Origin of the sequence: Nocardia sp. (assembly GCF_025465275.1) — a bacterium.
Taxonomy (GTDB): domain Bacteria; phylum Actinomycetota; class Actinomycetes; order Mycobacteriales; family Mycobacteriaceae; genus Nocardia.
Genome location: NZ_JAODNK010000086.1, coordinates 56,109 through 113,779 on the forward strand (window position 1 = coordinate 56,109; position 57,671 = coordinate 113,779).

Annotated in this window: 46 protein-coding genes and 1 pseudogene (2 of these 47 cut by a window edge); 19 read left to right on the plus strand and 28 right to left on the minus strand. The window is 67.3% G+C overall.

The window, feature by feature from the left end:
- Positions 1-559: the 3' portion of a glycosyltransferase family 9 protein gene (locus JWN03_RS20660; protein ID WP_297617379.1), read on the plus strand. The gene continues 431 nt to the left of window position 1, outside the view; only the last 559 of its 990 coding nucleotides appear in the window; its start codon lies off the left edge, out of view; it ends in the stop codon at positions 557-559.
- Positions 560-595: 36 nt separating this feature from the next.
- Here JWN03_RS20660 and JWN03_RS20665 read toward each other — a convergent pair whose 3' ends face one another.
- The gene (locus JWN03_RS20665) at positions 596-922 is read right to left on the minus strand and encodes an ArsR/SmtB family transcription factor (RefSeq protein ID WP_297617381.1); all 327 of its coding nucleotides are present in this window, start codon (positions 920-922) and stop codon (positions 596-598) included.
- 182 nt (positions 923-1,104) lie between these two features.
- Between JWN03_RS20665 and JWN03_RS20670 the strand changes: the two genes are divergently transcribed.
- Positions 1,105-1,785, plus strand: a complete 681-nt coding sequence (locus tag JWN03_RS20670) for a M23 family metallopeptidase (protein ID WP_297617384.1) — start codon at positions 1,105-1,107, stop codon at positions 1,783-1,785.
- A gap of 185 nt (positions 1,786-1,970) precedes the next feature.
- A complete protein-coding gene (locus tag JWN03_RS20675; protein WP_297617387.1) occupies positions 1,971-3,017 on the plus strand; it encodes a hypothetical protein in 1,047 nt (348 codons plus the stop codon).
- Here JWN03_RS20675 and JWN03_RS20680 read toward each other — a convergent pair.
- Positions 2,968-3,294, minus strand: a complete 327-nt coding sequence (locus tag JWN03_RS20680; RefSeq protein WP_297617390.1) for a hypothetical protein — start codon at positions 3,292-3,294, stop codon at positions 2,968-2,970. The two genes, JWN03_RS20675 and JWN03_RS20680, sit on opposite strands and share 50 nt — an antisense overlap.
- Before the next feature lie 330 nt (positions 3,295-3,624).
- On the opposite strand from JWN03_RS20680, the gene JWN03_RS20685 reads away from it, so the two are divergent.
- The gene (locus tag JWN03_RS20685) at positions 3,625-3,960 is read left to right on the plus strand and encodes an RNA polymerase-binding protein RbpA (RefSeq protein WP_297617393.1); all 336 of its coding nucleotides are present in this window, start codon (positions 3,625-3,627) and stop codon (positions 3,958-3,960) included.
- Positions 3,961-4,036: 76 nt separating this feature from the next.
- Here JWN03_RS20685 and JWN03_RS20690 read toward each other — a convergent pair whose 3' ends face one another.
- The 8 genes from JWN03_RS20690 to JWN03_RS20725 form a co-directional block, all read right to left on the minus strand.
- Complete coding sequence (locus JWN03_RS20690; protein ID WP_297617599.1) at positions 4,037-4,831, minus strand: ABC transporter permease; 795 nt, start codon at positions 4,829-4,831, stop codon at positions 4,037-4,039.
- Between the two features lie 68 nt (positions 4,832-4,899).
- Complete coding sequence (locus tag JWN03_RS20695) at positions 4,900-5,892, minus strand: ATP-binding cassette domain-containing protein (RefSeq protein WP_297617397.1); 993 nt, start codon at positions 5,890-5,892, stop codon at positions 4,900-4,902.
- Positions 5,889-19,562 carry a non-ribosomal peptide synthetase gene (locus JWN03_RS20700; protein WP_297617400.1) on the minus strand — a complete coding sequence of 4,558 codons (13,674 nt, stop codon included), beginning with the start codon at positions 19,560-19,562 and terminating at the stop codon, positions 5,889-5,891. The genes JWN03_RS20695 and JWN03_RS20700 overlap by 4 nt, the downstream gene beginning before the upstream one ends.
- 347 nt (positions 19,563-19,909) lie before the next feature.
- Complete coding sequence (gene lnt / locus JWN03_RS20705; protein WP_297617602.1) at positions 19,910-21,517, minus strand: apolipoprotein N-acyltransferase; 1,608 nt, start codon at positions 21,515-21,517, stop codon at positions 19,910-19,912.
- 253 nt (positions 21,518-21,770) lie between these two features.
- Positions 21,771-23,366 carry an amidohydrolase gene (locus tag JWN03_RS20710; protein ID WP_297617403.1) on the minus strand — a complete coding sequence of 532 codons (1,596 nt, stop codon included), beginning with the start codon at positions 23,364-23,366 and terminating at the stop codon, positions 21,771-21,773.
- Between the two features lie 78 nt (positions 23,367-23,444).
- Positions 23,445-24,230 (minus strand): alpha/beta fold hydrolase, encoded by a 786-nt coding sequence (locus tag JWN03_RS20715; RefSeq protein ID WP_297617406.1) that lies wholly within the window; start codon positions 24,228-24,230, stop codon positions 23,445-23,447.
- A gap of 38 nt (positions 24,231-24,268) precedes the next feature.
- A complete protein-coding gene (locus JWN03_RS20720) occupies positions 24,269-24,763 on the minus strand; it encodes an FxsA family protein (protein WP_297617409.1) in 495 nt (164 codons plus the stop codon).
- A gap of 72 nt (positions 24,764-24,835) precedes the next feature.
- Positions 24,836-25,273, minus strand: a complete 438-nt coding sequence (locus JWN03_RS20725; protein WP_297617412.1) for a MarR family winged helix-turn-helix transcriptional regulator — start codon at positions 25,271-25,273, stop codon at positions 24,836-24,838.
- A gap of 61 nt (positions 25,274-25,334) precedes the next feature.
- Between JWN03_RS20725 and JWN03_RS20730 the strand changes: the two genes are divergently transcribed.
- Positions 25,335-26,255 (plus strand): LLM class flavin-dependent oxidoreductase, encoded by a 921-nt coding sequence (locus JWN03_RS20730; protein WP_297617415.1) that lies wholly within the window; start codon positions 25,335-25,337, stop codon positions 26,253-26,255.
- A 102-nt stretch (positions 26,256-26,357) separates the two neighbouring features.
- On the opposite strand, the gene JWN03_RS20735 is transcribed toward JWN03_RS20730, so the two are convergent.
- Both JWN03_RS20735 and JWN03_RS20740 read right to left on the minus strand, forming a co-directional pair.
- Entirely contained in the window at positions 26,358-27,020 is a 663-nt protein-coding gene (locus JWN03_RS20735; RefSeq protein WP_297617418.1) for a response regulator, read from the minus strand.
- Between the two features lie 27 nt (positions 27,021-27,047).
- Entirely contained in the window at positions 27,048-28,295 is a 1,248-nt protein-coding gene (locus JWN03_RS20740) for a sensor histidine kinase (RefSeq protein ID WP_297617420.1), read from the minus strand.
- A 177-nt stretch (positions 28,296-28,472) separates the two neighbouring features.
- Here JWN03_RS20740 and JWN03_RS20745 point away from each other — a divergent pair, with 177 nt between their 5' ends.
- Positions 28,473-29,240, plus strand: coding sequence for a TSUP family transporter (locus JWN03_RS20745; RefSeq protein WP_297617423.1), 768 nt, complete (start codon positions 28,473-28,475; stop codon positions 29,238-29,240).
- Here JWN03_RS20745 and JWN03_RS20750 read toward each other — a convergent pair.
- On the minus strand, positions 29,237-30,100 hold the full coding sequence (locus JWN03_RS20750; protein ID WP_297617425.1) for a TetR/AcrR family transcriptional regulator: 864 nt from the start codon (positions 30,098-30,100) through the stop codon (positions 29,237-29,239). The two genes, JWN03_RS20745 and JWN03_RS20750, sit on opposite strands and share 4 nt — an antisense overlap.
- Before the next feature lie 187 nt (positions 30,101-30,287).
- On the opposite strand from JWN03_RS20750, the gene JWN03_RS20755 reads away from it, so the two are divergent.
- Together JWN03_RS20755 and JWN03_RS20760 are read left to right on the plus strand one after the other, a co-directional pair.
- Positions 30,288-31,814: a TldD/PmbA family protein gene (locus JWN03_RS20755; protein ID WP_441343033.1), complete on the plus strand. Its 1,527-nt coding sequence runs from the start codon at positions 30,288-30,290 to the stop codon at positions 31,812-31,814.
- 22 nt (positions 31,815-31,836) lie between these two features.
- Complete coding sequence (locus JWN03_RS20760) at positions 31,837-33,234, plus strand: TldD/PmbA family protein (protein WP_297617604.1); 1,398 nt, start codon at positions 31,837-31,839, stop codon at positions 33,232-33,234.
- Here the strand turns inward: JWN03_RS20760 and JWN03_RS20765 are convergent.
- The 5 genes from JWN03_RS20765 to JWN03_RS20785 all read right to left on the minus strand — a co-directional run bounded on the left by JWN03_RS20765 (position 33,218) and on the right by JWN03_RS20785 (position 38,529).
- Complete coding sequence (locus JWN03_RS20765; RefSeq protein ID WP_297617607.1) at positions 33,218-33,619, minus strand: MerR family transcriptional regulator; 402 nt, start codon at positions 33,617-33,619, stop codon at positions 33,218-33,220. The two genes, JWN03_RS20760 and JWN03_RS20765, sit on opposite strands and share 17 nt — an antisense overlap.
- Before the next feature lie 137 nt (positions 33,620-33,756).
- On the minus strand, positions 33,757-35,007 hold the full coding sequence (locus JWN03_RS20770; RefSeq protein ID WP_297617432.1) for a glycosyltransferase: 1,251 nt from the start codon (positions 35,005-35,007) through the stop codon (positions 33,757-33,759).
- Positions 35,004-36,275 carry a condensation domain-containing protein gene (locus JWN03_RS20775; protein ID WP_297617435.1) on the minus strand — a complete coding sequence of 424 codons (1,272 nt, stop codon included), beginning with the start codon at positions 36,273-36,275 and terminating at the stop codon, positions 35,004-35,006. Before JWN03_RS20775 ends, JWN03_RS20770 begins: the two co-directional genes overlap by 4 nt.
- A gap of 11 nt (positions 36,276-36,286) precedes the next feature.
- Positions 36,287-37,495, minus strand: coding sequence for a GNAT family N-acetyltransferase (locus tag JWN03_RS20780; RefSeq protein ID WP_297617438.1), 1,209 nt, complete (start codon positions 37,493-37,495; stop codon positions 36,287-36,289).
- Positions 37,492-38,529 carry an LLM class flavin-dependent oxidoreductase gene (locus tag JWN03_RS20785; RefSeq protein ID WP_297617441.1) on the minus strand — a complete coding sequence of 346 codons (1,038 nt, stop codon included), beginning with the start codon at positions 38,527-38,529 and terminating at the stop codon, positions 37,492-37,494. The genes JWN03_RS20780 and JWN03_RS20785 overlap by 4 nt, the downstream gene beginning before the upstream one ends.
- A 298-nt stretch (positions 38,530-38,827) precedes the next feature.
- On the opposite strand from JWN03_RS20785, the gene JWN03_RS20790 reads away from it, so the two are divergent.
- Positions 38,828-39,631, plus strand: coding sequence for an alpha/beta fold hydrolase (locus tag JWN03_RS20790; protein ID WP_297617444.1), 804 nt, complete (start codon positions 38,828-38,830; stop codon positions 39,629-39,631).
- A gap of 63 nt (positions 39,632-39,694) precedes the next feature.
- On the opposite strand, the gene JWN03_RS20795 is transcribed toward JWN03_RS20790, so the two are convergent.
- From JWN03_RS20795 to JWN03_RS20810, 4 genes are all read right to left on the minus strand, one after another.
- Positions 39,695-40,084, minus strand: coding sequence for a hypothetical protein (locus JWN03_RS20795; protein WP_297617447.1), 390 nt, complete (start codon positions 40,082-40,084; stop codon positions 39,695-39,697).
- Between the two features lie 3 nt (positions 40,085-40,087).
- Positions 40,088-40,741 carry a hypothetical protein gene (locus JWN03_RS20800; RefSeq protein WP_297617450.1) on the minus strand — a complete coding sequence of 218 codons (654 nt, stop codon included), beginning with the start codon at positions 40,739-40,741 and terminating at the stop codon, positions 40,088-40,090.
- A gap of 274 nt (positions 40,742-41,015) precedes the next feature.
- Entirely contained in the window at positions 41,016-41,843 is an 828-nt protein-coding gene (locus JWN03_RS20805) for an alpha/beta fold hydrolase (protein ID WP_297617453.1), read from the minus strand.
- A gap of 16 nt (positions 41,844-41,859) precedes the next feature.
- Positions 41,860-42,468: a TetR/AcrR family transcriptional regulator gene (locus JWN03_RS20810; protein WP_297617456.1), complete on the minus strand. Its 609-nt coding sequence runs from the start codon at positions 42,466-42,468 to the stop codon at positions 41,860-41,862.
- A gap of 150 nt (positions 42,469-42,618) precedes the next feature.
- Here JWN03_RS20810 and JWN03_RS20815 point away from each other — a divergent pair, with 150 nt between their 5' ends.
- The 3 genes from JWN03_RS20815 to JWN03_RS20825 all read left to right on the plus strand — a co-directional run bounded on the left by JWN03_RS20815 (position 42,619) and on the right by JWN03_RS20825 (position 46,387).
- On the plus strand, positions 42,619-43,539 hold the full coding sequence (locus tag JWN03_RS20815) for an NAD(P)H-dependent flavin oxidoreductase (protein ID WP_297617458.1): 921 nt from the start codon (positions 42,619-42,621) through the stop codon (positions 43,537-43,539).
- A 14-nt stretch (positions 43,540-43,553) separates the two neighbouring features.
- On the plus strand, positions 43,554-45,128 hold the full coding sequence (locus JWN03_RS20820; RefSeq protein ID WP_297617460.1) for an AMP-binding protein: 1,575 nt from the start codon (positions 43,554-43,556) through the stop codon (positions 45,126-45,128).
- Between the two features lie 377 nt (positions 45,129-45,505).
- Positions 45,506-46,387: a S1C family serine protease gene (locus JWN03_RS20825; RefSeq protein ID WP_297617611.1), complete on the plus strand. Its 882-nt coding sequence runs from the start codon at positions 45,506-45,508 to the stop codon at positions 46,385-46,387.
- On the opposite strand, the pseudogene JWN03_RS20830 reads toward JWN03_RS20825, so the two are convergent.
- Positions 46,384-46,542 (minus strand): annotated as a pseudogene (locus tag JWN03_RS20830) (IS701 family transposase); the annotation flags it as partial. The gene JWN03_RS20825 and the pseudogene JWN03_RS20830 overlap by 4 nt on opposite strands.
- A gap of 38 nt (positions 46,543-46,580) precedes the next feature.
- On the opposite strand from JWN03_RS20830, the gene JWN03_RS20835 reads away from it, so the two are divergent.
- Positions 46,581-47,381, plus strand: a complete 801-nt coding sequence (locus JWN03_RS20835) for an SDR family oxidoreductase (RefSeq protein WP_297617462.1) — start codon at positions 46,581-46,583, stop codon at positions 47,379-47,381.
- Between the two features lie 760 nt (positions 47,382-48,141).
- On the opposite strand, the gene JWN03_RS20840 is transcribed toward JWN03_RS20835, so the two are convergent.
- Positions 48,142-48,417, minus strand: a complete 276-nt coding sequence (locus tag JWN03_RS20840) for a helix-turn-helix transcriptional regulator (RefSeq protein WP_297617464.1) — start codon at positions 48,415-48,417, stop codon at positions 48,142-48,144.
- A gap of 77 nt (positions 48,418-48,494) precedes the next feature.
- On the opposite strand from JWN03_RS20840, the gene map reads away from it, so the two are divergent.
- The 3 genes from map to JWN03_RS20855 all read left to right on the plus strand — a co-directional run bounded on the left by map (position 48,495) and on the right by JWN03_RS20855 (position 50,959).
- Positions 48,495-49,262: a type I methionyl aminopeptidase gene (gene map, locus JWN03_RS20845; RefSeq protein ID WP_297617466.1), complete on the plus strand. Its 768-nt coding sequence runs from the start codon at positions 48,495-48,497 to the stop codon at positions 49,260-49,262.
- 201 nt (positions 49,263-49,463) lie between these two features.
- Positions 49,464-50,156, plus strand: a complete 693-nt coding sequence (locus tag JWN03_RS20850) for a hypothetical protein (protein ID WP_297617470.1) — start codon at positions 49,464-49,466, stop codon at positions 50,154-50,156.
- A 107-nt stretch (positions 50,157-50,263) separates the two neighbouring features.
- Positions 50,264-50,959: a TetR/AcrR family transcriptional regulator gene (locus tag JWN03_RS20855; RefSeq protein WP_297617472.1), complete on the plus strand. Its 696-nt coding sequence runs from the start codon at positions 50,264-50,266 to the stop codon at positions 50,957-50,959.
- A 17-nt stretch (positions 50,960-50,976) separates the two neighbouring features.
- On the opposite strand, the gene JWN03_RS20860 is transcribed toward JWN03_RS20855, so the two are convergent.
- Complete coding sequence (locus tag JWN03_RS20860; protein WP_297617474.1) at positions 50,977-51,687, minus strand: glyoxalase; 711 nt, start codon at positions 51,685-51,687, stop codon at positions 50,977-50,979.
- Between the two features lie 114 nt (positions 51,688-51,801).
- On the opposite strand from JWN03_RS20860, the gene JWN03_RS20865 reads away from it, so the two are divergent.
- Complete coding sequence (locus JWN03_RS20865) at positions 51,802-52,185, plus strand: PPOX class F420-dependent oxidoreductase (protein ID WP_297617476.1); 384 nt, start codon at positions 51,802-51,804, stop codon at positions 52,183-52,185.
- A 21-nt stretch (positions 52,186-52,206) separates the two neighbouring features.
- Here JWN03_RS20865 and JWN03_RS20870 read toward each other — a convergent pair whose 3' ends face one another.
- On the minus strand, positions 52,207-52,746 hold the full coding sequence (locus JWN03_RS20870; RefSeq protein WP_297617478.1) for a winged helix-turn-helix transcriptional regulator: 540 nt from the start codon (positions 52,744-52,746) through the stop codon (positions 52,207-52,209).
- 116 nt (positions 52,747-52,862) lie between these two features.
- On the opposite strand from JWN03_RS20870, the gene JWN03_RS20875 reads away from it, so the two are divergent.
- Together JWN03_RS20875 and JWN03_RS20880 are read left to right on the plus strand one after the other, a co-directional pair.
- Positions 52,863-53,375, plus strand: coding sequence for an SRPBCC family protein (locus tag JWN03_RS20875; RefSeq protein WP_297617481.1), 513 nt, complete (start codon positions 52,863-52,865; stop codon positions 53,373-53,375).
- Positions 53,375-54,421 carry an LLM class flavin-dependent oxidoreductase gene (locus tag JWN03_RS20880; protein WP_297617484.1) on the plus strand — a complete coding sequence of 349 codons (1,047 nt, stop codon included), beginning with the start codon at positions 53,375-53,377 and terminating at the stop codon, positions 54,419-54,421. Before JWN03_RS20875 ends, JWN03_RS20880 begins: the two co-directional genes overlap by 1 nt.
- Positions 54,422-54,532: 111 nt before the next feature.
- Here the strand turns inward: JWN03_RS20880 and JWN03_RS20885 are convergent, their stop codons facing one another.
- Together JWN03_RS20885 and cobN are read right to left on the minus strand one after the other, a co-directional pair.
- Complete coding sequence (locus tag JWN03_RS20885; RefSeq protein WP_297617486.1) at positions 54,533-55,072, minus strand: hypothetical protein; 540 nt, start codon at positions 55,070-55,072, stop codon at positions 54,533-54,535.
- A 314-nt stretch (positions 55,073-55,386) separates the two neighbouring features.
- Positions 55,387-57,671, minus strand: the 3' portion of a protein-coding gene (gene cobN / locus JWN03_RS20890; RefSeq protein WP_297617489.1) for a cobaltochelatase subunit CobN. The gene runs 1,324 nt beyond the window's last position; only the last 2,285 of its 3,609 coding nucleotides appear in the window; the start codon falls outside the window, past its right edge — the gene reads right to left on this strand; its stop codon occupies positions 55,387-55,389.

A 57,671-nucleotide genomic window follows, 5' to 3' on the forward strand; every position in this document is an offset into this window, starting at 1 on the left:
CGCGGCGACCAGCCATCGTGACTGCGTGGTCGTGCACATCGGCGCGGGCGCACCCGCACGCCGCTGGCCACCGGACCGGTTCGCGGCCGTGGTGCGGCATCTGCTGGTGCAGGGTCGCGAGGTGGTACTCACCGGGGACGAGACCGAGCGCGATATCGCCCTCGGCGTCGCCGCCCGCGCTGGACTGGCCCCGGCCCGGGTGCTCGCCGGTCAGCAGAACCTCATCGAATTGGCCGCCACCGTCGCCGAAGCCGCCCTCGTGGTGTGCGGGGACACCGGAGTCGCCCATCTCGCAACAGCTTTCGGCACGCGCACGGTGCTGCTGTTCGGTCCCACACCGCCCAGCCGCAGTGGTCCGCCGCCGCACCTCCTGGGTCGCCATGCTGTGCTGTGGGCCGGGCAGACCGGGGATCCGCAGGGTGACACGCCGGATGCGGGGCTACTGAAGATCGGCGTGCCCGAGGTCGTCACTGCCATCGACAAGCAGTTGCGCAAACGGCCCTGGCCCGGCACCGGCATGGATCGCCGTGGGCAGCAGGCGTATCGGCGCGTCGGCTGAGCCGCTCCTCTCTATGCACTGCATGTCCGCGATGGGCTAGGTGTCCGCGATATCGGCGCGCGCACTCGACAGGGCCGCCGAATAGGCCGCGATCGCACTGGGCCAGAACTGCTCCAGATAGTCGCGCGCATCGGCCAGGCCGCGCGGGTCCAGGCAGTACAGGCGGCGATTGCCTTCGGGCTGGGCCATCACCAAACGCGCATCGCGCAGCACCTTCAGATGCTGCGATACCGCTGAGCTGGTGACACCCGCAGTCGCGGCCAGTTCACCGACCGATCGCGGCCCCTGCGGCAGTGCTTCGAAGATGGCCCGCCGAGTGGGATCGGCAAGCGCGCTCAGCACCTTGACTCCATTAGCGGCCACTTAAATAGGGTGTCCACCGCCGATGATCATGTCAATACACGCCGATCCGGCCATCCCCGAGGTCATACCGAAATTACCCGCGTGTCGTTACCTGTCCGTAACCTGCCAACTGCGCTTTTGTGCCGACGTGACGGCGATTACACGGTTTCTCGACTGGTTATAACCTCCCGTACGTTCAGTCCATGCCCGTAACCGTTCCGTTATCCAGAAGCCGTCAGGCCCGCCGGTACCGAGCGGCGGCAACTCGCGCAGTAGCCGTTACCGCAGTCGTCGGCGCCTCGCTGAGCGTGCTCGCCGCCGCCGATCCGCATGCCGACGCCGAGACCCGCACGGTCGCCGAGAATGTCGCCGCCACCCACAATGTGGAATTCACCGCCTTCACCCCGCGCGAAGCGCAGATGCCGCAGTTCGTACCGCCGGAGGTTGTCGACTTCCTGAAGAATCTGGGCATCGAGCAGGCCCGCCCGAAGACCGTTCGCCCGGTGGGCGGCCCGCTGACCTCCGGCTTCGGCGTCCGCTGGGGCGCCATGCACGCCGGCATCGACTTCGGCGAGGGCTTCGGCACGCCGATTCGCGCCGTCACCGACGGCACCGTCATCGAGGCCGGTCCTGCCTCCGGCTTCGGCCTGTGGGTGCGCGTGCAGCAGGACGACGGCACCATCGGCGTCTACGGCCATATGCAGGACATCCTGGTGCAGCCGGGCCAGCAGCTGCGCGCGGGCGACGAGATCGCCACCGTGGGAAACCGCGGCTACTCCACCGGACCGCACCTGCACTACGAGGTGCACACCGCCCCGGGCGCGGCCATCGACCCGCTGCCGTGGCTGGCTGGGCGCGGCATGGATGTCGGCCAGGCCGACTGACACACCGAAGGTCAGGCGCCGCAACGGTTATCGATGAGGGGTTACCGCTGCGGCCGCCTGAAACCGGGCCGCTGACAGCCCCGCCCGGAGCACTCCGGGCGGGGCTGTTCTAGTACCCGGGTACTACGTGCGAACCACACCTTCGGGGGACGTGGCCGCATGAACGGCGACCATAGCGTCGAGATATGACCACCGCTGCCCTCGCTCCCGCCCTTCGACGGCTGCATCGCCCCCTGCTCGCCACCTCCGCCGTCATGATCACGCTGGCCGTATTCTCGTTGTGCGCCATGCTGTTCGACGATCGCACGCTGCTGCACGAATCGGTCTGGCTCAAACCGCTCAAGTTCGCCGTCGCCTTCACCCTCTACACCGGCACGCTCGCCTGGCTGCTGTCCTTCCCGCACCGGGGGCAACGGCTGACCTGGTGGATGGGCACCGTCTTCGCCATCGCCGGTGTGGCGGATGTCGGATTCATCGCCGTACAGGCCGCGCGCGGCACCTTCAGCCATTTCAACTCGCAGACCGACGCGGTCAACAGCATCGGACAGATCGTCTTCGACGCCGGGATACCGGCCTTGTTCTTCGCGAATCTCATTATCGCCCTGACCCTTACGTGGCAGCGGGTGACCGACCGGCCCACCGGCCGCGCCATCAATGCCGGGCTGGGGATCGCGGCGGCGGCCATGGCGCTGATGATTTTCGCGGGCGGCGGCGCGCCACAGCAGACCACCGACGCCTACGGCAATCCGGTCTCCCTGCGCGCCAGTCACACCGTGACGACCGGACAGGTGCACGACGATGGGGGCGGCATGCCGATCACGCACTGGAGCACCGTGGGCGGTGACCTGCGTATCCCGCACTTCGTCGGATTACACGCCATTCAGGTGCTGATCCTGGCCGCACTGCTGCTCAACCGGTTCGGACCGCGCGTGCCGTGGCTGCGCGGCGAACGGGCTCGCGCCGACCTGATCCGGGTACTGGCGCTGGGCTATGCCGGACTGGTCGGCGTACTGGCCTGGCAGGCGCACCGCGGACAACCGCTCACCCATCCCGATTCCGCCACCCTCACCGGATTCGGCCTCGTCGCCGTGGTGACCGCCGCTGGCATCGGTCTCGTCTACGCGGTACGCCGCCGCGCCTCGAGCGAATCGGTGCTCGACACGCCCGCTACGCAACCGATCGTCAGCGCAACCGCTCCGCGTCCCGCGTCAACTTCACCAATATCGCAGTGAGTTCGGACAGTTCGATGGAATCCGCACCCTCGGCGACGGCGGTGGCGACATCCTCTGCCGCACAACGGGCCGCGAACCAGCGATCGGACAGGTCCGACACCTCCTGGACCGTCAGCACCACCGAGTCCTCCGGAATACCGGTGCCCTTCACACTGTTTCGATGCTCGTAGGCCCGCTGCCGGCAGGACTGCCGACAGTAGCGCCGACGGCGCCCGACCTCGGAATCGGCGATCTCTCTGCCACACCATTGGCAGGGCGGCGTCAGGCGGCGCGACATGACCGGAGACATTAGCGACGACCGGGGTGCTGCGTGCAAGTGGCACGCCGAAAAGGTCGCACAACCCTGGTGTTCGGGGCCCGCCCGGTTCTGGACTGACGGAGCGGGGGAGCGAACGGCTCCATAGACCTGCGCCTTGGAGGAGCGGAGGAGGGAAGAACCGGGTTACGAGGGCCCCGAACCGCCGGAGCGAAGCGGAGGCAAATTAGACACAGAGTAGAATGGCTGGGTTCTCCCCACGGGAACGGAAGCCTGCGCTTTTACGTTCAGTAGGTAGAAGCGTTGAACTGAAGTCAAGACGTTGCCGATAGGCGAGAAGGGACCGCACTCATGGCAGATCGCGTACTCCGTGGCAGTCGGCTCGGAGCGGTGAGCTACGAGACCGACCGCGACCACGACCTGGCTCCCCGTCGGATGGCGAAGTACCGGACGGACAATGGCGAGGAATTCGATGTTCCCTTCGCCGACGACGCCGAGATCCCCCCGACCTGGCTGTGCCGCAACGGCCAGGAGGGCATCCTGCTCGAGGGCACCACACAGGAGCCCAAGAAGGTGAAGCCGCCGCGTACGCACTGGGACATGCTGCTGGAGCGTCGCAGCAAGGAGGAGCTCGAGGAGCTCCTGCAGGAGCGGATGGATCTGATCAAGAGCCGTCGCCGGGCGTAATCGCCGGCACAACGAAACGAGCCCCTTCCCTACCGGGAGCGGGGCTCGTTTCGTTGTGCCGACCTGTTTCGACGGCTTAGTGGCTGGCGACCTTGCGGTAGCGCAGCAGCGACAGCGGTACCGCGACCGCGAGAATCGCGAGCGAGCACAGCACCGAGTACTCGATGCAGTGATCGGCGGGCCAGCCCACGGCCGGGGTGAACCCGGGCGGGGAACCATTGGCGAAGAGCTTGCGCCCGGCCGCCGACACGGCCGTAATGGGATTCCAGGCCGCGACGGTCCGCAGCGGCCCCGGCAGCGTCTCCCCCGAGATGAACGCCGAGGAAATGAAGGTCACCGGGAACAGCCAGATCAGGCCCGCGCTCTGCGCCACCTCGACGCTCGGTGACAGCAGCCCGGTCAGCGCGCCGATCCAGGACATGGCGAAGGCGAACAGCAGGATTACCGCGAAGGCCATGATCGCGTCGATGATTCCGCCATTGATGCGCCAGCCGACCGCGTACCCGCAGCCGACCATGACGGCGAGCGCGAGAATATTGACCACCAGATCCGACAGCGTGCGGCCCATGAGCACCGCCAGCCGCGACATGGGCAGCGTGCGCATGCGGTCGATAATGCCCTTGTGCAGGTCATTGGCCAGGCCGACGGTGGTGAAGGCCGCATTGAAAGCCACTGTCTGCGTGAAGATTCCGGCAAGCAGGAATTCCCGGTACTGACCGCCGCCCAGGGACGCCCCGAAGATGTAGGCGAACAGGAACACGAACATGAGCGGCTGGATGGTGGCGGTCACCAACAGGGTCGGCACACGCAGGATGGTCAGCAGATTGCGGTAGGCGACGATGGCGCTGTCCCGAATGGCCCTGGGCAGCAGGACGGGCGAGGCGCCGCCGGGTTCGCGCTGTCTGTCCTGCGCCTCGGCGGTCTCGGGGGCGGTGGTGGTCACGAGAGGATCTCCTCTTGCACGGTGTCGGTGCGGCGGGCCGCTGCTTTGCGATCCGCGGATTTGCCGGTGAGAGAAAGGAATACGTCGTCGAGGCTGGGCCGGTGCACGGCGGCGTCGACGACGCAGACGCCGGCGTCGTCGAGGCGGCGCAGTGCTTCGACCATGGTGCGGGTGCCGTCGCCCACCACAACGGTCACCTGATCGGCGTCCGCGTCCGCACTGGGTTCGCCGATGCCGACCTGGGCCAGAATCTGCTTGGCGGGCTTGGGATCCTGACCGGCGGCGAGGGTGACAGTGAGTTTGTCACCGCCGATGGAGGTCTTGAGCTCGTCGGCCGACCCGCGGGCAATGACCCGCCCACGGTCGATGACCGTGATGCGATCGGCGAGCAGGTCCGCTTCCTCCAGGTACTGGGTGGTGAGCAGCACCGTGGTGCCATCGTCCACCAATTCGCCGATGACACGCCACATATCGATGCGCCCGCGCGGATCGAGACCGGTGGTCGGTTCGTCGAGCACCACCACCGGCGGCCGGCACACCAGTGCCCCGGCGAGGTCGAGCCGGCGGGACATACCGCCGGAGTAGGTGCCCGCCTGCCGCCCCGCCGCATGTTCGAGCCCGAGGGCGGCGAGCAGTTCGGCGGCGCGTTCAGCGGACTTGCGGTGGCTCATGCCGTACAGCCTCGCCACCATGCGCAGGTTCTCGAAGCCGGTCAGATTGGCATCGACCGCCGCGTACTGCCCGGACAGGCCGAGCCGGGTCCGGGCGCGGGCCGGATCCTTCAGTACGTCGACGCCCGCCACCCGCACGGTCCCCGAGCTCGGGGCCAGCAGGGTGGTGACGATCCGGACGGTGGTGGTCTTCCCGGCGCCATTGGGCCCGAGCAGGCCCATGACGGTGCCGGACGGGATTTCCAGATCCACCCCGTCCAGTACCCGTACCTTGCCGTAGTACTTGACCAGGCCGTCCACTTCTACCGCGAGGCTCATCGGCTTTCCTCCCGCTGGGTGCGTGAAACGTTGGCGGACAGGTGATCCCGCAGCACGGGTCCGATCACTGCGAGGGATTCGGGCGTGGTCATGCCCGAGTGGCGGCAGCGCACGAGTTGGTCGCGCACGACGCCGGTGATGTGCGGGTCCCAGGCCGCGGCGCAGCGGTCCGGATCGGCCCGGTTGATCTCGTCGTCGGCGGCGGTGAAGAAGAGCAGATCGCCGATGAAGACGCGGGGGTCGAAATTGTGCGCGAGCAAGGCACCATTGGCATAGCCGGTGTAGAGCCGTTCCAGATGGTCGACGGTCAGGGCCGCGAACGGTCCCGGCCGGTTGCGCAGGAATTCCGCCGCCTCCTGCAGGCTCATGCGCGGATCCACATCGGTGGTGCCGCCGAGCAGGTCGCTGCCGAATTCGCCGATGATGTCGGCGACGCTGGGCACCGCCTCCTCGAGCCACTGATCCGACAGCTGGTAGCTGTCCATGAGCGCGAGCAGCGCGACCTCCTCCCCGGCCTCCTGCAGCTGCACCGCGATCTCGTGGGCGAGCAAACCGCCCAGCGACCAGCCGAGCAGGTGGTAGGGACCGTGCGGTTGCACCGATTTCATATGCGCCACATAGTTTTTCGCGGCGTCGCCGATGGTGCTGTGATCGTTGTCGCCGCTGACGTGCGGCGCCTGCAGACCGTAGACGGGCCGGTCGGCCGGCAGGTGGGCGAGCAGTCCGGCGAAGCACCACGCCAGGCCGATGGCCGGGTGCACGCAGAACAGCGGTGGCACACCGGCTTCGGTGATCGGCCGCAGCGGCAGTACCGGTTGCAGTGCGACGGCCAGAGCGGCGCCCGCGTCACCATCGGCGTCCGCGAGGCGGCGCGCGATGGCGGCGGGGGTGGACTCACCGAACATGGCCTGCACCGGCAGGTCGACACCCGCCGCCCGCAGCTGCGAGACCACCTTGGTGGCCAGCAGCGAATTACCGCCCAGTTCGAAGAAGCCGTCGTCCACGCCGACCTGCTCGACACCGAGCACCTCGGCGAACGCGGCGCACAGCGCTGCTTCGGTCGGGGTGCCGGGCGCCCGGTAGCCCTCGCGGGCCGCGAAGACCGGTTCGGGCAGGGCATCACGGTCGAGCTTGCCGACCGGTGAGAGCGGCACCCGGTCCAGCAGCATGATCGACTGCGGGACCATGTAATTGGGTACCAGCTCCGCCACGTGCGCGGTCAGCGCGTCCACCGAGGGCGCGGTGCCGTTGCGCGGCTTCACATAGGCCACCAGCGCGGTCGCGCCGGCCTGGGTGCGGTGGCCGATGGTGGTGGCGAACTCCACCTCCGGATGCCGGGCCAGCGCCGCGTCGATCTCACCGAGCTCGATGCGGAAGCCGCGAATCTTGACCTGGTGGTCGGTGCGGCCCAGGTACTCCAGATCCTGCACGCGGCCACTGCGTTCGATCCAGCGCACCAGATCGCCGGTGCGGTACATACGCTCGCCGGGCTTGCCGAACGGGTTGGCGACAAACCGCTGTGCGGTGAGCCCGGGCCGCCGCAGGTAGCCGCGTGCCAGTGCGGTGCCGGACAATTGCAGTTCACCGGTGACCCCGGCGGGGACCGGATGCAAGCGGCCATCAAGCACGGTGGCGTGCACACCACGGATGGGTCCGCCGATGGTGATGTGGCCGTCCGGGTTCAGGGGCTGCGACATCACCGTCACGATGGTGGTTTCAGTCGGCCCGTACACGTTGTAGAGCTTGCGGCCCGGCGCCCAGCGAGTCACCAGGTCCGGCGGCAGCGCCTCACCGCCGACGAGCACGTGCCGCAGCGAGGTGACACCGGCCGGGTCGACCGTGCCCAGCGCCGAGGTGGTGATGAAGGCGTGGGTGATGCCCTCCTGCATGAACACCTGACCCAGTTCCGCACCACCGACCACGCCGGGCGGACTGATCACCAGGGTGGCCGCGCCACCGAGCGCGAACAGCAGGTCGAGCATGGCGGCGTCGAAGCTCGGTGTGGCGAAGTGCAGTACCCGGCAGCCGGGTCCGACGTCGAAGCGATTGGCGGTTTCGGCGGCGAAGTTGGACAGGCCGCCGTGCGTGACGACCACACCCTTGGGGATGCCGGTGGAGCCGGAGGTGTAGATCACGTACGCCGGATTGTCCATGCGCAGTGGGCTGGTGCGCTCGTCGTCGGTGATGGGTGCGTCCGAGGCGGCCAGCACCCGCCGCCGGAACGAAGGCGCGTCCAGCACCGTCCAATTCGCGCCGTCGGGCATGCGCTCGCGATGTGCGGCGAGGGTGATGCCCACTGCCGCGCCGGAGTCCAGCAGCATATGGCTGATGCGCTGCTCCGGGTAGTTGGGATCGACGGGTACGAACGCCGCACCGGCCTTGGCGATGGCCAGGGTGACGGCCACGGATTCGGCCGAGCGCGGAATACCCATGGCGACCAGGGTTTCCGGGCCGACGCCGTAGCTGATGAGCGTGCGGGCCAGCCGGTTGGTCCAGCGGTCGAGGGCATCGTAGGAGATCTGGGTGCCGGCCGCCCGCACGGCGATGGCCTGGCGGTTCAGGTTGGCCGCGGCCTCGAACACCTCGGGGAAGGTGATCGGCAGACCGGCTTCGGCGCCGCGCACCGGTGCCAGTGCCGACCACTCGCCGGAATCGAGCAGTTCCAGATCGCCCACGGCGGTCGCGGGATTCGCGACGGCGGCACCGAGCAGCCGGACGAACCGGTCTGCCAGTCGCTGCGCCGTGCGCTCGTCGAACAGGTCCGCCGCATAGTTCACCGAGACGGTGATGCCGTCGGGCTGACGGCCCGGCGTCCAGGATTCGGTGAGCGTGAACTGCAGATCGAATTTGGCGAGGCCCGGATCGGCGTCGTCGGCTTCGATGCGCAGTCCGGGCAGTTCCAGGACCTGGACGGGCTGGTTCTGCACCGAGAGCATGACCTGGAACATCGGGTGATGCGACTGCGTCCGTGCGGGATTGAGCACCTCGACGAGCCGTTCGAACGGCACGTCGGCGTGTGCGAAAGCTTCCAGATCGGTATCGCGGACCGCACGCAGCAGATCACCGAAGGCGGCATCGCCGTCGAGCTGGGTGCGCAGCACCAGGGTGCCGACGAACATGCCGACGAGCCGGTCGAGCGCCGGATGCCCGCGCCCGGCAATGGGTGTGCCGACGGTGATGTCGTCACCGGCGGTGAGACGGTGCAGCAGGGCGACGAGAGCGGCGTGCAGCACCATGAACATGGTGACGCCGTGTTCGGCTGCCAGGGACTGTAATTCGCGGTGGGTGAAGGCATCGAGGGTGCAGTCGACGGTGCCGCCGCGGTAGGTGGGCACCGGCGGCCGCGGCCGATCGGCGGGTACCGCGAGCAGTTCCGGACTGCCGTCGAGGGCGCGGCGCCAGTAGTCGAGCTGACGGCTGATGACCGAATCCGAATCGCTTTCGCGACCCAGCACATCCTGCTGCCACAGCGTGTAATCGGCGTACTGGATGGGCAGTTCGGGCCAGTCCGGTTCCTGCCCGCCGGCGTGTGCGCTGTAGGCGGTGGCCACATCGGCGGCGAGCGGCTGCAGTGACCAGCCGTCCATGGCGATGTGGTGTACCACCAGTACCAGGACGTGTTCGTCCGGTTCGCCCCGATCGCCACCGGTCAGGCGCAGCAGAGTGGCGCGCAGCGGCACCGTGGTGGCGAGGTCGAATCCGGCAGCGGAGATACGCCGGATCTCGCCGGGGACGTCCGCGGCCGCAACGGTGCAGACCGGCAGTGCCACTGCGGCTTCGGCCGCGTCGAGCACGTGCTGGCAGGGCTCGCCGTCGACCTCGGGGAATACGGTGCGCAGCGTTTCGTGGCGCTGTTGCACCGCATGCAGTGCGGCACGCAGCGCCGCAACATTCAGTTCGCCCCGCAGGCGCAGCGCGACCGGAATGTTGTACGCGCCCATGGCTTCACCGTGGTCGCCGGAGGCATTGAAGGTCTCCAGGAACCACAGCCGCCGTTGTGCGGCGGACAGCGGAATCTGCCGGGGACGGGTGCGGCGCCGTGGTTCGGGTCGCAGATCCGACGAGGCGGGTCCGGCATCGAGCTGTGCCGCGAGTCCGGCCACGGTGGGCGCGGCGAACACGGCGCGCACTTCGAGGCGGACACCGGTAGCGGTCGCCAGGCGGGCCACCAATTGGGTGGCGAGCAGCGAGTTTCCGCCGACCTCGAAGAAGCTGTCGTCGGCGCCCAACTGCTGCGCGCCGACCAGATCGCCCATGACCTCGGCGACCAGCAGTTCGGTATCGGTCTCCGGATCGCGGGAGATCTGCGCGACGGCGGCCTGGGGTTGCGGCAGTGCGTCGCGATCGAGCTTACCGACGGGAGTCAGCGGAATGTGGTCGAGCAGAGTGAGACTGCTCGGCACCATGTGCACGGGCAGGTGTTCGGCGCAGTGCACCCGCACCTGCTCCAGATCGAGCTCCGCAGGCCCCGCGGGGAGCACATAGGAGACGATCCGCCTGGTGCCCGCGATATCGCGGACTTCGGTGTGCGCGAAGCGGATTGCCGGGTGCGAGGTGAGCACCGCGTCGATCTCGCCGAGTTCGATGCGGAAACCGCGCACCTTGACCTGATGATCGCTGCGGCCGAGGTAGACGAGTTCGCCCGCGCCGGTCCAGCGCACCACATCACCGGTGCGGTACATGCGCGAACCCTCCGGCCCGTACGGGTCGGCGATGAATCGCGCTGAGGTGAGGTCGAATCGGTCGATATAGCCGCGCGCGGTGCCCTGGCCGCCGACATACAGCTCACCGGGCACACCGACGGGCACCGGGCACAGCCGTTCGTCGAGTACCAGTGCACGCGCGCCGCGCACCAGGGCGCCGATGGTGACCGGCACGCCGGGCTCCATGGGTCCGGCGATGGTGACGACCACCGTGGTCTCGGTGGGCCCGTAGCCGTTGAACATCAGGCGTCCGGGAGCCCAGCGCGCCACCAGTTCCGGACCGCAGGCCTCGCCGCCCACCATGACCGCCCGCAGCTGCGGCAGCTCCCATCGATCACGATCGATGGTGGCCAGTGCGGCCGGGGTCATGAAGGTGTGGCTGATCTCCTCCGCCTCCATGAGCGCAGCCAGTTCGTCACCGCCGTAGATATCGGCGGGCACGATGACCATGGTCGCGCCGGATCCGACCGCCAGCAGCAGATCGAAGATGGCGGCGTCGAAGCTCGGCGAGGAGAAGTGCATGGTGCGCGAATCCCGCTCCACGCGCATGCGATCGCGAATCTCGTCGGCGAAATTAGAGAGGCCGCCGTGCGTGACGGCCACACCCTTGGGTCGCCCGGTGGAACCGGAGGTGTAGATGACGTAGGAGAGGTCACCCGTCCAGAGCGTGGTGGTGCGATCCACGTCGGTGATCGGACTGTCGTCGAGCACCTCCAATTCGTCGATCAGCTCGGGATTGTCGAGCAGCATCCACTGGATGGGATGATCGCCGGCGGCCGCGTGCAGCCGATCGGCGTGCTCGGTCATGCTGACGCCGACCCGGCAGCCGGAGTCGGTGAGCATGTGCCGCACCCGATCCGCCGGATAGTTGGGGTCGACCGGGACGAAGGCCGCCCCGGATTTGGCGACGGCCAGTACCGACAGCACCGACTCCGCCGAACGGGTGAGTCCGAGTGCGACCCGGTCACCCGGGCCGATGCCCTGCGCAATGAGCGCCCGTGCCAGGCGATTGGAGTAGACGTCCGATTCCAGGTACGTCAGTGCCGTATCGCCGAAGCGCAGGAATTCGCGCTCGGGATTCAGGTGCGCGGTGGCGGCGAAGTAGGCCGCCAGACTGCACTGCGGTTCCGGCGCCGGTCCCCAGGCGGGGGTGAGCAGTTCGCGTTCGGCGTCGGTGCGAGCGTCGATAGAGCGAATGCGAACCCGCGGATCGGCGGTGACGGTGCCGAAGACCCGCACCAGGCGCTCGGCGAGCACCTGCACCGTCTGCTGATCGAACAGTTCTGCGGCATAGACGAATTCGTAGGACCGCTGATCGGCCCCGCCGCGGTCGCTGGGCAGCACCCGCAGTTCGAGATCGAACTTGGCGAGCGCGATATCGAGTTCCTCGGCCTGCAGGGCGAGTCCGGGCAGTTGCAGCCCCGGCAGCGGGGTGTCCTGCACGGTGAGCGCGACCTGCAGCAGCGGGCGCATGGCGCCGGCGCCACTGCCGAGTTCCTCCACCACGCGTTCGAACGGGACCTCCGCATTGGCCATGGCCGCCAGCTCGGTATCGCGGTCGGCCTGCAGCAGTTCGGCGAAGCTGCGGTCCGGGTCCACATCCGAGCGCAGGACCAGGGTATTGACGAACATACCGACGAGCTCGTCCAGACGCGTATCGGTACGTCCGGCGACCGGGGTGCCGATGACGATGTCGCGGCCACCGGTCACCACTCGCAGCAGTACCGCGAGGGTGGAGCGCAGCACCATGAACATGCTCACGCCATTGGCGCGGGCGGTGTCGGCGAGGCGGCGCTGCAAGGCTTCCGGCACCTCGAAGCGCACCACGCCGGAACGCTGGGTGGCCTCGACGGGCCGCGGCCGATCGTAGGGCAGCGGCATCTCCTCCGGCAGGTCCGCCAGCGCGGTGCGCCAGTAGGCCAGCTGGGTGGCGGCCGAGCTCTCCGGATCGTTCTCCTGGCCGAGGCATTCGCGCTGCCACAGGCTGAAGTCCGCGTACTGCACCGGAAGTGGCGACCATTTCGGCGCGACGCCGCCGTGCCGGGCGCTGTAGGCGAGCGCCAGATCCCGGGTCAGCGGGCCCAGCGACCAGCCGTCGGCGGCAATGTGGTGCAGCACGATACCGAGCAGGTGCCGTCGCTTCCCGGTGCGCAGCAAGGTGATTCGCAGCGGGATCTCGTGGGCCAGATCGAAACCGCGCCGGGCCAGCGAGCGCAGCGCGGTGCGCGCGCCCACATCGTCGGTCTCGATGGCCCCGAGCACCGGCAGGCAGCGGTCGGTGTCCAGCAGCGCCTGGTGGGCGCCGTGCTCGTCCTCCGGGAAGACGGTGCGCAGCACCTCGTGCCGCTCGACGAGGTCCGCGAGCGCCGCCTGCAGGGCCGCCACATCCGGATCGCCGTCGATTCGCAGCACGAATGCAATGTTGTAGGCACTGGATTCGGGGGAATATCGATTCAGGAACCACAGTCGCTGCTGCGGCAGCGACAGTGGAATGCGCTCCGGACGCGGGGTGTGCACAGCCAGCGCTGCCCGCTGCGTCCGGGGCGCCTCCTGCAGGCGCACAGTCACACCCGCCACGGTCGGCGCCTCGAAGATGGCGCGCACGGGGAGCTCGACCCCGAATTCGGTGTGCAGGGCCGCGGTGAGCCGGGTGGCGAGCAGCGAATTGCCGCCGATCTCGAAGAAATTGTCTTCCACGCCTTGTACTTCGGCGCCGAGCACGGTGCCGAACACCTGCGCGACCTGCTGTTCCATCTCCGATTCCGGCGCGCGCGACGGAGCGGTGGCCGCGAAATCCGGTGCGGGCAGCGCCTTGCGATCGAGCTTGCCGGACGGGGTGACGGGCATGGCGTCCAGCACAGTCAGCGCCGCGGGCACCATGTATCCGGGCAGCCGGCCCCGGGCGGTCTCGAGCACCGCGGCGATATCCAGCTCGGTCTCGGCGGTGAGATACGAGACCAGACGGCCGATACCGCGCTCGTCATTGTGGACGACGGTGAGCGCGAAGGTGATTCCCTCGTACGAGCGCAGCACATGGTCGATCTCGCGCAGTTCGATACGGAAGCCGCGAATCTTGATCTGATCGTCGGCGCGGCCCAGGAAGCGCAGCTGCCCGAGACCGTCGGAGACCACCAGATCGCCGGTGCGGTACATACGCTCACCACGACGGCCGTGCGGATTGGCCGGGAAGGCTTGCGACGTCAGGCCCTGCCGTCCGAGATAACCGCGCGCCAAGCCCGGCCCGGACAGGTAGAGCTCACCCGCGACCCCCGGCGGCACCGGGTGCAGGCGGCCGTCGAGCACGAACAATCGCATTCCGCGCACCGGCAGGCCGATGGGCACGGGCCGGCCCGCGATCATGGGTCCGGTGGCGGTGGCGGCCACCGTCGCCTCCGACGGGCCGTACATATTGTGCATGCGGCGCACGGGAAGTCGCGCGGGCCGCGACTGCGGATCGGTCCAGACCCGGACCAATTCTTCGGGGCAGGCTTCGCCGCCGACGATGACCGCTTCCAGATCGGGCAGACCCTCGGCCGGGACGGTCCCGAGCGCGGCGGGGGTGACAAACGCGTGTGTCACCCGCTCCTCGCGCAGCAGGGTGGCCAGCTCCGCGCCGCCGAAGATACCGGCAGGCGCGACCACCAGGGTGGCCCCGGAGGCGAAGCCGAGCAGCAGCTCGAGCACCGAGGCATCGAAGCTCGGCGATGAGAAGTGCAGGGTGCGTGCCGAATCGGTGACCCGGAACAGATGCATCTGCTCCCGTGCCAGCGAGGCGATACCGGCATTGGTGACCACAACGGCCTTGGGCTGACCGGTGGAGCCCGAGGTGTAGATCAGGTACGCCGGCCCGGCGGTACGCAACGGGTAGTGCCGGTCCGCATTCGTGACGGGCGTGAGCGGGTACTGCGCGCATTCGGCGGCCAACTCCTGCGAGCCGATCAGCAGCCAGTCCACATACGTCTTGCGGTGCCGCCCGCGACTTCCCGGCCAGTCCGGCATTTCGGCATGCCGGTCCGGGCTGGTGAGGCCGAGCATGGCGCCGGAATCGGCGAGCATATGCGCAATGCGATCGGCCGGATAGTCCGGATCGATGGGCACGTACGCCGCGCCGGTCTTGGCCACCGACCACACCGCGAGAATGCAGTCCAGGCTGCGCGGCAGCGCGACGGCCACCACGACCTCGGGCCCCGCGCCGTGCTCGATCAGTACCCGCGCCAGGCGATTGGAGAGCTCGTCGAGTTCGCGGTAGGTGGTGTCCTGACCGAGGTAGCGCACGGCCACCGCATCGGGCAGGCGCTCGGCGGTATCGGTGAGCAGGCGCGCGAGAGTGCTCGACGCTTCGGCCGGAGAACCGGTGATGGGCACCAGCTTGGCGGTTTCCCGGGCATCCAGCAGCGGCAGGTCACCCACCGGGATGGACGGGTCGGCGACCGCGGCGGCCAGTATCCCGCTGAACCGGCGGGCGATGGCCTCCACCGTGCTGTGATCGAAGACATCTGCGGCATAACCGAATTCGGCGGTGAGCGGCATGTCTCGAGGAGACACAGCTTCAGCCGCGACGCCCAGCGGTTCGTGCACCGTCAGCTGCAGATCGAATTTCGCGATGTCCACGTCCATGGTCTGCACGGTGGCGAGCACGCCGGGCAGCTGGATGCTCAGTTCCGGGGTGCTGTCGTAGGACAGCATGACCTGGAACAGCGGGTGCCGGGCGGCGGAACGCTCCGGATTGACCACCTCCACCAGGCGTTCGAACGGCACGTCGGCATTGGCGAAGGCATTGAGGTCGGTATCGCGGACCTCGGCGAGCATGCGATCGAATCCGGCGGCCAGGTCGACACGGGTGCGCAGCACGAGGGTATTGACGAACATACCGACGAGCTCGTCCAGCGCCGGATCGCTGCGGCCCGCGATGGGCGTGCCGATGGCGATATCGACCGTATTGCACAGGCGCGCAAGCACTGTCGCGAGTGCGGCATGCAGCACCATGAAGGTGCTGACGCCCCGCTCGGCCGCGACGGCGGCGAGCCGGCGGCGGATATCGGCGGGAATGGTGAATTCCACCCGGCCGCCGTCGGTGGACCGCTGCCGCGGGCGCGGGCGGTCCAGGGGCAGATCCAGCTGATCGGGCAGATCGGCCAGGGCCGCCCGCCAGTACGCCAGCTGCTTCGACAGCGCACTCGCCGGATCGGCTTCGTCGCCGAGCAGTTCCCGTTGCCACAGCGCGAAATCCGCGTACTGCACGGGCAATGGCGTCCATGCGGGTGCCGCGCCCTCGGCACGCGCGGCGACGGCGACCATGATGTCGCGGGTCAGCGGGGCGATGGACCAGCCGTCGCCGCTGATGTGGTGCAGCACCATCAGGAAGACGTACCGGTCGGGTCCGGTCTCGTACAGCGCCACCCGGACCGGGGCCTGGCTGCGCAGATCGAAACCGTATCCGGCGAATTCACCGGCGAGGGTGAGGACATCGGCCTCGGTGGCATCGATCGGGTCGAGGGTGAGCGGGATCTCCGCGGCCGGATGCACCACCTGGCACGGCCCTTCCGGAGTGTCCGGGAAGGTGGAGCGCAGGCTTTCGTGCCGCTCCAGCACATCGACGAGACCCGCCCGCAGCGCCGGAATGTCCAGCGGCCCGACAAGTTCCACCGCGAGCGGCATGTTGTAGGCGGCGGCATGTTCGGCGAAGCGGTTGAGGATCCACAGTCGCTGCTGTGCCAGCGACAGCGGAATGTGGTCGGGGCGCGGCCCCGCTGTCAGTTTCGGCGAGGCGGTTTCCCCCTGCAGGCTGTCGAGGCGACCGGCCAGGGCGGTGACGGTGGAGTATTCGAACAGGTCGCGAATAGTGACGGTCGCATCGAGGGCCGCATTCACCCGCGCGATCGCCCGGGCAGCGGTGAGCGAATTGCCGCCGAGGTCGAAGAAATTGTCGGTGACGCCGACATCGTCGGTGCCGAGCATCTCGGCAAAGATGCCCGTGATCTGCCGTTCGACCTCGGTGCGCGGGGCGGCGGCGGTGCGGGCGGGGCGGCGCGCGGCCACACCCGGATCGGGCAGCGCCTTGCGGTCCACCTTGCCGTTGGCGCTGAGCGGTAGTTCGTCGAGCACCATGATGACCGGCGGCACCATGTAACTGGGCAGTACGCGGCGCAGTCCGGCGGTGAGTTCGGCGGGATCGAGCAGTCCCGTACCGGGAGCGGCCACCGCATACGCGGCGAGTTCGTCACCGCCGCGGCCACGCCGGGCCACGCAGACCGCACGCGCGACCCGCTTATCGGACAGCAGGGCGGCCTCGATCTCGCCGAGTTCGATGCGCAGGCCACGGATCTTGACCTGGAAGTCGCTGCGGCCCAGGTATTCCAGTACACCGGTCCGGCCACCGCGCCAGCGCACCAGGTCACCGGTGCGGTACATGCGGGTGCCGGGGGTGAAGGGGTTGGCCACGAAACGATCCGAGGTCAGCGCGGGGCGGCCGAGGTAACCGCGAGCCAACTGCACGCCCGCCAGGTACAGCTCACCCACCACGCCGGGCGCGACCGGCTGCATGCGGGAGTCCAGCACATAGGTGCGGGTGTTCCAAACAGGTGCGCCGATGGGCACTTCCGTCGCACCGGGCGTGCAGTGCCAGGCGGTGACGTCGACGGCGGCCTCGGTGGGACCGTAGAGATTATGCAGCTGCGGGGCGCCGGGACCGGTGCCGAGTGCGGCATGGAATTCGGCGACGGTGGCGGCGGGCAGCGCCTCACCACTGCAGAAGACCCGGGCCAGGCCGGTGCAGCCGGCCACATCGGTATCGGTGAGGAAGACCGACAGCATGGACGGCACGAAATGCGCCGTGGTGACGCCCTTGCCGGCAATGATCCGGGCCAGGTATCCCGGATCACGATGCCCGTCGGGGGCGGCGATGAGCAGGCGTGCCCCGATCTGCAACGGCCAGAAGAACTCCCACACCGAGACATCGAAGGTGGCGGGGGTCTTCTGCAGCACGACGTCGGTGCTGTCGAGCGGGTAGGCGTGCTGCATCCAGCGCAACCGGTTGACGATGGCGGCGTGACTGACACCGACGCCCTTGGGCTTACCGGTGGAGCCGGAGGTGAACAGCAGATAGGCCAGGTGGTCGGCGCGCAGCGGGGCGATGCGGTCGGCATCGGTGATCGGGCGGCCGCCGCGAGCGGACAGATCGGCGGTATCGATATCGAATCTGGTTGCCAGCGCGGGCAATTCGAGCTTGTCGCGGGAGGCGGTCAGCACACACACCGGATGCGCCTGCTCGAGGATCTGCTCGATGCGGTCGATCGGGTGATCGGGATCCAGGGGGAGATAGGCCGCACCCGCCTTGACCACGGCGTACATGCCGATGAGCAGGTCGAGGTGACGGCGGATGGCCAGGCCGACCACCTTGTCCGGTCCGGCGCCGCGGGCGATCAGTTCGCGGGCAAGGCGATTGGCGCGCTCGTCGAAGGCGGCGTAGGTGAGGGTTTCACCCTCGAAATCCAGGGCCACCCGGCTCGGGCACATGGCGGCCCGGTCGGCGAAGAGCCCGGCCAGGGTGCCCTCCTGACGGGCGACCTGGGTCGAATTCCATTCGTGCAGTACACGTTCGCGCTCGAGGTCGGTGAGGGCGGGCATATCGCCGACGGCGGTCTGCGGGTCGGCGCGCAGGAAGCGCTCCAGGAAATCGAGGAAACGACCGTGGTGCATGGCCAATTCGGCATCGCCGTACAGGCGCGGGTTGGCCTCGAAGTCGATGTGGATGCGGTTGCCGCCACCGTTGTAGAGATTGATGGAGAGGTCTTCGACGGGGCCGGTGGAGACCACATTGAGCGAGCCGACGAGGCTGCCGAACTTCAATTCGCTGTGGAACAGCATGAGATTGACCATGGGCCCGAAGAACCCGCGGGCATCGCGGGAGTAGCCGCAATCGCGGCGGATATCGTCGCTGCGGTAGCGCTGATGGCGCAGCGCACCGGTGATCTGCAGCTCGACGGCGCGCACGGTGTCCGCGACGGTGACCGAACCTTCGAAGCGCACCCGGATGGGCACCACATTCGACACCACGCCCGCCGAACGGCGCAGCGCCACCGTGGTACGCGCCGAGACCGGAAGGCTCAGCACCACATCCTGATTACCGGAGACCGACCGCACGTAGCAGGCCAGGGCAGCCACGAAGAGCGCGGAAGTATTGGAGCCGAAGGTGGTTGCCGCATCCTGCACGGCGGATTCGACCTGCTCGCTGAGGACGGCGGTGGCGCACCGGCGGCCCGCATCGGAACCGCCGCCGCCAACACTGCTGGCGGACAAGGTGATCGGCTCGCTGACGCCCTCGAGCTGTTCGCGCCAGTAGTCGCCGTCATTGCGGAAGCGGCTGGTATCGCGGTAGCGGTTCTCGTCGCCGTAGATGGTGGCGAGCGGCGTAGCGCGGGAAACCACCGGCTCCGAATGACTTTCGAGCGCCGAATAGATCTCGGCGGTGCGGGTGGTCGCGTTCATGGCGCCGTAGCCGTCGATGACGATGTGGTGGCCGCGCGTGTACCAGATGTAGTGCGAATCCCCGGTCCGCAGCACCACATTGATGGTCAGCGGATCGTGTTCGATATCGATGGCGGAGCTGGCGTGGTCGTTCATCCACGCCAGGGCCGCGGCGCGCGGATCCGGCTCCTCGCGCAGGTCGATCCGCGCCCAGCCCGGCCGCCAGGTGGGGTCGACCACCTGGTGCGGGACCCCGTCGAGCTCCAGCAGCCGCACATGGCCGACCTCGGTCTCCGCGCCGAACCGCTCGATGGCGTACAGCAGCCGGCCGACATCCAGATCGCCGTGGATCTCCACGTATTGGGCGATGGTGAGCGGAATGTCGGGCCGGATGCGTTGCGCGTACCAGAGGGCCGATTGCGCGGGAGACAGCGCGAAAGGTTGAACCGAGAATTCACCCGAAGAACATTGGTCGACACGATCGGTGGCCAATGAACTCATCAAACACTCCTTCTGCCGCTGTAAGACGCAACTCCCCGAACCCCGGCGGGCCGTCCTACCGGGTTTCGCGCACGCGCGAGCAGCCGTAGGACGTGATCCACGCCCTATGATTCGGAGCCTCCCGCCCAGTGGACGGGTGTTGATCTCGAGTTGCTCGGCAACCAACAGCGTTGGCGGAGCATATTTTTAGACAGTTACCTTAAAGCAAACCTCATGATTGTGGCTTAACTCGCAAAAGTAACCGCTGGGAATCTGGGCATATCGGTCGGACGACAGGCCCCAGCTAAATATTGGCGAATATGTATCGCCGAAGCGGGACGGCCCTCGTCGCACGTGCCCGCTGTCTCCTATACCGGCTGCGTACTGCCGGTTCCCTCCGCATCGACCGGCGTCGCAGGGGTACGCGTCCGCCGTCGAATCACTGCCGCCGCAGCGACAGCCGCGGCCAGGATACACAAGATGTACTCCGGCGCGGGACCTAAACGGGTGGCGAGTGTCGTGTCCGAACGCAGCGGCAGTGTCGCCACCAGCGCGGCCGGAACGAACTGCGGGGTCTGCTGCTGGATGGTGCCATCGGCGCTGATCATGGCGCTGACACCGGTGGTCACCGAAACCACCACGGCGCGACCGTGCTCCACCGCGCGAATGCGCGACATGGCCAGCTGCTGATAGGTCATCTCGCTGTGGCCGAAGGTCGCGTTGTTGGAGGGCACGGTCAGAATCTGCGCGCCCGCCCGCACGGCTTCCTCGAAGGCGCGATCGAACGCGACCTCGTAACAGGTGGCCACGCCGATCGCGACGGGTGCGCCGCCGCTCGCGGGCACCATGTGCACCACGCCGTCGCCCTTGCCCGGGACGAAATAGCCCGCCCGGTCGGCGTATTCGGAGAAGTGCCGGAAGAAGCCGCGATACGGGAGGTACTCACCGAACGGCTGGATGATCTTCTTGTCGTGTCGCTCGCCCGGACCGGCGGCATCCCACACGATGACCGAATTGGTGGTGGTGCGATCGTCATTGACGAGCACCGCGCCGACCAGGATGGGCGCCTTGATATCTCGCACGGTCTGTGTGATGAGGTCGTAGGCGTCGTCATTGCGGAGTGGATCGATATCCGACGAATTCTCCGGCCAGATCACCACATCCGGCTGCGTGGCCTGCCCGGCCGCGACGGCCTTGGCGAGTTCCTCGGTGCGCTTGATGTGATAGTCGAGAACCGCGCGGCGCTGGGCATTGAAGTCCAGTCCCAGCCGCGGCACGCTGCCCTGGATCGCGGCGACCGTGATCGGCCGGTTGCCGTCCTCCGGGCCGGGCAGCGCGGTCCGGAGGATCACTCCGGTGAGAGGAATTGTAGCGACAAGCATTGCCGCAGCAACAATCCGGTTCCACGATGTGAGACGTTGCGCGCCCCATCTGGGACGATTCGGTCGCGCCGCGTAGGCCGCGCGCGCGGACGGCAGCAACCACACCGCGAGCGCCGCCACGCCACCACCGGTGAGCGCCACCAGGAAACTCACCAGCGGCGCACCGCCGACCATGGCAAACGGCAGATACCACCCATCGGCCTGCCCGAAAGCCAGCCTCCCCCAAGGAAACCCGCCGAACGGAAAACTCGACCGCCCCCATTCGGTCAACGACCACCCCAGCCCTATCCACACCGGCCATCCCGGCAGCCGCCCGACAAGCCGGACGAACACCCCGAACAACCCGACATACACCGACAGCGCCGCAGACAACGCAATCCACGGCACCGGCCCCACATAAATCCCGGTCCACGGCAGCAAGGGCAAAAAGAACGCCAGCCCCGCCAGCATCCCGTACCCGAAACCCCCACGCAGCCGCCCACTCCCACGCACCGTGAGCACCAGCACCGCAATCCCCACCGGCGCCAAAAACCACAGCGTCCGAGGCGGAAAACTAGCGAACAGCAACAGCCCCGCGACAACAGCACTGATCATCCGCACCAGCACCGGATAACCGCTCAGCACCGCGACCACGCGATCCACCGATCCGATGCCGGTCCGATCGACGGTCACTACTGCCGACTCACCCACAACCCCAGCACCTTCCGACGACATACTCCGCGCGCTCGATTCTTCCTGCTCCGCGGTGATCGCGCTGGCCGGGCCGTCATTCGCTGCGTTCGTGGCAACCTGGTCAGCGGGTTGAGCGCCCGGAAGCGCTGCGGAAGAGTCTTTTTCGGCGCCGGGTTCAGAGGGCATGGATGGTGGTCCCGCGGTGCACGGTGGTCAGGCAGCGGGGCAGGGGTGTGCCGGGGGTGAGGGGTGGGAGGCCGGGGACTCTGGAGCGGGGGTCGGTGGACCAGCGCTGGACTTTGTCGGAGGCGGCGGCCACGACGAGGTCGGTGGCTTCCCAGACGGCGTAGGTGGCGGGGGCGCCGGGGACCAGGGTTCCGGCGACGCCGTCGCGGACGCCGCCGGCGCGCCAGGCGCCGCGGGTGGCGGCGGCGAAGGCCGCGCGGGGGGAGATCTGGTGGCCGGGGGTGCGGTGATTTGCGGCGGCGCGCAAGGCTTCCCACGGATTCAAGATCGTGACGGGGGCGTCGGAACCGATGGCGAGGGAGATGCCCGCGGCGGCCATGGCGGAGAAGGGGTTCAGGGTGGCGGCGCGGTCCGCGCCGAGGCGGGTCGCGTACATGCCGTCCGCGCCGCCCCAGGTGGCATCGAAAGCCGGTTGGACACTGGCGATTACGCCCCAGGCGGCAAGCTGGGCGATTTGGCCGGCGTCGATCATTTCGGCGTGTTCGATGCGGTGGCCGCGCGAGGCGAAGGCCGGGCCGCCGACCTGGGCGACAACACGTTCGAAGCCGGTCACCACGGCATCCATGGCAGCGTCGCCGATGACGTGGAATCCGGCTTGGATACCGGCTTCGGTGCAGGCCAGTACATGTGCGGCAATGGCATCGGCATCGAGGTAGGCGGTGCCGGTGCTGTCGCGGTCGGCGTAGGTGTCGCGCAGCCAGGCGGTGTGCGAGCCGATCGAACCGTCGACGAACAGGTCGCCGCCGAGGGCGTGCACGCCGAGTTCCTTGATCAGACTGCGGGCTTCATCGGCGGTGCGCACGGCTTGACCCCAGTACGCGCGGACCTCCATGCCGTGCGAGAACTCCAGCAGCTCACGCACATCGGTTTCGCCCGAGATATCGGGTCCGGCACATTCGTGCACGGCGGCAATGCCGTTGGCGGCGGCGGCATCGAGGGCGGCGCGGCGCGCCCGGTCACGCTGGGCGGGCTGCAGTGCGCTGAGTGCGGCGGCACGCACCCGGTGATGCGCCTCGCTGCGTAGCGGCTCGCCGCGAGTGAAGCCGGTGGCCTCGGTGATCGCCTCGACCGCATTCAGCAGCGGAGTCGAGACGACGGCCGAATGCGCGTCCACGCGAACGAGATACACGATGCGGCCGGGTGCGGCGGCATCGATTTCGGCGAGGTCGGGCGCGCGCCCCTCGGCCCAGTTGGTCTCGTCCCAGCCGTCGCCCAGCACCGGTCCTTCCGGATGCGCGGCCGCGTATGCGGCCAGCAGCTCCAGACATTCCGCGAGTGAACCGGCCTGGTAGAGATCGAGTCCCGTGAGCTTCAACCCCAGTGCCGTCACGTGCACGTGCGGATCCACGAAGGCCGGTGCGACAAACGCCCCGTCGAGGTCGATGACCTCCGCATCCGGATGCAATGCGCGCCCGGTGCGATCCGCGCCGACCCACACCACGGTGCCGTCGGTGACCGCCATGGCCGTAGCGTCGGGATTACTCGAACTGTAGATGCGACCGCCGACAAGCAACTGGGTACTCACGGATTTCAAGTCTGCCCCACGCCCTCGTGTGGACCGCAACCGCACTCCACACACCGGACCTAGCTCACACTCCGGGCACTACCGCGGTTGCTGCACCTGCTTGGACAGGGCATTGACGGCACTGACGATCTCGGCCGGGTGGCTGAAGGGCAGCTTGTGATCGCCTTGGATCCACTGCACGGTGATGTCCGGATCGGCGGCCTGCAGTACCTCGACGCCCTCACGCCAGGTGCGGTTCACCCGTTCCGCCTTGGCGTCGTGCCCACTGGCGGTATCGGTCGCCAGCAGCATGGACACGGGGCAGTCGAGCGTGCGGTAGGTATCGAGCAGATTGTGCTGGCGGCGCTCGTCGACCTCGAGGGTGAGATCGGCGAAGGCATTCCCCGGCATGGCGTAGCGATAGGGAGTCAGTCGCACCAGCAGCATGGCGATCTTGGTGCCGAGACTGGTCACCGAGGCCCGCATGGCTTTCGCATCGGTGACCAGCGGCTGCTGGATCGGCACCGCGCCGTCGACGAGCACCAGTCCGGCCACGGTTCCCGGATGCGCGGCGGCGTAGGCGAGCGCGAGATCGGCGCCCAGCGACCAGCCGATCAGAATCGGCCGGTCCACCTGCGCCTCGGCCAGCACGGCCTCGACATCGGACAGGAAGCCTTCGACCTTGTATGTGCTTGCGGTGGAAGCTTTTCCATGACCGCGTAGATCGAAGGTGATGCTCTCATAGCCGGGCAGCTCGGCAATGACGGCTTTCCACGCGACCTGGGTCGCGCCGGCGCCATTGATGAATACCAGCTGCGGGCCGGATCCCGAGCGCGTCACCGGCAGGGTGACATCGCCATTGGACACGGTCGTATCGCTCGACATGGAGTTATCTGTCCTTCGAGGTATTTCCGGATATGTGGTCAGCGAGGATCGATGATCCGGTGGGCAGTGCCCTGACCATCGTCGTAGTACTCGGAGACGACAGTAGCGTCGATGACTTCACCATCCGGGTCGATGACCACATTGCGGTATCCGTTCGGACCGACCGCCATGGCCACCCGATTGAGCCGGCGCGCAGCGAAAGCCGCGACGACCGGGCGCAATACGAAGCGGGTGAACGGCACCAGGGCCACCAGACCGATCAGCGAGGTGAGCAGACCGGGCACGAACATCAGTACAGCGCCGACCGTGACCAGCGCGCCGTCGGCGACAGCGGTAGAAGGCTCGATCTCACCGCGTGAGGCTTTGCGGAAGTTCTCGAAGACACGGCGCCCCTGCGAGCGAACCAGGATCAGCCCCATGGCCGAACCCGCGATGAGCAGGAGAATCGTGGGAAAAACGCCGATCAGGTGGCCGAAAAGCACCAGGGTGGCGATCTCGGCAATGAAGTACGCGGCAAACAGTAGTGCGGGCATGTGGCGATCCTTTCGGCGATCTACCCCTAGTAACGCCCGACCCCTCGATTTTTCTCCCGGCTGCGGCGTCGGTCACAGCGTAAGGGTGCGCAGCGCATCCAGCAGTGCCTCGTGTCGTGCGGCGCCGAGCGGCGCGAGGAAGCGTGATTCCGCCGCCGCGCGCAGCCGCTCGGCGGCGATGAGCCGTTCGTCACCGGTGGCGGTGAGTTCGATGATGTTCTTACGCCGGTCATCCACACTGCGACGGCGCGTGACCAGGCCTTTGTCCTCCAAGCCATCGACAAAGCTGGTCATGGTGGTGCGGTCGATGCCGAGCCGCTGGGCTGCATCCAACTGGGACAGCGGCGTATCGGTCGCATTCAGGAGAACCAGGACAGCCAGTTCACGACCGTCGATCCCCAAGGGCTGCAATGCCTTCCCGATCTCCTCGGCCAGCCCGGCATACGCGCGCTTGAGGAGGTAGCCCAGGCGGGGGGTGAGGACGTCGTCGTCCGATGTCGGGTCGGCCATGCCGATAACCCTACCGTCCAACTGATAGTCAGCATCACTGACGATCAGCTAGCCTGAACTTATGGCACAAATCAGATTCGGCGTGAAAACCACGCCCATGCGCGTCGACTACAACGACATCCGCCGAGTATGGGAAGAGATCGACGATCTCCCCGACATCGAGGACGCCTGGCTGTGGGACCACCTCATGCCGATCAACGGTCCCGCCGACGGCCCGGTGCTCGAGGGCTGGACCCTGCTCGCCGCACTGGCCGCCCGAACGCAGCGACTGCAACTCGGGCTCCTGGTGACCAGCAATAGAATTCGCGAACCCGCCGTCCTCGGCAAGATCGCGGGCACAGTCGACGCCATCGCCGGCGGCCGCCTCATCATGGGCCTCGGCGTAGGCGGCACCCGCCAGCCCCCGAACACCGGCGGCATCCCCGGCCCCAACCCCGCCGAAGCCGAATACACCGCCTACGGCCTCCCCCTCCTCTCCCCCGCCGAAGGCCTGGAACGACTGGCCGAAACGATCACCATCCTCGAAAAGATGTGGACCGAAACCGAATTCGACTTCCACGGCAAGCACTACACCCTGGTCGGCAACCGCAGCGAACCCAAACCGTCCCGCCGCCCACCCCTCTTGATCGGCGGCTGGGGCAATCGCACCCTGCGCCTGATCGCCGAGCACGCGGACCTCTGGAACATCCCCGGCCCACCCCACAACGGCCTCGACTTCATCACCGACCGCAGCCGCATGCTCGACCGCCACTGTGCAGAGATCGGCCGGAACCCGGCGGAAATCACCCGCTCGGTGCAACTGATCGTCGACTACGACAATCCGGCCGCCGCCCGCCGAACCGTCCTCGACCTGACCACCGCCGGAATCACCCACATCGTCCTGAGCCTGCGCGCCCCCTACCCACCCGCGGTAGGCGCCTGGCTCACCGAGCAGATCATCACCCCCGCACGCGAGCAGCTGTCGGCCCGAACCGAGAACTAACGCTCATTACCCCCTGCGGGCACCCGGGCCGACGCAGCACGCGCCCCCGCCGCCGCAATCGAAGTGGCCGACACCCACGGTAGAACGCCGATCGACCGCGCGTCAGGCGCTGCCTGGCCTGACCAGGCCGGTTTCGTAGGCGAGGACGACGGCTTGGACTCGGTCGCGGAGACCGAGTTTGGTGAGGACGCGGCCTACGTGGGTTTTGACGGTGGCTTCGGAGAGGAAAAGAGTGGCGGCGATTTCGGCATTGGAGCGGCCGACCGCGATGTGTTCGAGGACTTCGCGTTCGCGGGCGGTGAGGGCGTCCAGGATGGCCGGATCGCGGCCGGCGGCCGGGTCATCGGCGATGAGGCGGTCCAGTAGTCGCTTGGTGACCTTCGGGGAGACGACGGCGTCTCCGGCGGCGACGCTGCGGATCGCCGAGATGAGGTCTTCGGGCGGGGTGTCCTTGAGCAGAAACCCGCTGGCGCCGGCACGCAGTGCGCCCAGCGCGTGTTCGTCGAGGTCGAAGGTGGTCATGACGAGTACCCGGCTGCCGCAACCGGATTCGATAATGCGGGCGGTCGCGGTGACGCCGTCGGTGACCGGCATGCGCACATCCATGAGCACGACGTCGGGGCGCAGTTCCGCGGTGCGGGAGATGGCGGTCGCGCCATTGTCGGCCTCCCCCACCACCTCGATGTCGGGGTGGGCGCCGAGCACCATCTTCAGCCCCGCGCGCATGAGTTCCTGATCGTCGACTACAAGTACGGTGATCGGCACGGCAACCAATCTATCGGTCGGACTATCTCACTCACCGGCGGTGCGGTCGAGCGGGATGCTGGCGTGCACAGCCCAGCCGCCGGTGGAGTTCTTGCCCGTACTCAGGGTGCCGCCGAGCACGGCGATGCGTTCGCGCATACCGACCAGGCCGAGTCCGCTACCCGGGATGCGAGCCTCGGGGCCGGAGGGTCCGTTGACCCAGGCCCCCGAACCATTGCGGGGCACTCCCGGTCCACAGGGCGAGGAGTCGGAAACAGGCGCGGCAGGCGTCCCGCCGAAGTCGACGATGCCGATCACCACATCGGTGTCCCCGCGAGCGACCCGGACCTCGGCACGCGGAGCGGGACCGGCGTGCCGGAGGGTGTTGGTGAGCGATTCCTGGACGATCCGGTGGATGCCCAGGCTGACTTCCGGACTCACGGTATCGAGTTCCCCGCACAGTTCCAGGGCTACATCGAGCCCGGTATCACGCATCATCTGCACCATTTTCGCAATGCCCGCGGTGCCGTGCTGCGGAAGTTCTTCCGGCGCATGCTCGATGCGCAGCAGCTCGACGGTGCGGCGCAGCTCGCGCAGCGCATCGCGCCCGGTCCCGGCAATGATCGTCAGCGCCTTCTCCGCGGTCTCCGGATTGTGCCGCAAGGCATAACGCGCCCCATCCGCCTGCACGATGATGACGCTCACCGCATGCGCCACCACATCGTGCAACTCACGGGCGATGCGAGTGCGTTCGGCGGCAACAGCATCGTGGGAACGGCGTTCCCGGTCGTAGTCCGCGACAGCCAGCCGGGCCGCGACCTCATTGTCGTAAGCGTGCCGCGCGCCGACGAATTCGGCGAAAGTCCAGCACAGGGCGTAATACAGCGCGGTGAACGGAATGTCCGTCCCCCCGGGCTTCCCGATCATCGCGTAGGACAGCAGGCTGTCGAGCAGCAGCGCGCCCAGATACCAAAGCCCTTCGCGGCGCGCCACATACGCGACCAGCGTGTAGAGCATGATGCCCAGCCCGAGCAGCGCCGGATGCACCGACGTGTCATCCCCCGCACCGTGCACCAGGCTCGTGCTCATCGACACCAGCACCAGCGCGATAGCCGCACCCCGCGGATACGTCCGCCTGAAGATGATCGGCAGCACCAGCGCCACACCCAGCACCAGATACGTGATCTTGTGCCGGCTCTCGCTCACCGCCAGCACATCGATGGTCAGCAGCCCCAGCGCCAGTATGGAATCGGCGATGAGCGGCTTCCCCCGCAGCCACAAACTGAACCGGCGCACACCACCACCCTAGAGGCCCGCACTTCCCGGGAAACCGGCACCAGGAGCGCGCCGCGTACCAAGTCGTCCACCGCGCAGGAAATTGCAACAGATTCTGTGCGCGTCAGCGGAAGGAGTGCGCGGGGCACGGCCTGTGGGCGGTTTGCCCGGGAGTGTCGGGTCTGATTGGGTCGCGGGATGGGTGTGGGTGACTGGGCGGTATTGCTGAGTGCGGCTACGGCGGCGGGGTGGGTTGATGCTGTGGTGGGTGGGGGCGGGTTGATTGTGTTGCCGACGTTGTTTGTGGTGTTGCCTGGGTTGGCGCCGCAGACTGCGCTGGGGACCAATAAGGTTGCGGCGTTTTCGGGGACCAGTGCGGCGATGATCACCTTCGCGCGGAAGGTGCCTGTCCAGTGGAAACTGCTGTTGCCGGGGGCGGTGCTGGCCGCGATCGCGGCGGCGTGCGGGTCGGCGGCGGTGGCGCTCATCGATCGTCAGTACTTCGTGCCGCTGGTGATGGTGGTGCTGGTCGGGGTGGCGATCTTCGTGACGCTGCGGCCCGCGGTAGGCCTGACCATGGCGACACATCCGCCGACCCGGCGCAAGACCCTGCTGGTGGTGGGTCTGGCCGCCGGGTTGATCGGGCTCTACGACGGTGTGCTCGGTCCCGGGACCGGGACCTTCCTGATCATCACCTTCGCCACGCTGCTCGGCACCGAATTCGTGCGCGCCGCCGCCATGGCGAAGGTCATCAACTGCGGTTCGAATCTGGGTTCGCTGATCTTCCTGGCCTCGACCGGTCATGTGCTGTGGGCGCTGGGCCTGTCCATGGCGGTCGCGAATGTGGCCGGGTCAATTGTCGGTTCACGCATGGCGCTGGCCCGGGGCGCGGGTTTCGTGCGCATCGTGCTGCTGGTTGTGGTGGTGGCCATGGTGATTCGACTGGGCTGGCAGCAATTCGGTTAGACGTAAGCGTCTTCCGACTTGCGTAGCTCGTGTTCCTCGGCGCGATAGGGCTCGGTGCGCCGCAGTACGGCCGAGCCGAGATGCCGCACCGGAACATCATTGCGCGGCAGCGCGTATGTCTCACGAGCGGCGGTCACCGGCTCGCGAGGTGCGGCGACCAGACGGCCCGCGGCCGCATCCCGGTCCCCGGACGTCTCGGCGTTCCCGGCACGCAGTTCACGACTGCCGTCCCCGTCCGCGGGCTCAGTGAGCCACGGCGCCAGCACCTTCGAGGTGGTCTCCTGGATTTTGCGTTGCAGCTGTTCGGGATCATCGATGGCCCCGGTCTGGAACAGCACGGTGAGCGCGCCCGAGACCGCGCCGACCACGGCACCGACCAGTGCCGCCGAACCCACTTCGTCGAGCTCCTCCGGGAAAGCTGCCCGCAAATGTTTGGCGATCTCCTGTTGCGCGGCCAACTGCGCATGGGCGGCACGCCCGCTCACCGCCGGCACGGTGCGCGAAACCTGTGCGCGCAGTACGGCGATCCGGGCGGGCAGGGTATCGCCGAGGTGAGCACCGGGATTGTCGCCGGCCGCACGCAGCGCGCGCAACAGCACCTCGACCGGTCGTTCCCCCGGGCTGCGGGTGGCGATGGCTTGCGCCGCCGACTGCACCCGTTCGTCCGGTTCGGGGAACAGCAGCTCCTCTTTACTGGCGAAGTAATTGAAGAAGGTCCGGGTCCCGACTTCGGCCGCTGCGGCGATATCGGCGACGGTGGTCGCGTCATAGCCTCTGGCCTCGAATAGTTCGACGGCGGCCTCGAAAAGGGCGCGGCGGGTGCGTTCTCGTTTGCGGTCGCGAAGCGCTGATGGCGGCACGCGGGCAGACGCTACGGCATTCGGGCGCGAAAACGCCGCATGTACTGGGCTTGTCGGGTGCGTTTCCTGGTGTGCTTCTTCGCACTTCGTGCATCGTTGCAGCGTGTGCATGTTTGCACGGTGCGAATTCCATGGGGAGGCAGCGTGTTGTTGATCGACACCTACGGCACCCTCTAGCGTGGTCGGGGTGAGCATCGCAACCAAGGTCGTGGACGAGCAGTTCCGCGCACTCCCCCTGGCAGCGCTTGCCGAGGCCGCTCTGTCGGCGGCGCGCGCGGCCGGGGCCGACTATGCCGATCTGCGGGTGCATCGACTTGTGCAGCAGTCCATCCGATTGCGTGACGGCCGGGTCGAATCGGTGCGCGACAGCACCGATCTCGGCTTCGCGGTGCGGGTGATCGTCGACGGCACCTGGGGTTTCGCCTCGCATGCCGACCTCACTCCGGAGGCGGCCGTTGAGGTCGCCCGGCGCGCCGTGACGGTTGCCAGCACATTGCGGGCCCTGAACCGCGAGCGTGTCGAGCTGGCCGACGAGCCCCGCTACGTCGACGCCGAATACGTGTCCGCCTACGACGTCGACCCCTTCGCGGTCCCGACACAGGACAAAGTGGCACTGCTGCTGGACTATTCGGAACGGCTCAAAGCCGCCGACGGCGTGGATCACGTGACGGCAACCGTGCTGCAGGTCAAGGAGCAGACCTTCTACGCCGACACACTCGGCTCACGCATCACCCAGCAGCGGGTGCGACTGCATCCGCAATTGGAAGCCATCACCGTCGATCCATCAGCGGGCGTGTTCGAAACCATGCGCACCCTCGCCGCCCCGGCCGGGCGCGGCTGGGAGTACGTCACCGGCGCCGACGGAACCTGGGACTGGCACAGCGAACTCGCGCAGATCCCGGAGTGGCTGGCCGAGAAGGTGAAGGCCCCCACCGTCACCGCCGGCGCCACCGATCTGGTCATCGACCCGACCAATCTGTGGCTGACCATCCACGAATCCATCGGCCACGCCACCGAGTACGACCGCGCCATCGGCTACGAATCCGCCTACGCCGGAACCTCCTTCGCCACCCCCGACCAGCTGGGCACCCTGCGCTACGGCACCCCGATCATGCATGTGACCGGCGACCGCACCCAGGAGCACGGCCTGGCCAGCATCGGCTGGGACGACGAGGGCGTGGCCGGGCAACGCTGGGATCTGGTACGCGACGGCACTCTGGTCGGATATCAACTGGATCGGGTGTTCGCACCGCGACTCGGCCTGGAGCGTTCCAACGGCTGCTCCTACGCCGACTCCGCACACCATGTGCCGATCCAGCGCATGGCCAATGTGTCACTGCAACCCGATCCCGAGCGCGATACCTCGACCACCGAGCTCATCTCCCGGGTGCAGGACGGCATCTACATCGTCGGCGACAAGTCCTGGTCGATCGATATGCAGCGCTACAACTTCCAGTTCACCGGCCAGCGCTTCTTCCGCATCCGCAATGGCGAGCTCGCCGGGCAGCTGCGGGATGTCGCATACCAGGCCACCACCACCGACTTCTGGGGATCCATGGAGGCCGTCGGCGGCCCGTCCACCTGGCAGCTCGGCGGCGCGTTCAATTGCGGTAAGGCGCAGCCCGGCCAGGTGGCGGCGGTCTCGCACGGCTGCCCATCAGTCCTGGTGCGCGGCATCAATATTCTCAATACCCGCGCCGAAGCCGGGCAGTGAGGAAAGGACCGACACGATGAGCGTGCTCCCCGCCCCCGAAGTAGTCGAACGCGCGCTGCGATCCTCGCACGCCGACGAAGCCGTGGTCATAGTCACCGACGCGCACGAGGCGTCGCTGCGCTGGGCCGGAAATTCCATGACCACCAACGGTTCCTCGATCGCGCGGGACTGGGCGGTGGTGTCGGTGCTGCGCGACGGCTCCGGCGCGGCCCGCGTCGGCAGTGTCAGTTCCACGAGTGTGGACCCGGGCGATATCGAGGCCGTGGTGCGCGCCAGTGAAGAGGCCGCCCGCACCGCCGAACCGGCGCGCGATGCCATGCCGCTGCTCGATCCGCAGACCGTCGACACCGCGACGCTGGACTCGGCGCTGGAGTGGGACGGCCCGCCCGGCGCCACCGATATCTCCGTATTCGCCGAGCTGGCACGCGATCTCGCGCCCGGCTTCGACGGCGCCGATCAGCTCTACGGTTTCGCCCATCACCAGGTGCACTCCACCTGGCTGGGCACCTCGACCGGTATTCGGCGGCGCTGGGTGCAGCCGACCGGATCGGCGGAGATCAATGGCAAGCGCGGATCGGGCGACGAGTTGGCCAGCGCCTGGGTCGGCACCGGCACCGGCGACTTCCAGAATGTGGATGTGCCAGGGCTACTCGCCGAACTGTCGCGCCGGCTCGATTGGAGCAAGCGCCGGGTGGATCTGCCCGCCGGTCGCTACGAGACGCTGCTGCCGCCTTCCGCCGTCGCCGATCTCATGATCTATCTGGCCTGGACCATGGAGGGCCGCGGCGCGCACGAGGGCCATACGGCGCTCTCCCGCGCGGGCGGTACGCGAATCGGTGAGCGGCTCAGCGATATTCCACTGACCCTCTACTCCGATCCGAGCGCGGCCGGGCTGGAGTACCGCCCGTTCGTGGCCACTCCCGCGTCCTCGGAGTCGCTGTCGGTCTTCGACAACGGCCTGAGCGCACAGCGTGCCGACTGGGTGCGCGACGGTGTGATCGAATCGCTGGTCTACCCGCGCGCCACCGCCGCCGAATTCGATGCTCCCGTCACGCTTCCCGGTGAGAACCTGCTCATGACCGGTGGTAGCGACGCGTCGCTCGCGGAGATGATCGCGAACACCGAACGCGGACTACTGCTCACCTGCCTCTGGTACATCCGCGAGGTGGATCCGGCGACCCTGCTGCTGACCGGTCTCACCCGGGACGGCGTCTACCTGGTCGAGAACGGTGAGGTCACCGCGGCGGTCAATAACTTCCGCTTCAACGAATCACCGCTGGATCTGCTGCGCCGGGTGAGCGAGGCGGGCCGCACCGAGATCACTCTCCCCCGCGAATGGAAGGACTGGTTCACCCGCACGGCCATGCCCGCCCTGCGCATCCCGGACTTCCACATGTCCTCGGTCAGCCGGGCGACGTAGCACCGACGGGAGTCTGCGATTCCGCTTCCACGCGGCGCACTTCCGCGACGTACCGGGCGACGGCGTCGCGATTACGTTCCAGGATGTGGATGCGCTCGGTCATGCGGTCGCGCTCGAGTTCGAGGGTGGCCAGCATTTCGGGAGTGGCGTCGAAGGAGTGGATGGCCCGGGGCGTGAGCAGGCACGGCAGGATCTGCTTGATGATCCGCGTGGGCAGCCCGGCTGCCAGCATGCCGCGGATCTGCAAAACCCTGTCGACCAGTGCGTCGTCATAGTCGCGGTAGCCGTTGGCCTCCCGGTCGGAGAAGATCAGACCCTGCTCCTCGTAGTACCGCAGCAGGCGGCGCGAGGTTTCCGTGCGCTGTGACAGCTCGCCGATTCGCATGTAACCCACATCTCACTCATCCGGCCCTTGACCCTCACATCAGTGTAAGGGTTTCAGTATTCCTTTGTGACACACACGAAGTCGTCTACGAAGGAAGACTGTGTGCTCGGCGAGATGACCTCGCCGAGCGCACGTCGTCAGACCTTCCGGACCGCGGCGAGTTGTGCTTCGATGATTTTCACCGCTGCGCCGACGCCGTCCTCCTCGGCGATAAGGGCTGCCAATCGAGTCGCGTTGCCGCGGAGGGTGGTATCGGTGATCGCGATGCGGATCGCCGCGGCGAGATTGTCCACGGACAGTTTCGGATGCGGGATGGTCGCGGCGCTGACACCGAGCGCGGCCAGGCGCTCGGCCCAGAACGGCTGGTCCGAATAGACCGGTACGGCGATCGCGGGCACCCCGGCGCGGATCCCCGCGGCGGTTGTGCCTGCGCCACAATGATGTACGACCGCGGACATGTGCGGGAACAGCCACTCGTGCGGGACCTCGCCGATGGTCATCAAGTCGTCGCCGCTCACATCCAGCTGCAACCAGCCCGCCTGCACGATCCCGCGCACACCCGCCTGCCGGAGCGCCTCGCCCACGATCTTCGATACCCGCGCACTGTGTTCGGCGCTGCCGACCATGCTGCCGAACCCGACGAATACCGGCGGCGCTCCGGCCTTCAGAAACTCCGCCAGATCAGCGGGCGGTTCCCAATCCGTGGGCCGGGGCGGCCACCAGTAGCCGGTCACCTCCAGGCCCGGCCGCCAATCCGTGGGCCGCGGCGCCACATTCGGCGAATAGCCGTGCAGCACCAGCCATTGCGCGGCCGTCCGGCGACGGCGAAGTTCCCGCATGGAGACCTCCGGCAGGCCCAACTCGCGGCGGAAACCCGCGACGACCCCGCCGAAAACACGATCGATGATCCACGCGCCGATCCCTGCGGCCCACCGGTTGCCGGTTGCGCCGAGGGAAACCGCGCCCATCGAGGCAGGTGGGTGGTCACCGGTCGAGGACATCGGCTGGAAGCGCAGCCCGATGGCCGGAATGCCCTTGGCCTCCGCGAGCGCGAAGCCCGCGAACTCGGTCAATTGCGCAAGCAGCAGCAGATCGGCGGGTTCGTCGCGCAGGGCCGCGATCATGCCCTCCCCCATGCCCCGGACACCGCGGGGGGAAGCGAACTTCCACCCGGCCTTCCGCTTGTCGACATCGGGATCGGTCATATCAACATCGACATTGGTGTCCATCTCCCGGAATTCGAGGCCGCATCCGGTGATCAGGTCGGCGAAGACCGAATGCGCGGCCACCACAACCTCGTGCCCGACCTCCCGCAATCGCAGTCCGAGACCGGTCAGCGGCGCGATATCACCGCGGCTGCCGATGCCGGCCATAATGATCCTGCTCATGCCACCTCCACCGTTCCGATAATCGACAACCACTGCGCCACAATCTCTTTCACCCGATCGATGCCGATACCGCCGGTCGGCGAGTGCACCGAGTAGTGCACGCGCCGGACACCGTCGTTCTGGCTCGCGCCGAGGAACATGCTCAGATCGAACACCGTGAGGCGCGCCTGCTCGCGGGAGTGCGCGCCCGGAATCCACACGCCGACATCACCGAGGAAGTTGAAGTAGAACTTCGGGAAGTTGAATTCGATGAGCCGCGACCAGCTCTCGGGGTGATGCCAGAACAGCAGCGTGAAATCCTCCGGATTCTCCGGGTAGGTGGCAATCGCATCGCGCATGCGGTCGCTGTGACTGCCTGCCACCGGTCGCACCAGCCAGGGGTAATCGTCCGAGAGCCAGGCGACGGTCCGGCCGAGGTCGGTCCCCGGACGGAGCCGGCTGTAGCGGCCGTGCTTCTGCACCTGCACGGGCCGCGCGACACCGGTGACATCCTCGATCGCCAAACCCAGTGCCACGAGCAGAATCCGGGTGTAGGAACAGTCCAGCGCCGTGGGCAGTTCATCGAGCAACCGTTCCGCGACAGCACCTTCGATCACGCCGTCCAGGAATGCGGATTCGGGTGCGGCGGGCCGGGTCTCGATATTGGGTTCGCTATCGGAGGCGCCGACCCAGTAGTCCACATCGGCGGCACGTGTGAGCGCGTACTCGTCCAGGAAAGCAGCCCAGTCCGAGCCGGTCGTCTGCTCCGGCGCCAGCGCAATGGTCTCGCCCGCTTCCCATTGCCGCACATAGGTCGCGACGTCGTCCCACATCACCCACATGGCGACGCCGTCGATGGCGATGTGGTGAATGGTGAGCAGCAGAATATTGACATCCGTCGACCGGGTGAGCAGCGCCGCGGTCACGAGCTTGCCCGAGGGCGGGTCGAGCCGCAGATTACTCTTGGCGGTCTCCTCCTCCATCAACTGCGGCAGCAGGTTGTGGTCCAGATTCTCGATATCGACGGTCCGCACATCGATTCTGGCGGTATCGATCTCGCCGCCGGATGCGGGCTCGATGAGGCAGGTGGCCTCCATCCCGTAGCTGTAGCGGCTGCGCAGCGACTCGTGATTGTCCATGAGCGCATTGATCAGATGCTGCGCCTGTTCCAATCCCATGGAGACCGGAACGGGGCAGGGGATGGTGATCCCGAACAGGGCCGGATTCGGATCCCACATCAGGAACTTCTTGGCGGCGGCGGTCAGCCGCCCGGGGCGCAGGTCTGTCATGAATGTCCTCGTCAGAAGGGGGTGATATTGAAAGGCCGCCGAGTCGGGACCAATGCCTGATCCAGGGCCGCGACCGCACCGGCGGTGAGCTCCTCGATCCGTCCGGCGCGGTGCAGTTCCAGTGGCGTATGCGCACCGAAGTAGCTGCTGGCGAGCTCGACCGGGCCGAGGCGCAGGTCCGCCTGGGCGTCGCCGGGCGCAGGTTCCCAGCTGCCCTGACCATCGGTGATGTCGAGGAGGAACAGGCCCGGGCTCATGCCGTACGGATCGTCGACCCGTATCACGCCGTGGAAGTCCGCGCGATAGGTGCGCAGCCGGAAGGCCTTGGCGGCCTTCAGGATCCACATCCATACGCCGGTGTCGACCCCGGTCACCGCGGCGACCCGCGGATCCTCCAGCAGTAGCGGTGTCGGATCGTCCACCGCGGTGTCCATCCGGACCTCGTTGTATTCGCCGTGTCCCAGCAGGCAGCGCAGCAGTTCGCGGTGCGCGGCGACAGTGAGCACGCAGAAATCACGCACCAGCACGGTATCCCCGACAAGATCGAACACCACATAGCCGTCCGGATGGACGATCACGCACGACTGGTCGTCGAAGGTTGCGGGCCAGAAGAATTCACCACGACTCAGGGCCGCCGGAATGGACTGCTGCCAGCGATCGTAGATCTCCCGCAGGCGCGGGCGGGCCGCACTGGGGCGCAGCTCCCGCACCAGGGCCGAATCATCGCCGCCCGCACGCAGTTTCGCGCGCCGGCGGTCGATGCGCAGATGCCGGGTATGACTGGCCACCCCGACCGCGCCGTAATTGCCGCCCGGTCCCGGCATGGCGGCGAAGACGTCCGCACCGGTCTCCAGCGCGATGTACATCATCTCGGCCTGGATCTTGGAGTACAGCCCGCGCTTCTGATGAGTGGTGGCGACCATGCCCTGCGCACACGCCGCGACCTGCAGTTGTGCGCCGCCGGGCACCGTGGTGCTCATCCGGATCACCGAGCCGGTGCCGACGATGAACGGCGCGTCCGGATCCGAAACATCCTCGGCCACAATGATATCGGTGAGCAGGAACTGCTGTTTCCAGCTCTCGAAGTCCTTGGTACGCACACCGCCGAAAGCGCGGGAGTAGCAGTCACGCAGGGCATCCCAATCGTCCTCGCGGGCCCGGCGGATGATCAGGCCGTCAACGGCGAGGCCCTCCCGGTAGGACATGAGCTCGGAAATCATGCGTGCACGCCTTTCGTAGTGCGGGAATCGGTGTGCGCCGAGTCCTGCGCAGCGCCGATGCGGGGCAGCACCTCGTCACCGAGCAATCGCAGACCGGCCCAGCCCGCCGCCACCGGCAGGCCGCCGATCAACGGGTTCACAATGATTTCGGTACGGCCACCGGTGATTTGGGCGAGCAGCTGGCCGGGAGTCAGGATTTCGGCGTATCCGTGTGCCCGCACCCGCTCGACGGAACTCACCGAGGCTTCATTGGGGCGCGGCAGTCCGGCCCGCCGCCAGGAAGCGTATTCGCGGGCCTCATTGAGGATGTACGGCCCGAATTCCGCCCATGCCGCATCCGGATCCTCGTGCAGCAGTGTGATTCTGCTGCCAGGCTCGGGCCGATGCACAAAGCCCTGGTGGCCGTGAATTTCCAGCTCCCGCAGGTACAGCGCCTCGAGCGAGGGCATGGACATCGGCGGCGAGTAGGGCAGCCCGAACCGGGCGGCACGGCGGGCCGCCGCCTCGGTCATGCCGCCGACGAACAGCAGCGGGTGCGGTTTCGTGAACGGTTTGGGCGTGACATCGATCAGCGCGCCGTTGTACTCGAACGGCGCATCACCCCAGGCCGCCAGCATGACCTCGAGCGCGGTATCCATGAGCTGCCCGCGCCGGGCCCAGTCGCGGCCCATCGCGGCGTATTCCGCCGGCCGGTAACCCATTCCGGCGACAATGGCCAGCCGACCACCGGAAAGGTTGTCCAGCACCGCTATGTCCTCGGCCAGCCGCACCGGGTCGTACAGCGGTACCAGCAGGGCGCTGATACTCACCCCCGCAGTGCGGGTGCGGGCCGCTATCGCCGAGGCCAGCAGCAGCGGCGAGGGCAGCCACCCGGTACCGGAGAGATGGTGTTCCTCGCAGCTGACGGCGGCGAACCCGTGCCGATCGGCGTACTCGGCCATCTCCAGCGCCGCCTGATACCGCTGCTGGTGCCCCGCGGCGGGATCGTCGATATTGGTCATATTCAATCGGAGCGCGGTCACCACGGGCGACATCGAATTCACTCCGCAAATATTGAATGTGAAGTCGCACTTGGCAAACGCTCGGATACCCCAGTCACTACCTCGCCGGCGGCGCGGTACCACTGGGCGGATATCCGCCGCCCACCGGTACCACCGGCAGGGGCACCCCGCGCACTGACGTACCTTCGCAGTGCCGCGGCGGCGCGCCCGGACGTGGTTTCCCCCCGGAAGCTCCGCGAAAAGTGGCCTGCCGCGCGATGATTCCTGGGTATCGGCCCCGTCTGCATTGGTAAAGCCCCTCTTCAGTGTTCGCACACGAAGGATTCCCGCCATGAGCACCTCGACCGTGATCTCCAAAGACGGCACCGTCATCGCCTACGACAAGGTGGGCAGCGGCCCCGCTGTCGTACTCGTCGACGGTGCGTTCTGCTACCGCGATATGGGCCCGTGCGCCGCTGTCGCGCAGGAACTCTCGGATCGCTATACCGTTTACACCTACGATCGGCGCGGGCGCGGGGAGAGCGGCAACACGCTGCCCTACGATCGGCAGCACGAGATCGAAGACCTAGCCGCCGTGGCCGCCGAGGCGGGCGAACCGGTCAGCCTCTGCACGTTCTCCTCAGGCGTCGGGCTGGTGCTGGCCGCTGTCGAGAACGGCCTCGCCGTCGACAAGCTCGCGCTATACGAATACCCGCTCATCACAGACGATTCCCGCAAGCCCGTACCGCACGGGTATCAGGACCACATCGCTGAACTCATCGCCGCCGATAAGCCCAGCGCGGCGATCAAGTACTTCCTGCACGCGGGCATCGGCCTGTCGAGCGTGCTGGTCGCCCTGTTCCCGCTGCTGCCCGGCTGGTCCAAGATGAGGAAGACCGCCTTCACCCTCACCTACGACCGCCACTTCATGGAGGACGCCCTCGACGGCCGCCCCATTCCCACCGGACGGTACGACTACATCACCGCCCCCACAACGGTTTTCGCCGGTTCCAAGAGCCCGCAGTGGATGCGGCACGGCAATGTCGCACTCGCCCAGGCCATTCCCGGTGCGGTCTACGTCGAGCTGCCCGGCCAGACCCATCAGGTGAAGGCGAAGTTCTTCACACCCACCCTGAAGAAGTTCCTCGAGGCTTAGTCTCCTGAACAACCGCACGCCTGCCGGACATCCGGCAGGCTCGGTTTCAGGTGCACCGGCGGATCAGTATTCGACGGCGTCGACGGGCCCATCGGTACTGGTGACGGGTGCATCCTCGAGCGGTGCGGGACGGCGGCGCGCCCACAGACTCACCGTCAGCACCACCGCGGACGCGATCAGTATGTGCGCCGCGAGCAGTACCAGCATCGGCAACGCGAAGCCCTCATCGGTGAGCGCGCCGCGCTCGCCCACGCAGTACAGCGTGTAGTTGGTCGATGTTCCCTCCGAGTCGTGCGTAGTGTCGGACACCACGATCGGCTCGGTGAAGGGGGCCGAACAGAACAGAGGCGCAGTCAGTTTCGCTTCCCCGGGCCAGATCGCCACCGGAACCACACAGCTGAAGATGCCCGCACCGACTGCGGTCGACAGGACAGTCACAAACACTCGGCTCACGGCTCACACCTGCTGCATTCGAAGAAAAGCACCCGTGCGGTCGAACTCGGCGACCACCTCCGAGCGCGGCGACACCACATTGGCGACCATCCGGATATCGCTGCCGAATCGGCTCACCACGATCACGGTCACCTGACCGTCTGGCAGTTCGCTGCGCGCCAGCGCCGTATCGACGACCTCCTCGAGCCGCGCCAGGCCCGTCACCTCGCCGACGGTGAAACATTCGCCCTCAAGATCGTCGTATGCCGAAACCCGTACCGGCTGCGCGGAACTGAGCGCGCCGAGCATGTACGAATAGTCGTCGACCTGCCGCGATCCGTCCGGATGCCGAATCCGCAAGCGCACGGTGGGCGCGGTGGCGCTCATGTCATCGTGGTCGGCCAGGAACCTGCTCACCTGGGCCGGTTGGTCGTTCAGCACGAGGCGGAACTGCGTCGAATTCGGCGCGCTCAGCACCATCACATCGGCCTGCAGCTCGGCAGCGCCCACACGCTGTGCCAGCGCGATCACCGCCCCCTGCGGCAGCGCACTCACCAGTCCCCCACCGCGCGTACGGATCTGCTGCTCGAAATCCGCACGATCCACCGCGCCGATACATCCACTCGTCCCGAGCACGGCCAGACACAGTGCGACTCGAAACCAACCAACCCCGCGCATACCTCGAATGCTAAAGGCTCTCAGCCACATACGGCCGGCTACCAGAAGACGGCCGCATGATCCTTTCATGATCGACAACCGAACCTCGCCCAGCAATCCAGCCGCAATCACGTGGCGGCACCCGTGTCAGCTCATCGTGCGCAATCCACCCTCAGATCGCCATGCGGGTCGGAGTGTCTGCTCGCCACAGGCCTATCGTGCCGGCTCGGCATGCGGATTCTGGTGTCAGCTCCCCACACCGGTCGTCGGGCGGGGTCGCATACGGGCTGCGGCGTCAGCTCGCCGTGCGGGTCGCGGCCGCCTGTGCGGTCCATTCGAGGATGGTGCGCGCCACCAGTTCCGGGTCGTCGTACATCGGCACGTGGCCGACATCGGGCAGGGTGCGCCACGTTGCCGAGGGTGCGTAGCGACGCCAGCCCGCGGCATAGCGCTCGGCCGGGATGATGCGATCCTTCTCGCTCCAGGCGATGAGCACCGGCGTATCGAGCATCCCGTAGGGCTCGTACTCGGTGGCGATCACCGCCGGAAAATCGTCCAGTGCCGTGCATTGCAGCGCATTTCGCCCCGCGAGCACGGCCTGCTCGGCGGTGATCCGGTCACCGTGCTCGCAGACGGTGCGCAGCAGGGTGCGCCGCAGCATCGGCGACCGCATCACCAGCGGCAGCAGTGGTTCCCCGAATCGCAACTGGTTGTGCATGACGCGGAAGATCCGCGGCACCCGCGTCTCGGTGGTGGACCAGGCCCCGGCGGGCGAGAGCGCGATCAGGCTGCGCGCCCGCCCGCGGCGTACCAGCTCCATACCCAGCCAGCCGCCGAGCGAGTTCCCGGCAATGTGCGCGGTCTCGAATCCAGCCTCGTCCATGGTCTTTTCGAGCCAGTCGACGGCGGCGCTGATGGTGTACGGCCGCGGCAGATCGGGCATACCTGCATGCCCGGCCATGGTCGGGGCGAAGACATCGTGGTCGTCGAACAGCAAGGGCGCGACCGCTTCCCAGCAATGCCAGGAGCTGGTGCCGCCGTGTAGCAGCAGCAGCGGTTCGCCGTTTCCGGCCCGCAGCGAGGTGGCCGAGCTGGGCGGGAGGCGATTGTCGAGGTTCGTCATCGTTGACGACTCCTTTCTAGGGCGGATCGAGCAGCACCAAGCGCATGAGCTGCCCGAGCGAGCGCGCGGTGCGCTCCGGGGTGCCGGTGGACTGGACCAGATGGCTGAACAGCAAGCGGACCAGGCTGTCGGCGAAGAATTCCAGATCGATACCGGGACGGAACCGGCCGCTCCAGTGCTCTTCCATGCGCTGGAGCGCGAGCTGGGCCGCAGCGGCCACGAACGGGCCCGATCCGGTGGTGACCATGGACAGCATCTCGTCCGGGGCCTCCGGTGCGGCGTGCAGAACCACCGCCGCCAGCGGATCCTCCGCAATCGTCCGCAGCACGAATTCGGCGATCGCCGTCACCGCCGCGACCGGATCGTCGAGATTCTCCTCGAACACCGCCGCCGCACCGGCGAGGTAGCGCGAGGTGTTCTGCCACGACATAGCCTCGAGCACAGCGGCTTTGGAGCCGAACTCGTTGAACACCGTGCGCCTGCTCACGCCCGCCTGTGTCGCTATATCGACCATGCGGACCGCGTTCCAGCCGGTGGTACCGGCCAGCTCGATGGCGGCGTCGACAATGCGCTGACGGGCCAGGGTCCGGGCGGCCGCGCGCAGGGAGGGCGTCTCGCTTTTCACGATCCACATCCTTCCCTGTCGCCACGATCGCTCAGCCCTTCGCCTCGCGGTTGACATCGGCCCGCCGCAACCTGGATAGTTGCACTCTACTTGATTCAGAGTGCACTTAACGCACTTTCATGTCAACAAGATGCACATTTCGGAGGATTCGTGGCACTACCCGCAGACTGGGCCGACCGGCTGGCGCTCCCGCTGATCGCCGCCCCGATGACCGGCGTGTCCGGCCCGGAACTGGTGGCCACGGCGTGCCGCAATGGTGTGATCGGCTCCTTCCCGACACACAATGCGGCCACCCCCGAGCTACTCGACGAATGGCTGACCCGCATCGCCGCGGATCTGCCGCCCGGGGCAGCGCCGATCGCACCCAATCTGGTGGTGCATCGCACCAACGCGCGCCTGACCGCCGACCTGGATCGACTCATCGCGCATCGCGTCGAACTGGTCATCACCAGCGTCGGCTCCCCCGCACCCGTCATCGAACCGCTGCACCGGGCGGGCTGCCGCGTCTTCGCCGATGTCGCGACCCTGCGCCATGCCGAACGCGCTTTGGCCGCCGGCGTGGACGGCCTCATCCTGCTCACTGCGGGCGCAGGCGGCCAGACCGGATCGGCCAACCCCTTCGCCTTCGCGCGCGCGGTACGCGAAACCTTCAGTGGCCCCATTGTCTTGGCCGGTGGCATCAGCGACGGCCACGCACTGCTGGCCGCCCAGGCACTGGGCGCGGACCTGGCCTATATGGGCACCGGATTCATCGCCACGCCGGAAAGCCTGGCGCGCGAGGACTATCAGGCCGCGGTCGTCGCCGCGACCCTCGATGATGTCCGCGAGACCGCGCACGTCGGCGGACTGCCCGCCAACCTGCTCACCGAGTGGCTGGACGCCCATGCCGCCCAGCAGGTTTCGGCAGGCGACTTCCAGACCGAACGGCTCCTGGGCGGGAACACCGTGTGGAGTGCCGGGCATTCGGTCTCCGGCGTGCACGGCGTGACCCCGGTCGCCGAGGTCATCGACCGCGTGCGGCGCGAATACCACGAGGCCCGCACCGCACTTCTCGAAACCTCTTGCAAGTGAACGGAACAACTGCCATGACGGACCAGAACTCACTATGGGGCCCGGTCACCCGGGTCCTCGATCGAGCCTGCACCTACTACTCCGACCGCACCGCGCTGATTGCCGGTGACCGGTCGCTGACCTACACCGAACTGCGATCGGTGACCAATCGCATTGCCAATGGCCTTCTCGCCCTGGGCATTACCCCCGGCGAACGCGTGGGCCTGCTCATGCCGAACATCCTGGAATTCGTGCCCACCCAGTACGGGATCTGGAAGTCGGGCGCCGTACCCGTGCAGATGGCCGCGAAGGCTTCCGCCGAGGACCACCGCTACTTTCTGACCGAATCCGGTGCCACCACTCTGATTTATCACGCGTCGTTCGACGCGACCGTCGCGGCGCTCGCGGATCAGGTGCCCACGCTGCGGCGGCTGATTCGCCTGGGCGAGCAGCCCGGCGACTCGGCGGCCGATTACTACGAAATCTTCGGCACCCAAGACGATTCCACACCGCCCGTGGATATCGGCCCGGGTGATCCCGCCCAGATCATGTTCACCTCCGGATCCACCGGAACCCCCAAGGGCGTGCTGTTCACACACGATCGGCTGAGCCACTATCTGCTCACCGCGGGCCTCGAAATCGGTGATACCCGCCCCGGCGAGGTCTTCGCGCACGGTGCGCCGCTGACCCACTTCACCCAGATCTTCCTGCTGCCGACCTTCCTGCGCGGCGGCGCCAATGTGATCATGCCGGGCCTGGACGTGGACACGCTGCTCGATACCATCGTCCGGCATCGCGCGACGGCCACCGCCGTCGTGCCCACGGTGATCTATCTGATGCTCACCCATCCGAAACTCGCTGCGGCAGATCTGTCTTCGCTGGGCACGGTGATCTACGCCGGTTCACCCATGGCGCCGGAGAAGCTGCGCACGGCGATCGAGGCGCTCGGCCCGGTCTTCATCCAGACGTACGCGGGCACCGAACCGGGTTTCATCAGCTGTCTGCGCAAACAGGACCATATGCTCGACGATCCCGCCGCCCTCGCGCGGCTCGGCTCCGCCGGTCGTCCCCTGTTCCACGTCGATGTCTCCATTCAGGACGAACAGGACCGGCACCTGCCCGTCGGCGAGACCGGGGAGATCTGTGCGCGCCAACTCGGCCGCATGTCCGGCTATCTGGACTCGGGCAAGGACACCGAGGCACTCCGTGACGGCTGGGTGCACTCCGGCGATATCGGCTACCTCGACGCCGACGGCTATCTGTTCCTGGTGGACCGCAAGAAGGACCTTGTTGTCACCGGCGGTTTCAATGTCTTCCCGCGTCAGGTCGAAGATGTCCTCACCCAGCACGCGGCGGTCGCCCAGTGCGCGGTCATCGGCATCCCGCATCCGAAATGGGGTGAGGCGGTGCATGCGGTCGTCGTCCCGAAGCCCGGCCACACCGTCACGGCGGAGCAACTGATCGCGCTGGTCAAGGCGCACAAAGGCAGCGTCTGGGCGCCCAAGACCCTCGACTTCGTGGACACCCTCCCGCTCAACGCTTCGGGCAAAGTGGACAAGAAAGCCCTGCGTGCGCCCTACTGGGCCGGACACGCCCGGCAGGTCAATTGAGACCCCACTGCGTCACAACGACATTGCGCCACCAGCGAACAGGATGCCGTGCCGCCCGCGCACAGGCATGCTGGGAGAAAGCAACGTAATCATGTAAGCGGGTGGTCGCCGTGAGTGATGAACCAGCCCTCTCGCCCGCGGCGAGACCGGATGACACCGGGCGTGAGCCCGATCCTGATGCCGTGCCCACGAGCAACGGCCAACTCCCCGCCGAACCCAGCATCGGGACGAACAGCGGGCCTACGGGTACTACCGCCGAGACCGGCTCCGGCCCAGGCGAAATCAGTACAACGAGTACCGGATCCGGCAACGGCAACGGCGCGCGAGTCGGCGGGGCCGCGACGGACGCCGCTGCGCTCGATGCCTACTCGAGAACTGTGATCGCGGTGGCCGCGTCGGTGACGCCACATGTCGCCAGCGTGCAGACACGGCGCGGAGGCGGGTCCGCGGTGGTGTTCACCGATGACGGGGCGCTGCTGACCAATGCGCACGTGGTGGGGACGGCCAAGAACGGGGTCGTCGTCTTCGCGGACGGGGTCGAGTCGAGATTCGATGTGGTGGGCGTGGATCCGCTCTCGGATCTGGCAGTGCTGCGGGCGCGGGGCGGTGCGCCGCGGGCGGTTCCGATGGGAGACGCCGACGGCTTGGTGGTGGGGCAGCTGGTCGTCGCAGTGGGTAGTCCGCTGGGCCTGGCCGGATCAGTGACCGCGGGGGTGGTGAGTGCACTCGGACGCTCGGTACCGGTCGGGAACGGCCGCGCGGCACGCGTGATCGAGGACGTGATTCAAACCGACGCCGCCTTGAATCCAGGCAATTCCGGTGGCGCGCTGGCAGATTCAGCCGGTCGAGTTGTCGGTGTGAATACCGCCGTCGCGGGAATCGGACTGGGCCTGGCGATTCCGATCAATGTCACCACACGCCGGATCATTACCACCCTGCTGCACGAGGGACGGGTGAAGCGGGCCTATCTCGGCGTTGTCGGGGTACCCGCTCCCCTGCCCGCGGCGGTCGCCGAACGCACCGGGCAGAGCGGCGGACTGCGCATTGTCGAGGTAGTGCGCGGTGGCCCCGCCGACCGCGCCGGATTACGCCGCGGCGACCTGGTGCTGAGCGTGGCGCGCCGCGAAGTCCGTGACGCACAGGGCATTCAGCGCCAACTCTTCGGCGACGCCATCGGCCGCGCGATGCCGGTGACGGTACTGCGCAATGGCGCGATGGTCGATGTGATCGCCGTACCCATGGAACTCACCGTCGATTAGTACTGCAACCACGCCAGCGCGAGCATCGACAGCGTGATGTGCGCGTACCAGGCCCGCCAGGAACGCACCTGGTAGTGATCGAGCCCGGCCTCGTTCTTGCCCTGCTGGAACCGTTCCTCGACATGCCAGCGTGATCCGGCGACCCACGCCAGATCCGCAGCACGGACGCACCGTTCGATCCGAGGTGACGACCATGACCTTCCTCGTCACCGGAGCCACCGGCAACGTCGGCTCCGAACTCGCAAGACTCCTTGCCGACCGTGGCTTGCCCGTGCGCGGAGTCTCACGGCGACCACCCGCTGAGGTTGCCCTCGGCGTGGGCGTCGACAGCGTCCACGCCGACCTGCTCTCAGCTCAGACCATGGCACCAGCGTTCGCCGGCGTCCAGGCGGCGTTTCTGTTGGCGTCGGGAAACGAACGTGAACTGCTCGAGATCGCCGCGCGGCAGGGCGTGAACCGCATCGTGCTGCTATCAACGATTGCGGTACAAAGTCGGCCGGATTCATCGATCGGTCGCGACCACCGGCACTGCGAACAGGCCGTCACCGACACCGCTGCGGAATGGACCATCCTGCGCCCCACCCACTTCGCCTCGAACGCGAAAGAATGGGCGCCTCAAATCCGCAGTGGCAGCCAGGTCACCGGCCGGCAGCCAGACACCGCCCTACCGGTCGTGAGCCCGACAGACATAGCCGCTGTTGCAGCCGAAGCGATGACCGCGGCCAGCTACTCGCAGCAATACCTGCACCTGACCGGCCCGTACGCGATCACCGCCCGCGCCCGGCTTGCCACAATAGGACGAGTCATCGGCAAAACACTGCGGTACGTGAAAACGATGGCCGATATCGAACCCCACCTCCACGAAATATCAAATATCCGCGACAACCCATTACCGCTGGAGGTCGTGGTCACCGACACCGTGCGAGACGTCACCGGCACCACCCCAGAATCCTTCGAAGCATGGGTCCGATCCCACGCCGACACATTCCGATGACGACAGGGGCTGGGACCAACAGGGAGACTGAGTGACCCCGAGAGTCCGCGCGGTCAGTTTCACGAGCTGGCGCCTCGTACAGATAGATCGGTGGGATAACCGAGTGTCGTTTTGGCCGTTCACCTTTCAGCGGTGATGCTGCCGGTGGAGGTGGTAACGGTGGCACGGAAACCGGAAGTGTTCGTCTGAGCGGTGACCCCGGCGCCTGCCATTGATCGCTGCGTCACCGCCAACCGCGCGGCGGCCTCCTGGGCGACCGGCCCCTAACCCGATCCAGCTCGGCTGGGGGGCCGATCACCGCCGCTCGGTGTACTGCGGTCTGCCAGCGCGTTTCCTCCGTGGTGAGCACACCACGATCGGACAGCGACGAATCCCCGGCCCTTGCAGGTTCTCGATCGATCTTGCGCCGCCGGCCCCATCCGACTTCGGGCTTCGTGGCCGATTCTCCCCGCGTTTTCGGCCGTCCTTCTCACCGAAGTTGCGCTTTCTTCGCTGGTCCAGAACCGTTGACCTATCCGTCCGCTGCCGAACCCGTAAGGTTGCGATCCGGTGCTGATACGGCGATTCTCGGTGCCGCCGGTGAAGGATCGGAGTGCGCTCGGGGCGGACTCGGCGAGGACCCGCAGTTCACTGATCGATCCAGCGGACCCGATGCAGGTGGCCGGCAGTATCAGGCCCGGCAATCGCATTACCGGCGGCGCGGCCACCCACTCACCTGAGTGCCGTTGCAGTATTAGCCGACCGCGCGGTCCTACCCGGGTCAGGACGCGGTGCGCCTGGCGGTGTCGGACAGTACGGGCTGCCAGTTCTCAGCCAGGTCCTCGAGCGAGATACCGAGGGCGCGACCGAGTGCGACGACCGTACCGAACGCCGGGGTGGGCAGCCGCCCGGATTCGATCTTGCGCAGCGTCTCCGGTGAAATACCGGCCGCAACCGCCACCTCGGCCAGATCACGCTCGGCGCGGGCGGCGCGAAGCGCGGCGCCCAGCCGGCGGCCCGCTTGGACCTGAGCCGGAGTCAAGGGAAGTCGCACCATGTCCACCACCCTACGGTTGGTATAAAAATACCGCAACCCGCTATGGTCGGTATTAAAATACCGATACGGAGGTTGTCATGGTGGAACTCAAGTCCGCGGCGGAGATCGCCCGCATGCGGGTGACAGGAGAATTTGTCGCGGCGGTGCTCGCCGAACTGCGCGCGAAGGCCGCGATCGGCGTGAACCTGCTGGAGCTGGAAGCCCATGTGCGCGAACGCATTCGCGAGCGCGGCGCCACCTCCTGCTACTGGGACTACTCACCGTCCTTCGGCCGCGGACCCTTCCGCAATACCGTTTGCCTGTCGGTGAACGACGCTGTGCTGCACGGCCTTCCGTTCGATTACGCCCTGCGCGACGGCGATGTGCTGACCATGGACCTGGCCGTCGACGTCGACGGCTGGGTCGCCGACTCGGCCACCACCGTCATCGTCGGCACCGCCGACCCCGCCGACACACGGCTGGTGCGCGCCACCGAAATCGCGCTCGACGCCGCCATTTCCGTGGCACAGCCCGGCAATCGGATCGGCGATATCTCCGCCGCCATCGCCGCGGTGGCCCGCGACCACGGCTACCCGGTGAATACCGAATTCGGCGGCCACGGCCTGGGCCGCACCATGCACGAGGACCCGCACATCTCCAATGCCGGGCGCCCGGGCCGCGGCTACCAATTGCGCCCCGGCCTGACCATTGCCATCGAACCGTGGTTCGCACGCACCACCGACCGGGTGATCACCGATCCGGACGGCTGGACCATTCGCTCCGCCGACGGCTCCCGCACCGCACACTCCGAGCACACAATCGCCATTACCGCCGACGGTCCGGAGATCCTCACCCACACTGCCTGAATCCCGCTCAGCGCCCCCCGAGCGCCCTGCAATAGTGCCGCCGTGTTCGATACACGGCGGCACTTCTGTCTCAAATAGCCCTCTCACCTCGGCGTTTGAATACGCGCTTGACCAGGACATGTGACCCAGCTAACGTTCCGGTCACTAAGCGCCCGCTTAGTAGATTCCAGTGACTGACGACACACCGCTGTAAGGACAAAGATGAGGAAGATTGCCGCCACCTCCGCGCTGCTGATCGGCACCGCCGTCATCGGCTGTGGAACGGCCAACGCCGCGCCCGCCCCCATCGCACCCGTGAACTACACCGCGAAGACCCTCGACAATGCGGCGCTGATCTCCACCGACACCGGCTCGCTGGCCGTCGAGGACGGGGCGCTGAAGATCAAGGCGGCCGACGGCACCATGGTCGCGGGCACCGAATTGTCTTTCCGCGTCGATGATTTCGTCTTCCCCGTCGCGGCCGATATCTCCGGCCGCACCGCCACCCTCACCCCGCAGTTCGATATCGCGCACGCCGCCTACAAGCCGGTGGCGTTTGTGCTCGACGATGCCGGCCAGCGCGAAGCCCTCGCCTGGCAGCGCCTGACCAGCACCATCCTCGCCGGGGCCGCGGTCGGCACCGCGATCGGCGGAGTCGGCGGCGGCGCGGTCGGCTGCGTGCTCGGCGGCGCGGCCGCCGGGGCCGGGGCCACCCTCGCCACCGGCATTATCGGCGGCCTGTTCTCCTTCCTGCCCGCCGCCGCGGTCGGCTGCATCGCGGGCGCCGCCGCAGTGGCCGCATTGGGAACCATCGCGGGCACCCTGCTGGTTACCGCTCCGGTCATGCTGGCCGCCGCGGCGCAATACTTCACGACCATCAACGCACCCCTGCCCGCACCGCGCCCGGCGAACTGAGGCATCGGCCGGTGAACGCATGGATCACGCCCGGCGACCACGGGCCCGGGCGTGCTCCGCGACCGGCCGCCGTACACCCGAAACCCGCTCCGCGCGATAATGTTTCGATGGGTATAGACCACACACCGCCGGCCGACGCAGTTCCGGTCACCGGCGACGGCCACCCGCCCGGCGGCAATACGACACTGGCAACCGCGCTGGCGAACTTCGAACCTTCCGAGCGCCGCTATCCGGAAGGTCAGCGCCGGGTCTTCCTCGCCGCCATCGAGGCCTTCTCCGAACGCGGCTTCCACGCCACCACCACCCGCGATATCGCCGCCCGCGCCGGCCTCAGCCCCGCCGGACTGTATGTCCACTTCCGATCGAAAGAGGAAGTACTACACCGTATTTCCCTATCGTCCATGCGGCTGACCGAACAGGTCGCCGCGACCGCCGCCGCCGGGCCGGGCACGGTCGCCGACCGGCTGGCCACGACCATTCACGACCTCACGGTCTGGCACGCCGAGCACAGCGCCTCGGTACGAGTGGTCCTGCACCATCTGACCGACCTCACCCCCGAGCATCACGCCGAGGTCGTCACTGTCCAGTACGCCATCTATTCCGTGGTCCGCGATCTGGTCACCGAGGGCGCGGCGGCGGGCGAATTCGACATCGCCGAACCCGGCCCGACTGCCCTGGCACTGATCTCGCTCTGCATCGATACGGCCCGCTGGTATCGGCCCAGTTACCGCCGCACCCCCGAACAGATCGGCACCGACTACGCCGCTGTCGCCCGGCGCATGGTCGCCGCCCACTCCGGCTGAGCAGGCGGCACTCAGCTCTACCGCGCCAACCAGCGCTGCAGTTCGGCGACAATATCCAACTCGGCGACGACCACCGCGCGGTCGTCGGCCGACAGGTCGAGCAACTCGATCTCCGCGATCAGTTGCGCCACCCGCACCGAATCATCAGCTGCCGCGGCGATTTCGGCGAGCATTGCCAGCGCGCGAGCGCGATCCACGGCGGCAGCGGTCGCACCGTGCCTGCGCAGACCGGTGTCGATGACGCGCACGGCGGCGGCATCGTCATTCTTGGAGTCGCGCAGGACCCGGGCATTGTCCAGCACTCGCGCCAGCCCCTGGAGCTCCTTCGACCCGCCGTAGTCCGGATCGGGTTCATCGCGCTGGATATAGATGACGGTATTGCCGACCGGATCCACCACGGTGAACCGAGTCTGCCCCGGCCGGAACCGCGTGATGCGCGGAATTCCGCGTGCCGGGATCTTCCCGTAGCGCGTCCGCAGCGCTGCGGTGAATTCGGTGTGCCAGGGCTCCACCTCATCGACGAGCACCAGGCATCCGATATTCGCCTGCTGCGCATCCAGATCCTTCGGAGTGGGCCCGAAGTGCAGATCGAACCCGCTGCGGTGCACTGCCCCATAGGTATACGGGCGGGTCTGCTCGTAGGTGACGGTGTATCCGAGCGTGCGATAGAAGTCGAGCGTCTCCGGTAGGTTCCCGCCCCAGAGCATCGGAACCGACGTTGCTGCCATTCGAAAATCCCTCCATGCGGTGGTCTCGAACCAGCCTATGAGCCCGCGGCGACACGCGCCTATAACCCGTCTGCGGGGTCTGCCGCCGTCCCCGGCACGGGATAGGCTGCAGGCGTGGATAATCCGTTCGGCCCCGCGGGGACCGCCAAGTACGTCCTGCTGACCACCTTCAAAAAGGACGGCACCCCGGTCGGTACGCCGATCTGGGCGGCGCTCGACGGTGGCCGCCTCTATGTCTGGACGGTCGCCGACAGCTGGAAGGTCAAGCGCGCCCGGCGCAATCCGCAGGTCACGGTGCAACCGTGCGATGTGCGCGGCAAGGCCTCGGGTGAGGTCGTGCAGGCCAAGGCCACCGTGCTGGACGGGGCGGGCAGCGAGCGGGTGCGCGGGCTGATCAAGCGGCGCTACGGGTTGCAGGGCCAGCTCGTTGTCGGTGCCAGCACGCTGCGGCGGGGCAAGGACGGCACCGTCGGCATCGAGATCACCGCCGACGCCTGACGGGCGCCTTTCGACTCGTACTCAGCCGGCCGAACGATTCGAATCGGCCGGCTCCGCTGTGTCGTCGAGCCCGAACCTGCGCCGAACATCGGGGCGTGCCAAGAGTTTCGGCGGATATCCGGGTCCGGGACGCGGGGTGACATCCGGCCATTCGAGGCGTTCTCCGCAATGTGAGCAGACGACCTCGGCCTCGGCGTCATGACCACAGCCCTCGTGCCGGGTGACAACGGGCGGACCCGCTTCCCCCGAGAGCCAGCGATCTCCCCACGCGGTCATTGCCAGCAGGACGCCGTAGAAATCGCGGCCGGACTCGGTGAGCACATACTCGTGGCGGACCGGCATGGTCTCGTAGACCTGCTTCTCCAGCAGTCCCGCCTCGACGAGTCGGCGCAGCCGCTCCGAGAGCGTATTGCGGGCAATCCCCAATTCCTGCTGAAACTCGTCGAACCGGCGGATGCCGTAGAACGCCTCACGCAGCACCAGGGGCGTCCACCAGTCGCCGAGTAGGTCCATGGTGCGAGCCACCGAGCAGGGCCAGTTCGCGAACGACGTGCGCTTCATATCGCAATCCTAGCGAGTCTCTCTTCGAGACTCAGCAGATAAGAATCATGGACAGCTCTTGCACCCCTGAGTCTAGCTACGCAACTATGGACGTCAACGGATGGAAGGAGCTCGCTGTGGAATGGACCGGACAGGTGTACGCGGATACCCCGACAGTGTCGGCGGAGACGTACATCGAAGCCGCGCCGCGCCAGGTGTGGGAGTGCGTCAGCGATATACAGCTCATGCCCCGGCTGAGCGCGGAACTGCGGAGCGTCGAGTGGCTCGACGGTGCGAGCGGACCGGCGGTCGGCGCCAGGTTCGCCGGGCAGAACGTGCACGATGCGCTCGGCAGCTGGGAGACGATCAGCACGGTCGTCACGTACGAGCCGGAACACAGCTTCGCCTGGGCCGTCGGATCGCCCGAATACCCTTCCAGCATATGGCGATTCACGCTCCGGCCGGAGGGCTTGGGAACCGTGCTCGAGCAGTGGATGCAGATGGGCCCGGCCCGATCCGGCCTCAGCTACGCCATCGATGCCATGCCCGACAAGGAGCAGAAGATCGTCTTCGTGCGCCTGCGCGAATTCGAGAGTGGTATCGAAGCCAACCTCGCCGCCATCAAGACCCTGCTGGAACGTGAGGCGTAATGCGCACCGCGACAACGATCGAAGGCTCGGCGGGCAGCTGGCGCGATATCACCGATTTTGTGGTCGAGGCCGAAAAGCTCGGACTCGATATCTGCTGGGTGGCCGAGGCGTGGGGCACCGACGCACCGACACCGCTGGGCTTCCTGGCGGCTCGCACGCAGCGAATTCTGCTGGGCTCCGGCATTATTCAGCTCGGCACCCGCTCCCCCGTCACCATCGCACAGACCGCCATGACCCTGGCGCAGCTCTCGGAGGGACGGTTCCTGCTCGGCCTCGGGGCTTCGGGACCACAGGTCATCGAAGGGCTGCACGGCATTCCCTTCGCGCGCCCGCTGACGCGTATGCGCGAAACCGTCGAGATCATTCGAAATGTGTTCACCGGCAACAAGATCACCTACCAGGGCAAGCAGTTCACCATCCCGCTGCCGGGTGACAGTCGTCCGATGCGGTTGAGCATGCCGCCCGTCTCCGTGCCGATCTACCTGGCCACGCTGTCGCCGAAGATGCTGGAGCTCACCGGCGAACTCGCCGACGGCTGGCTCGGCACCAGCTTCGTTCCCGAAGGTGCGGACGCGTACTTCACGCATCTCGATGCCGGGCTGGCCCGTTCCGGTCGCACCCGCGCCGACCTCGATATCTGTCAGGGCGCGGAGATCAATATCGTCGCCGACGAAGCGCAGCTCGCCGAAATCCTCGGCAGCCGCAAGAAGGAGCTCGCCTTCTCACTCGGCGGTATGGGTTCCGGATCCACGAACTACTACAACAATGCCTACAGTCGGCAGGGCTGGGCCGAAGTCGCAGAGCGGGTCCGCGAACGCTGGCAGAGCGGCGACCGCGACGGTGCGGCAACCCTGATCACCGACGATATGGTCCTGGCCACCACCCTCATCGGCACCGAGGAGCGGGTGCGCGAGCGCCTGCGGGTCTGGCGGGACACCGGCGTGGACACCGTCCGCCTCTACCCGGCCGGTCACACCCTGCACGCCCGACTGGACAACCTCGGCCGCGGTATCGAGCTGGTGCGCGAACTCGGTGATCGCGCCTAGCCGTCCGGAATGTCGTGCAAGCGTCACGGTCGAACCGCCGGGCCGGTCGCCCGGTCCGGCGGTCCGCCATACGCACGGCCGAGTGCTGCCCCGTGCACAGCCGTGCTCACCTCAGGGTTGATCTCCGGCGATGATCGCGCCGAGCAAGCCACCCACTCCGCAGCCGACAATGGCTCCGACAACGAAGAAGAAGAAACCGACCACGGCACCGACGATGCAGCCGATGACCGCACCGCCCACGATCGATCCGGCATTGGCCACGTTCTGCAGCGCGACCGTCTGCAGCGTGGGCGCCGCGATATCGGCCGCGTTCTCGGGCCGCACGGTCAATGTCGTACCGGCGGAATCGATTTCGGGGATGACGTTCAGGGAGCGATCGGCCAGCTGGTACGCCAGCGGTAGCGAAGCGATGGACTCACCACCCGGTCCGATCACATTCACCGTCCCGCCGGCCAGTTCGAAATGGCCACCGGCGAGGGTGGTGGTGACTGCGGAGCGATCGGGCGCCAGACTGGTGGTGTATTCGACCCCTCGATCGACACCACTGATGCCCGGTTGCGCCAGGACCGGTTCACCATGGGCGGTGACCGTCGCGACGCAGAGCGCGGCAATCGAAAGAAGTGTTGTTGCGGCGAATTTGGCGATTCTCATAATGACTACCCTGCATTCGAAAGAGCCGATTCACCGCACGGTCGAGTAGGCGCATTCCGTGTCATCGATGACACGGCGGACGCCGGAGACTACGACTCGATTGCGCGTACAGGATTCACGCGGCGAATCAGGGAATCCACATCTAATTATCAATCCCACTAGTGTGGTCGGAGTTCCCGGCGCCTCCCCGAGTATGACGAGGGAACCATTCTTATGGTCCTCTCAGACTCGCCCGCAGGATAGAACAGGTGTCCGGGTTGTCCGCCGATGTCCTCTGCGGACAACCCGTCACGCCGCGCGAAAGCGGAATTCGCTTATTCCAGTTCGCCTTCGGTTTCCAGGTAGACCTGGCGCAGACGGTCCAGCGTATCGGCCTCCGGGGCCTCCCAGAGCTTGCGCTCGGCCGCTTCCAGCAAACGCTCTGCAATGCCGTGCAGCGCCCACGGATTCGACTGCTCCATGAACTTGCGATTCACGTCGTCGAAAACATAACTCTCCGCCAGCTTTTCATACATCCAGTCGGCGACCACATTGGTGGTGGCGTCGTAGCCGAACAGATAGTCGACCGTGGCCGCCATTTCGAACGCGCCCTTGTAGCCGTGCCGGCGCATGGCCTCGAGCCATCGCGGATTCACCACACGAGCCCGGAATACCCGAGCGGTCTCTTCCGACAGCGTGCGGGTGCGCACGGCGTCCGGCCGCGTGCTGTCGCCGATATACGCCTCGGGATTCTTACCGGTGAGCGCGCGCACCGCGGCGACCATGCCGCCGTGATACTGGAAATAGTCATCGGAGTCGGCAATATCGTGTTCGCGGGTGTCGGTGTTCTTGGCCGCCACCGCAATTCGGCGATACGCGGTGCGCATATCATCGGCGGCGGGCGCACCGTCGAGATCGCGGCCGTAGGCGAACCCGCCCCAGGCCGTATAGACCTGCGCCAGATCGTCATCGGTGCGCCAGCTCTTGGAATCGATGAGCTGGAGCAGACCCGCACCGTAGGTGCCGGGCTTGGACCCGAAGATGCGGGTGGTGGCACGGCGCTCGTCGCCGTGCTCGGCCAGATCCGCCTGGGCATGTGCGCGAACATAATTGGACTCGGCGGGCTCGTCGAGCTCGGCGACCAAGCGCACCGCATCATCGAGCAGTGCCAGCACATGCGGGAAGGCGTCGCGGAAGAAGCCGCTGATGCGCACGGTCACATCGATGCGCGGACGGCCCAATTCCTCGAGATCGATCGCCGCCAGAGTGGTGACGCGGCGGCTGGCCTCATCCCACACGGGGCGCACCCCGAGCAGCGCGAAGACCTCGGCAATATCGTCGCCGGAGGTGCGCATGGCGGAGGTTCCCCACACCGAAAGACCCACGGAGCGAGGGTATTCGCCATGATCGGCGAGGTAGCGCGCCAGCAGCGAATCGGCCATGGCCTGACCGGTTTCCCAAGCCAGCCGCGACGGGACGGCCTTGGGATCGACCGAGTAGAAATTGCGCCCGGTGGGCAGCACATTGATGAGCCCGCGCAGCGGCGAACCGCTGGGACCGGCCGGAATGAATCCGCCATTGAGGGCGTGCAGAATGCGGGCGATCTCGATACCAGTCTGCCGCAGGCGCGGAACCACCTCTGTCGCAGCGAATCCCATCACGCGCCGCACGACGTCGAGGCGAGCGGCATCCTCGGTACCGACCAGGTCTTCGGTAATGGCGTCGATGGAATCGACATCCCAGTCGACCTCCTGCATGGCCGCGACCAACTCGCGGGCACGTGCCTCGACGGTGTCGACCCGCTCGCGCGATTCGTCGCCGCTTTCGCTGAGCCCCAGCGCTTCTCGCAGACCTGGCACATTCACCTCGCCGCCCCACAGCTGGCGGGCGCGCAGCATGGCGAGCACCAGGTCGACCTCGGCCTCACCAACGGGCGCCTGGCCGAGAATGTGCAGGCCGTCGCGGATCTGCACATCCTTGATCTCGCACAGCCAGCCGTCGACGTGCAGCAGCATATCGTCGAAGACATCCTCCTCCGGCCGCTCGGCCAGCCCTAGGTCGTGGTCCATCTTGGCCGCGCGCATGAGCGTCCAGATCTGCTGGCGAATGGCGGGCAGCTTGGCCGGATCGAGCGTGGAGATATTGGCGTGCTCGTCGAGCAGCTGCTCCAAACGCGAGATATCGCCATAACTTTCGGCGCGCGCCATGGGCGGAATCAGGTGATCGACCAGGGTGGCGTGGGCGCGGCGCTTGGCCTGCGTGCCCTCGCCCGGATCGTTCACCAGGAACGGGTAGATGAGCGGCAGATCCCCGAGCGCCGCATCGGTGCCACAGGAAGCGGACATGCCGAGGGTCTTGCCCGGCAGCCATTCCAGATTGCCGTGCTTACCCAGGTGCACCATGGCGTCGGCGGCGAACCCGTCGGGCGCGGCCAGCCAGCGGTAGGCCGCCAGATAGTGGTGGCTGGGCGACAGGTCCGGGTCGTGGTAGATGGCGACCGGGTTCTCACCGAAGCCGCGCGGCGGCTGCACGATCAGCACGATATTGCCGAAACGCAGTGCGGCGATGACGATCTCACCCTTGGGATCGGCGGAGCGATCCACATACAGTTCACCCGGCG

Coding starts and splice junctions, on each gene's coding strand:
- JWN03_RS20670 (WP_297617384.1), top strand. CDS start 1,105: ATGCCCGTAACCGTTCCGTTATCCAGAAGCCGTCAGGCCCGCCGGTAC.
- JWN03_RS20675 (WP_297617387.1), top strand. CDS start 1,971: ATGACCACCGCTGCCCTCGCTCCCGCCCTTCGACGGCTGCATCGCCCC.
- JWN03_RS20680 (WP_297617390.1), bottom strand. CDS start 3,294: ATGTCGCGCCGCCTGACGCCGCCCTGCCAATGGTGTGGCAGAGAGATC.
- JWN03_RS20685 (WP_297617393.1), top strand. CDS start 3,625: ATGGCAGATCGCGTACTCCGTGGCAGTCGGCTCGGAGCGGTGAGCTAC.
- JWN03_RS20695 (WP_297617397.1), bottom strand. CDS start 5,892: ATGAGCCTCGCGGTAGAAGTGGACGGCCTGGTCAAGTACTACGGCAAG.
- JWN03_RS20700 (WP_297617400.1), bottom strand. CDS start 19,562: ATGAGTTCATTGGCCACCGATCGTGTCGACCAATGTTCTTCGGGTGAA.
- lnt (WP_297617602.1), bottom strand. CDS start 21,517: ATGATCAGTGCTGTTGTCGCGGGGCTGTTGCTGTTCGCTAGTTTTCCG.
- JWN03_RS20715 (WP_297617406.1), bottom strand. CDS start 24,230: ATGTCGAGCGATACGACCGTGTCCAATGGCGATGTCACCCTGCCGGTG.
- JWN03_RS20720 (WP_297617409.1), bottom strand. CDS start 24,763: ATGCCCGCACTACTGTTTGCCGCGTACTTCATTGCCGAGATCGCCACC.
- JWN03_RS20725 (WP_297617412.1), bottom strand. CDS start 25,273: ATGGCCGACCCGACATCGGACGACGACGTCCTCACCCCCCGCCTGGGC.
- JWN03_RS20730 (WP_297617415.1), top strand. CDS start 25,335: ATGGCACAAATCAGATTCGGCGTGAAAACCACGCCCATGCGCGTCGAC.
- JWN03_RS20745 (WP_297617423.1), top strand. CDS start 28,473: ATGGGTGTGGGTGACTGGGCGGTATTGCTGAGTGCGGCTACGGCGGCG.
- JWN03_RS20765 (WP_297617607.1), bottom strand. CDS start 33,619: ATGCGAATCGGCGAGCTGTCACAGCGCACGGAAACCTCGCGCCGCCTG.
- JWN03_RS20770 (WP_297617432.1), bottom strand. CDS start 35,007: ATGAGCAGGATCATTATGGCCGGCATCGGCAGCCGCGGTGATATCGCG.
- JWN03_RS20775 (WP_297617435.1), bottom strand. CDS start 36,275: ATGACAGACCTGCGCCCCGGGCGGCTGACCGCCGCCGCCAAGAAGTTC.
- JWN03_RS20780 (WP_297617438.1), bottom strand. CDS start 37,495: ATGATTTCCGAGCTCATGTCCTACCGGGAGGGCCTCGCCGTTGACGGC.
- JWN03_RS20785 (WP_297617441.1), bottom strand. CDS start 38,529: ATGTCGCCCGTGGTGACCGCGCTCCGATTGAATATGACCAATATCGAC.
- JWN03_RS20790 (WP_297617444.1), top strand. CDS start 38,828: ATGAGCACCTCGACCGTGATCTCCAAAGACGGCACCGTCATCGCCTAC.
- JWN03_RS20800 (WP_297617450.1), bottom strand. CDS start 40,741: ATGCGCGGGGTTGGTTGGTTTCGAGTCGCACTGTGTCTGGCCGTGCTC.
- JWN03_RS20805 (WP_297617453.1), bottom strand. CDS start 41,843: ATGACGAACCTCGACAATCGCCTCCCGCCCAGCTCGGCCACCTCGCTG.
- JWN03_RS20820 (WP_297617460.1), top strand. CDS start 43,554: ATGACGGACCAGAACTCACTATGGGGCCCGGTCACCCGGGTCCTCGAT.
- JWN03_RS20835 (WP_297617462.1), top strand. CDS start 46,581: ATGACCTTCCTCGTCACCGGAGCCACCGGCAACGTCGGCTCCGAACTC.
- JWN03_RS20840 (WP_297617464.1), bottom strand. CDS start 48,417: ATGGTGCGACTTCCCTTGACTCCGGCTCAGGTCCAAGCGGGCCGCCGG.
- map (WP_297617466.1), top strand. CDS start 48,495: ATGGTGGAACTCAAGTCCGCGGCGGAGATCGCCCGCATGCGGGTGACA.
- JWN03_RS20850 (WP_297617470.1), top strand. CDS start 49,464: ATGAGGAAGATTGCCGCCACCTCCGCGCTGCTGATCGGCACCGCCGTC.
- JWN03_RS20855 (WP_297617472.1), top strand. CDS start 50,264: ATGGGTATAGACCACACACCGCCGGCCGACGCAGTTCCGGTCACCGGC.
- JWN03_RS20860 (WP_297617474.1), bottom strand. CDS start 51,687: ATGGCAGCAACGTCGGTTCCGATGCTCTGGGGCGGGAACCTACCGGAG.
- JWN03_RS20870 (WP_297617478.1), bottom strand. CDS start 52,746: ATGAAGCGCACGTCGTTCGCGAACTGGCCCTGCTCGGTGGCTCGCACC.
- JWN03_RS20880 (WP_297617484.1), top strand. CDS start 53,375: ATGCGCACCGCGACAACGATCGAAGGCTCGGCGGGCAGCTGGCGCGAT.
- JWN03_RS20885 (WP_297617486.1), bottom strand. CDS start 55,072: ATGAGAATCGCCAAATTCGCCGCAACAACACTTCTTTCGATTGCCGCG.